This is a genomic window from Rhodococcus sp. 27YEA15 (assembly GCF_049739425.1).
Classification (GTDB): Bacteria; Actinomycetota; Actinomycetes; order Mycobacteriales; family Mycobacteriaceae; genus Rhodococcus_F.
This window is the reverse complement of sequence record NZ_JBMHHW010000002.1, coordinates 57,672-114,912: the sequence shown is the minus strand read 5'-3', so window position 1 is coordinate 114,912 and position 57,241 is coordinate 57,672. Positions and strand designations below refer to the sequence as shown.

The following is a 57,241-nucleotide window of genomic DNA, read 5'->3' as shown; positions in this document are numbered from 1 at the left end:
AATGAAACGCTGACGCCACCGGTTCACGGTCGACTCGTCGACACCGAGATCGGCCGCCGCCTGCTTGTTCGTCCCGCCTTCGGCGCAGCGCAGTACGATCGTTGCCCGCATCGCAAGGTACTGAGCGGTTTTCGCTCTCCTCGCCCACGACGTCAGCTGCGTTCGTTCGTCCTCGCTCAACACCAATTCCGCCTTCGGGCGCCCACTTCGCCCGGCATCGGCCAGTCCCTCGAGCCGCTCGGCGGCGAACTTTCGCCGCCATGTCGCTACCGTGAGATCGAGTTCGCGTGCAACACCCGCGTTCGACGCACCTTCGGCGCAGGCCAACACGATGCGCGCCCGCTCCGCCTGCCGCCGGCCACCCGATTCGACCCTGCGCGTCAGCTCGGCACGTTCAGCCACGGACAACGTGATTTCAACAGCCGAAGGTCCACGATGCGACATGAAACAGATTATAAACTAATTGGTGTAATTTCTAACGCAGGACACTAGCTGGGACGACTCCAGGCAAGAAATTGTGACCAAACACCATATTAATCTCGGAATAGCGGTCGCTACACCACGCGGATTGATTGTGCCTAATGTAAAAGACGCGCAGGAAATGGATCTACGTGAACTGTGCCGCGGGATTCGAGATATTGCCCATAGCGCGCGCCACGGCACAGTGACACCAACCGACCTACGTGGTGGCACTTTCACGATTACGAATATTGGTATATTCGGAGTTGATTCTGGAACACCGATAATAAATCCCGGAGAAGCGGCGATCCTCTGTCTCGGATCCGTCCGCAAGCAGCCGTGGGTGATTCGCGACGAGCTGGCGATACGATGGGTCACGACGATCGGATTGTCGTTCGACCACAGAATCGTAGACGGCGAGGAAGGGTCCAAATTTCTCGCCGACGTCGCGGCGACACTTGCAGATCCGCTCTCGCTCTTAGGTCGGCTGTGAACAGCCATCCATATTCTGCCCCAAGATTCCGTCGTAAACGGGTAAGTGGAGATTAGGGAATTTCTACATAGATTCCGTCGACGGCGCACAGCACTGTGCGCGCGGTGATTCTTAGCAACTACCAAGTGCATCGAAACCATTGGCGACTACAGTGACGGCATCCGCAACCCTCGGGTACAGAAGGCAGTGATTGGAGATGCCGCCCTGATGTTGCTGTACGACAGAAACTTCCGGGCGGCCCTCCGTGGCGCCCCCGGGAACGCCCTCGGCAGGACTCGTTAAAGTCCTGCCAGTCATAAATTCGAGGCGACAGTAGTTAGGTTCCTACTTATCTGCGATCGCGGCGGTTTTCGATGTCGGGCGGAGTGATCCGCGCGCGGTTGCGACTTAACCTCTCGTGTTCGGCACGGCTCATTTCCGCGGCGCTGGATTTTCGTCGTTTCGAGAGTTCCTCAAGTTCTTCTGAACCCATCCGCTGCGCGATCTCGTCACGCTTCTGCTTGAGGCTTTCGAATTCTTCTGAGGTCAAGGGTTGGTGAGTGGTCATGGTCTCCTCTATCAATCGTAGGAATTCTGATGTCGATGGCTCGACCGCGTTGTCAAGACCATCGAGCACAACGAGCAAACGTTTCCGTAGAACCGTGGCCCGACCGATGCGTTCCTCGATCAGGACCAATTGCTCCCGAATTAGGTCTCCTGGATCCAAGTCGGGTTCGGCGCGCAAGGCCGCAGCGATGTCTTCAAGTGGAAACCCCAAGCTCCGCAACGCCACAATGCGATGTAGCCGCCGAACATCGGCCTGCGAATAGCACCGATGGCCGCCAGACGTTCGCGACGACGCGACTAGCAACCCGAGCCCCTCATAATGATGCAACGCCCGTACCGTGACGCCGGACTCCCGGGCCAACTCTCCAACTCGCCATACCCGCTTGGTCAAGATGCCCTCCCATCGATGTGCGCTTCCTACTCTAGAACCTTACGTAACGTTAGCTTCAAGTAACGATTTGATCGCACCGCACGCGGTTAGGCTTCGTGCACCTTTTGGAGAATCTTGGGAGGTACCGACGAGACGATCGTCGCAAGCGCCAGATGGACTTGTATGACAGCTGGTCGACGTCTGGGGTCCCGATGTCGAAAATCAAGTGCATGTCTGGTCTGAGCGGTGACTTGCTGCACGGGTGAGAATCGTCGATTTCGCCCCGGCTCGCGTATTTGCGCAGCTACCGCAGCGTCAAGGTGTCTGGCCGTTCTGACTGATGTGGGTCATTGGCGGCCGGGTAGTGACGGTCGGTGTCCTCCGAGGGGAGCATCGCCAAGGAGATGGGTGCTGTTGCCTTGCTTGTTCCTCGCTGAACGGGCCCTCAGTGTCTTGGGTGATCTCCGCGTTCGAGCTAGCCAAGCCGCACGGCCCCCGCGCTCGCGCCGAGACTGTGATCGACACTCCATGCTGGGCAGTAGCCGGCTTTCCCGAGCCGGTTGCGGACAAGTGCAGGTGCCCTACCGATGAGGGCGCTGTGTGGTGCCGGTCGGGTGGACGGAGTAGTCGATGAGGCGGCTGCGGAGTGCAGGATCGATCAGCCCGGCGCGGTCCGGATCGGTCAATCGGGCGAACAGTCGACGCTTGTATTCGTTCATGTCCACACCGAATTCGACGAATACCTCGTCGAACGGTGCGCCGTCGAACGGTCCCCACATCGCGGCGAAATCCACCAGGGCATCCCCGACTTCTTCGTGGACATTGCTGTCACCGCGCCGCGGCAGTGTCGCTGTCGTCGAGGTCGCTGTCGTCGACGAATACCAGAACACCCGTATCGAGGGCGATCGCCCACCGATGTGGTTGCGCCCAGTCCCGACCCAGTCGATCGCCGGGAATCAGCGAGTCCGCGAAGTCCTCGACAATCGTTCCACCGACCACGCTGTCGTCGCGTCGAACTTGGACCTTCTCACCAACGGTGCGTTCGGTTTTTGTGTCACGTCGAGTATCGGTCATGACGGTATTGAAACAGATGGCAGAAGGACGTGAGGTGCGGACAGGAACTGCGAGGAAATCCGTTGCCTACGAAACGGATCCGCTGCGTGACACCGAACTTCCGACGTAACGGGCAGATCGCTCGGGGGGTTTCCCACAGGGGCCTGGGACCATCTGATCGAATGAACCCTCGGCCTTCCGGTGCCGGGCTTTGGAGAGCCGATTCGGGTCTACACGTCCGTGTATATGCGTGGGCAGGTGTCGAGCCCGTCGGAGTTGCGATATAGCGTCAGCGCAAATGCCCAGCCAGACCGGAGGACCACATTGTCAATCGCGACGCCGTATGACGCCGAGGTGAATGCTGCGACCCAGATGCGGGTGATGGGTTTTGTGGACGCCACCGTGACTGCGCCCGGCGCGGACGGAGGTATCGACGTTGACGCGGTAAACGCGGTGGCGCAAGTCAAATTGCACGGCAAACCCACGGGGCGCCCCGATCTTCAACGGCTATACGGTGCGCGTGGAGGCAGTCATGCGAAGGTGATGTTGTTTTTCACGTTGGCTGGATACTCTGCAGCTGCCGTCGAGTATGCCAATCAAGTCGGGATGGCACTGTTCACGTACTCGCTCGACGGCACTGTCTCGGCGTGCAATGACCACGCTCTTGGTCTGCTCAACCAGTCCCAGGATCGCCTGCGCGCTGCGGAGGAGCTCGATCGAGCGCAGGCGGAACTGAGGGCCGCAGAGAAGAGCCTGAAAGCCGACCGAGCGGCGGCGGCTGCCGCAGAAAAGCGGCGACGATTCACTGCACGCACCGGCTATCGGGCAGACAGTTATGACGATGTCATCGGGATGCGCTGTGCCCTCATACTTTCTGGTGCCGTTGGCTACGGCGCACTGCTGGTCGGCCTCACCGGTATGGTTATGGGTTCCGGTTTCTGGCAGCGGGTGTTCGCCGGTGGACTTGTCGCGTTTGCAATCTTGATGTTCGGCACGAAACAACACAGTCGGCGTGAACTGGAGAAGTATCGGATTGATGGCTGTGAGGTGCGAGTCGACAGACGCGGTGTCCTGAAACTTCACATCACGGTCGGTGTCCTTGCCGGACTGCTAGTTGTGAGCGGCTGCATTTCCGCTGTGTTGAATGCCGTTGCGGCACTGAATGACCGCATTTTCGGCGTCGTTCTCGCCGGGCTGGAGATTCATCTGCTGCATCTCGCCTGGTCGAGTGCTCTGGAACTCCGGTCCCTTCCAAAACAAGCCCAATGGAGAAATGAGCTGAACGGAAACCCTGTTGACCGGATTCCCCGCTGGTTATCAACGTAGGTGACGCGACGCCGACCGCCGTAAGTGGTGGCCAGTCGATAAAGTGGGGCGAGTTGTCAACAGCGACAGTGAGTTCGGGTGTGGGTGCGCGAGAAGCGCCTAGTGAATTCTGCTGCATGACCGAAGCCGAACCTGCAGGGTGGCGGTCTTCTTTGGTGTTGTTCGGCGTGTTTTCCGGTGCCGGCTGGAAGGGATGCGTGCACATCGCTCCGGTACTCCACTGACCGGTTTGACTACGTTTGGTTGGTTAAAAGTACGTTAAGGTGGTTGGTGTTCGCGTTTTGTTACCGACCTAGGAGTGAGTTCTGTGTTGTGGCCGCCGCACCGCACCGAGACGCGGGACTGGAATCCGCGTCATCGGCAGGGCTCGCGTGCTGATCGCACCCTCGAGAGCGTCGAGGTGTCGATTCCGCCGATGATCGCCGACCTTGATTGCGATCTGGGTGGCGTTGTTGCTCGGGCTCATGAGGAGGCGGTCATCGCCGTGGTGCGCCTCGAAGCTGGCTTCGGTGAGCACCTGGCGCCGCTGTCGGACTTTCTGTTGCGTAGCGAGTCGGTGGCGTCGTCGAAGATCGAACATATCGACGCTGGGTGGAGGGCATTCGGCAAGGCCCTGGCGGGAGGTAAGGCCAGTGACGAGGCCAAGTCTCAGCTCGCTGCCGTCACAGCGTTGATTGCGATGGTCGACGCCGCTGGTGATGGCCCGATCACGCTCGATACGCTGCTCGGCGCGCACCGGCTGCTGATGGCCCCAGACTTTTATACCGCCCGCGATGCCGGTGAGGTTCGTGATGTGCAGAACTGGATCGGTGGCAGCGACTACACCCCGATTGACGCGTTATTCGTGCCTCCACCCCCGGAACTCGTCGTTGAGCTGATGGCGGATCTGCTGGAGTTCGTCCACCGCACCGACCTGCCGATTCTCGCGCAGGCCGCGATCGCGCACGCCCAGTTCGAGTCCATTCACCCGTTCACCGACGGCAACGGCCGTATCGGTCGAGCCTTGATCAGCGCCATTCTGCGACGCCGGGGTTTGACCGGCCGGGTCACGGTCCCGTTGGCGTCGGTGATGCTTGCGGACACTCGCCGCTACTTCGACCAGCTGACCCGCTACCGCGCCGGTGATGCCGAGGGGTTCATCGAGTACGTCGCCCGCGCAGCGGTCGTCTCGAGTGAGGCCGCGCAGGACTCCGCCCGCGCTCTGGCGGAACTGCCCGGATATTGGCGCGATCTCGCACGCCCACGCAGCAACTCGGCGGATGAGAAGATCATCGACGCCTTGCTCGAGACCCCTATTTTCAGTGCCGATACTGCGCAGCAGATCACAGGAACCACCGACGCGAGTACATATCGTGCACTGGGCCGGCTCACTGCGGTCGGGGTGCTCGAAGTGCTCTCGGAGAGTAAGCGCAACCAGATTTGGGCAGCCACCGCTGTGCTCGCTGAACTCGATGCTCTGAGCACCACTATCGGCAAACGCACCACCGATCACCTCTAGCCGGGAAGCCCTGCTGTAGGCGGTGTGAGCGGCGATGCCGATGTCGCGAACAGGTCTTCCGTGGCGTCAGCGATGTTCAGCGGAGTGCGGGGCAGGGAAGCTGCGAACACCTCTCGTGTTGTCTGTCCACCACGCGTACAGGCTACGTTAAACCACCCTGGGACTGGTGGAGACTGTGATCTCACCAGGAGAATGCAGATATGGGTGCACCAAGGAAGTTCGATGCCGAGACGCGGGAGCGAGCAGTTCGGATGTATCTCGACCGGCTCGAGGAGTACGGCGAGCCGAAAGTAACGGCCCGCAAGCACGTCGGGGCCCTGCTCGATATCAACCCGGCCACGATCCGAAACTGGATCGAGAAGAACGATCCGGTCACCGATTCCAGCGTGCCCGCATCGGGGGCTGACCGCGACGAGGAGCTGAAAGCGCTACGACGCGAGAACTCCGAATTACGCAGAGCCAACGAGATTCTCAAGACCGCATCGGCGTTTTTCGCGGCGGCGGAGGTCGACCGCCGACTTCGGTGATCGTTGAGTACATCGACGAATACCGCCACCTCTTCGGGGTCGACCCGATCTGCACCGTACTCAAAGAGCACGGCATCAAGATCGCCCCGTCCACCTACTACGCCGCCAAGAAACGCGGCATCATCTCCGCGGCGGCCCTGGAGCAGGCGTACGCCACGAACACCGTCCACGGGTTCTTCGTGGCAAACAGACGCCTCTACGGAGCGAAAAAAGTCTGGCATGCGATGAAACGCGCTGGTCACGAGATCGGGCGCGATCAGGTCGCTCGGTTGATGACGATGTGCGGCGCGTCCGGGGTCATTCGTGGCCGTCGGCGTACGGTGACCACCGAACGCGATGATCGTGCCCCTCGACACCCGGACTTGATTGCCCGACAGTGGGGAGCGCCGACCCGGCCGGATCAGTGGTGGGTTGCTGATTTCACGTATTGCTGGACGTTGGCCGGTTTCGTGTACACCTCGTTTGTCGTCGACGTGTTCTCCCGACGGATTCTCGGGTGGAGGGTGATGACGACGAAGGCGACTCCACTGGTTTCGGGTGTACTCGAGCAAGCCCTCTTCACTCGAAGGATAAGTGATTTCGCCTTCACTGCAACAGGTTTGGTCCATCACTCGGATGCAGGGTCGCAAGGCGGATTCAACTGATCGTCGCAACACCGTCCAGTGGGAGTGAGTATACTTGTTCAGCAAGGACTTCCGCGGGCGTTAGCCATTTGAGTTCTTTGCGAGGCCGATTGTTGAGCGCGTCAGCGATTGCATCAACTTCACGTCGATCGTATCGGGACAGGTCGGTGCCCTTCGGAAAATATTGCCGAAGAAGACCATTCGTATTTTCGTTCGTCCCACGCTGCCACGGACTGTAAGGTTCGCAGAAGTAGACACTGATCCCGGTGGCCGCGGTGAGGTCCGCGTGTCGCGCCATTTCCTTCCCTCGGTCCCAGGTCAACGATCGCCGGAGATGCTCCGGTAGAGGCAACAACGCCTTGGTCAGAGCATCACGGACAGCCTCCGACCCGTACCCGGACAGTGCCGGCCCGTTCTTCACGGGTGGTATCGTTCCATATCCGATCTTGCGCGGCAGGTGCAGCAGCACCGTGAATCTGCTGGTCCGCTCGACCACCGTGCCGATCGCCGAACGATTCAATCCAATTATCAAGTCCCCCTCCCAATGTCCCGCAATGTCGCGACTGGCGACTTCCTCGGGCCGCGCGTTGATGGTGACTTCGTCGGTGATGAACCCGGCCGGTCGCTGCCGCGCCCGGGCGCGAGGCCTACGCAACGCTCGCCCTGTCCGCAAACAGGTCACCAACTCCCGCTCCAATCCGCCGCGCCCTTCGATATAGAGCGATTGGTAGATCGCCTCGTGCGAGATACGCATCGACGTATCGTCAGGAAAGTCGATACGTAACCGATTCGAGATCTGCTGCGGACTCCAGGCAGTCGCCCACCGACGATCACGACGCCAAGGCTTATTTCGACCTTTCCATCCCGCGACGTCCGGTCCGGCGACCACTGTTCCGTCTTTGGCATAGACGTATCCGGAAAGCTTGTCTTGCACGTACTCTCGCAACCGTTCGTGCTCTGCGAGCTTCGCCGGCTTCGGGCGCCTCGCTGCGAGGTCGGCCTTCCATTGCGCGGTAGAGGCGCGGTACTCGATCTGCCCGCTTCGGGTGGCGGCGTTGCGTCGCAGCTCTCGCGAGATCGTCGACGGCGACCGCCCGATGTGGCGCGCAATTTCCCGTACGCCGATCTTCTGGGCTCGCAACATCGCAATTTCCTCGCGCTCGGTGAAGGAAAGGTATCTCCCCGAGACCGGGGTCAGCTCAATGGGCGGCATACCCCCAGCGTGCCGGAACCACCGTGTGCCAACCGGTGCCGACACGCCGCATGCGATAGCAGCATCCTCGCTGGTGAGCCCCTTGACGATCTGCGACCAGAATGCCCGTTCGAGGTCCCTGCGTACCGGGGGACGTCCCGGTGACCGCATCACCGCTCGCCCGGTCAACGCTGCCGCCCATCCTGATGGTCGTCCCATCTAACACCTCCATTGTCGAGGTGTTGCGTCCACCGGTTGAACCTGGCCAATATACCTCGCTGGCGTTCACCGAGACGTTGATCGACTCCGGCATCGCCGGATCGATCGGCAGTGTCGGCGATGCACTCGATAATGCGTTGATGGAATCGACGATCGGGCTGTACAAGACCGAGCTGATCGACCGGCAGAAGTCGTGGACCGGGCGCTCCGAAGTCGAACGTGAAACAGCGTCCTGGGTTCATTGGTTCAACACCAGCCGACTGCACTCCTCGATCGGCTACCAACCGCCCATCGAGTACGAAAACGAGTTCCGTCGACAATGCTCGACAGCCACCTCCGACCGCGACGTGGCTTGAACTAGGCCTCCATCAGATCCAAGGCGGTTCACTTCGGCGTTGCTGTCGGGTGTGCCGGCCCGCGCGGAATATCGAGCCTCGATTATGGGTGCTGCCAGTGTGGTGTTGAGCAACGAGGTTGATGGGTGCCGCGGTCAGATCTCCCTCGATGCGAATTATTCTTGGCCGTCGATCGTCCTATGGATGGCACTTCCCCCATCGAGGTGGTGTGTCGACCGGTTGTATTTACACTCTTGTCCCTCGCCGCCGCCTTATCGAATCAGACCCGCGGGTTGGAATGGCTGCGCCGCAGTATGTACGAACCGGCCGGGCGTTTCGACCGGAAGTCACGAACAGGGCAGGGCGGCTCTGCAGGCGAACGCGGCCGTCTCTTGAGTGCATGGGTTCGACGGAAGGCGACTGCACTCGTCGATCGGGTATCCCACGCCCGTCGGCCACGGAAAGAGTGGCGCAGCATTGCTCGACCACCCCCTCGGACTGCGAGGTGGCTTGGGCCAGGGCTCTATCAGAGATCCAGGCATCTCATTGTCGAACGGGCCTGGTCAGTCGCTTTCTGGTCGGCACCGATTACCGGACTGTGCAGTGTTGCAGCGGTTTGCCCGTCGTCAGGTTGCGGACGTTTGCGGTGAACGCCTCGGCCATCGCGTCATAGGATTCGTTGGTCACTCCGCCGATATGAGGTGTGACGGTGACGTTCTCGGCAAGGATTGGGTCGTCTGGGTCAATAGGTTCGGTCCATGCAACATCGAGGCCGGCGCCGGCCAAATGACGGGTCTTCACAGCGCATGCTTTAGTGCGTTGTAGTCAACAACGTGGCCTCGACCAACATTGATCAGATAACTTCCAGGGGGCATAGCTGCCAGTTGGTCGGTGCTGATGAGTCCCCATGTCGTCTCCGTCAGCGGGCAACAGACGATCAACACATCGGTCTGTTGCAGTGCTTCGTTCATGGCATCGATTCGAAAATAGCGTTCGGGTGTCAGAGTTGTTGACAGAGTGGGAAGATCGGCATATTTGCGCCTGCCTATCGCAAGGGTGCGTACTCCGAACGGGTCAAGCCGGGCGAGTAGTGCGGCGCCAATTGCGCCGAGGCCCAGCAACGTGACCGTCTTGCCCACAAGACTTGCGCCGCACGGTTGCCCTACCTTGCCCTCGATCACACTTCGCTGGGAGGACTTGTAGTCGCGTAGGAGTGCTAGCACGTGGAAGATGGCAATCTCTGCTACCGCGTCGGCGTTACCTGTGTCTGCTGCGGGCACGTTCGCGACGGGTATTCCCCGCTGCTTTGCCGCTGACAGGTCGACGCCTTGTAAGCCCACACCGAATTGCTGAATTAGTCGAGGCCGGGTGGTGTCCATGATTTCCGCGCTGATCCTCGCCCCGAGAGGTACCAACACGTCTACTTGAGGAAGCGAGGATGCGCGACCCTCTGTCTGAACCTCGACGAGGTTCGCATGGGGCAGTGCCACGCCCAACACACGCCGAATATCGGCGAATCCGTCACCGCAAAGCCCGATGGTCAACACGATTATCTCCTATTGCCTTTGTTCGACGACCCCGAAACGTCAGCGCTGGCCGTCAAAGTTCGCCTCGTATGAGAAGCGTCCCGACAGTAAGCAGACCCTGGCCAAGCGATTACCGCACGGTCCGCACTGTCCGAACTTGACCGCTTGGGAGCCAGGATCGCGCAAGCAGTCCAGCTTGCAACCTAGCATTGTCCTACAATGGAACATAGCCGATGGGTCGCCGTACCACGTCGGCCCCTGAGGTTCCGCATCTGCGAACGGCCACCAGTCTGTTGTCCTACAATAGTCTTATTAGACCTAATTCCTTGACCGGCTGTAAGACACTTTCTCTATCGCACGAATTGTGTTGCAGTTCAAAACCAGTGGAGGCATGATGCAGATCTCGCGAATGGCGGCCCCGGTGCGCGCTCAGGCAGTGGAAGCGATTCGGGAGGAGATTATCAGCGGCAGGATGCTCCCTGGACAAAAGTTGAGCGAGCGGGAATTGTGTGAGGAACTTGACGTTTCCCGCAATACGATCCGGGAGGCGTGCAGGCAGCTCGAAGCTGAGGGCTTCATCGAAATACCTCCACACAAAGGCCCTATGGTCACGATCATCACCGATCAAGACGCGAAGGATCTCTACGAGTTCAGGGAAGCTCTGGAATGTTTTGCCGTAGAGCTTTTCGTCGACAAGGCCGATTCAGAGACTCGAACGGCGTTGTTCATGGCTGGCGAGGTATTGTTCGCTGCCCATAACTCCGGGGACATCCGGGAGATGATCCTGGCAAAAAACCACTTCTACGACGTGCTGTACCGCGGCACCGGAAATCGCATACTCGCCGGACAGGCAAAGCTGCTCCATGGACGTTTAGCTGGGCTTCGCGCCCGATCGCTTTCGCGCGGATCTCGACCCGACAAGAGTCGAGACGAAATCAAAGAAGTCCTCGCAGCCATCCAGGCGGGAGACTCTTCCGGAGCTGCGGGACTATGGCGTCAACACATACGGAACGCGGCCGCCACCGCCCTGACTGAAGACCTGATACCCAGTTAGATTGCCCTATTGTGGGACAATTGGTTGACAAGGAGGGCTGTGCGGCACTTCAATGTGTCCTATGCCACCAACTGACTCATCACCAGATTTTCCGCGACTCGGCGACGCTCCAAAGCCTGCTCACGGGCCGTTATCAGGCCTGCGAGTTCTCGATGCCGGTTTCGTTTACGCTGCGCCGATCGCCGCGATGCTGCTCGGCGACTACGGCGCTGACGTCATCAAAGTCGAGCATCCCCGTGGTGATCCGGCACGCAGCCACGGTTGGCAGAAAGACGGCCATGGACTGTGGTGGAAAGTAATTTCGCGCAATAAGAAGACCATCACGCTCAACTTTCGCTCCCCGCGCGGACGCGAGCTGGTTTGTGATCTGCTGAAGGAAGCTGATGTCTTCGTCGAAAATTTTCGACCCGGCGTCCTCGAGGAGTGGGGGCTCGGCCCGGAGGTCATGCACGAGATCAACCCGAATCTAATCATTTTGCGTGTCACTGGCTTTGGGCAAACCGGGCCCTACTCGAAACGACGAGCATTCGGCACCCTAGCCGAAGCCATGAGCGGCTTCGCTCACCAAACTGGCGAAGAAGACGGCCCTCCGACCTTGCCCCCATTTGGTCTCGCAGACGGAGTCGCCGGTGTCACCGGGGCGCTGGCTGTCATGATGGCGCTCTATCACAGGGATGCACGTGCGGGGCAAGGTCAAATCATCGACCTTGCTCTTCTGGAACCGCTTCTGGGAATTCTGGGTCCGGCACCTACTGTCTACGACCAACTCGGCATTGTTCCTGGAAGGCACGGCAATCGATCACCGAACAATGCACCAAGAAATGCTTATCAGACCGCTGACGACCGTTGGGTGGCAATCTCGGCGAGTGCCACGAGCGTCGCCGTACGAGTGCTGACCCTGGTCGGACGACCGGACATCGCGACTGAACCCTGGTTCTCTTTCGCCGGCGAACGTGCAGCACGAGCCGATCTCCTGGACGACTGCGTCGGCAAATGGATAGGTGAGCGAGATTTCGACCAGGTGATGGAAGCATTTACGGCCGCAGGTGCCGCAATTGCACCGATATACGATGTCGAGCAGTTGCTCGCAGATGAGCACGTGACCGAACGCGAGTCAATCACACTGTGCCCCGACGAGGACCTCGGACCGATTCGCATGCAGAATCTCTTCTTCCGATTGTCGAAGACGCCAGGTGAGATCAAGTTCGGCGGTCGTCGACTCGGGCAGGACAACTCCGAAATCTTCGGCCAGTTCTCAGGAGTGGACGAGGACGAACTGGCTAGCCTTCGCGCCGACGGGGTGGTTTGAGCATGCATCGCACGTACCTGTTCGCTCCCGGAAACAATCCTCGTATCGTTCGGAAAGCTTTCGAGACCGGCGCCGATGCAGTGATTCTCGACCTCGAAGATGCAGTGCCCCCGCAAGACAAGACCGCGGCTCGAACATTTGTCGCTCAGGCACTGGAGCAGCATCGCGCCTGGGTTCGCGTGAATGAGGTGGGAACGGACGCGTGTAGGGCGGACCTCGACGCCGTAGCCGAGAACGCACACGGGATACGGATCCCCAAAGTCGAATCTGCTGAAGACGTCGAATGGGTGGCGTCCCGCTGCCCAGGTCTTCCGATCATTTGTGCTATCGAAACTGCCCGCGGCATCCTTGCAGCACCCGAAATTGCCGATGCTTCAGCATCTACCTATCTCGCACTCGGCGGATTGGATCTGCGTCGCGATCTGTCGGTGGGGATGGGAACGACCCCCCTTCTGCATGCCCGGAGCCAACTTGTTCTCGCTGCGCGTGCAGCAGGCATTGCTCCGCCGATCGACAGTGTCTATGGGCAACTCGACGACGACGCCGGCCTGCAAGACGAAGCGGAACACGCCCGGTCGGTGGGATTCTTCGGCAAATCCGCGATCCACCCTCGTCAATTACCCATTATCGCAAAAGCTTTCACCCCAACCCAAAGTGAAATTAAGTGGGCGAAAAACGTGCTCGATGCATTCGCGCGCGCACACCAGGGCGCAACGACACTGCCCGGCGGAGAGTTCGTGGACGCACCTGTCGCTGCACGGGCCCGACAAATTCTCGATCGCGCTTCCAGCTGATCCATCCCGATAGATGACGGCGCAGACCGTCCCGCGATCGTCCGGCCGGTATCTCGCCACGCACTTCTGGAGCGCCACCTCAGGTATCAGATGGTCGGATACCGCCCCAATTCGCTACCGTACACGAACAGCGAACAGGTTATTGACCTATTGTGGGACAATTAGATATGGTGGTGGTGAGCCAGACCACACGGCCGTCCAGAGGTTGTCAACCTCGCTCAGCATGTTCTCGGAAAGAAAGGCCACTCATGTCACAGACACTGTCCTCGCTCGTCGAAACGCCTATCGGAGTGACTCGGTACGGTTTGTTCATCGACAACAAATTTGTCACCCCCCAGACAGAGAAGTACATCGATGTCACCAATCCGGCCACCGGCGAAGTCTGGGCCCAGGTGCCCGATGCCGGCGCTGAAGATGTCGACCTCGCAGTAGCCAGCGCCCGCCGCGCCTTCGAGGGCGAGTGGGCCGGTTGGCGTGCTGCTGATCGCGCGAAGTTCCTCATCCGTTTCGGGCAGGCGATCGCAGACAACGCAGACGAGATCGCTCAACTCCAGGTTGACGAGAACGGCAAGCTCATCCGGGAGATGGCCGGGCAGGCGAGGCTCATGCCCGAGTACTTCAACTACTATGCCGGCTTGGCTCAGATGCCGACAGGTAACACAAATCCCTTGCATCTCAAAGACATCATCAATTACACCGTTCGTGAGCCGCTCGGTGTAGTGGCTGCGATCACGCCGTGGAATTCTCCTCTGCTTCTCTTGGTGTGGAAGCTCGGCCCCGCCCTCGCCGCTGGCAACACGCTGATCGCCAAGCCCTCGGAGATCACCCCGGTGTCGACTTTGCGCATCGCCGAACTCGCTGCTGAGGCAGGTTTGCCGGCCGGCGTCTTCAACGTGTTGACCGGCCTCGGCGCACCCGGTGCAGCGTTGACCACTCATGAAGGAGTCGACAAAGTCGCGTTCACGGGGTCCACCTCGACGGGGCAGGCGATCGCTTCGGCCGCCGGGAAGTCACTCAAGAGCGTTTCTCTGGAACTGGGTGGAAAATCCCCGAACATCGTCTTCGAGGACGCTGATCTCGACAGCGCTCTCAACGGTCTGATCGCCGGAATCTTCGGAGCAAGCGGGCAGACTTGCATGGCTGGCTCGCGAATTCTGGTGCAGGAGAGCATCTACGACAAGGTAGTTGCCGAACTGGTCACCCGAACCGAACGCATCAAGGTCGGAGACCCGCAGAGCTCCGACAGTGAAATGGGCACGATCGCCTGCCAGGCTCAGTACGACAAAGTCCGGCACTACATCGAGGTCGCGAAGAACGAAGGCGCCAAGCTGGTTGCGGGTGGGGTCCCGGCCGTCGTCGAGGGATTCGAGAACGGACTGTTCATGCGTCCGACGGTGTTTGCAGATGTCAACAACGACATGACCATCGCCAGGGAAGAGGTGTTCGGCCCGATCGCTGCGGTCATCCCCTTCACCGATGAAGCAGACGCGATTCGCATTGCCAACGATACGGAGTTCGGTCTCGCTGCCGGCGTGTGGAGTACCAATATCCAACGTGCACATCGCGTGGCAGGAAAACTGCAGGCCGGAACGGTGTGGATCAACAACTACCGCAAGACCGGGTATTCAACCCCGTTCGGCGGGTTCAAGCAGAGCGGAGTCGGTCGCGAAAACGGACCCAACGCGTTGCTCGAGTACACCGAAGAGAAGAGCGTGTGGGTCGATACCGGACAGGGCGTCAAGGATCCCTTCAACCCGCGGGCCTGACGACAACTGCAGTACTCATGTTCGTGCACAACAGCAACAGCAGGTGCCGAACAGCCCACCTCGACCAGAGTGAGTGAATTGTTCGCTCCGCTTCACCCCGGAAGGGAACGTCAATGACGACGACTAAAGAACGTCCTGACAACATCATCGTTATCGGATCCGGTATCGCCGGACTCTCGGCAGCGATCACAGCCGCCGAACAGATGCGCGAAGGACAGGGTCGCGTCATTCTGGTCGATCGCGCTCCTAGGGAGGAGGCTGGGGGCCTGACGAAATGGACCTCAGCCTACTTCCGGCTCGATGACGTCTACGATCCAGGCGAGACATTCGTCTCCGACATCATGGACTTTTCAGACGGTCGCACCCCGCGGTGGTATGTCGAAAAACTTGCCGAGCAGATTCCTGAATCCATGGAATGGATCCAGGGGCTCGGTGTTCGATTCAAGAGACTGCCAACGTATTTCATCAACAGCTCGCGGAAGCGTCTCCAGCCGGTCGGGGGTGGTGAAGGAATGCTCGGTGCGCTGGTCCCTGCTGCGGAAAAACTGGGCGTCGAATTCCGATACGACACCACCGCCACAAGCTTGGACATGACCGCGAGTGGCGAGGTACGCGGGCTCCACGTCATCGGCCCGGCAGGTCATTCGACTCTCTCAGCCAGCTCGGTGATCATCGCCTCCGGCGGGTTCGAAGGAGACACTGAATTCCTGACCCGCGAACTAGGAACCGCAGAACCTTTGATCCCCATCGCTCCCGGGGTCGCCTTCAACCGAGGTGAGGGAATTCAAATGGCTCTCGACGTCGGGGCTGCCCGCTCAGGCGAATGGGACGGATTCCACGCCGAACCGGTGGATCCGCGAAGTGCCACACCGGAATCACTGGTCATGGTGTTCCCCTACGGGATCCTCGTCAACAAAGACGCACTGCGGTTCGTCGACGAAGGCAGCAACACCGTGGACGAGATCTACGAGAGCACTGCCCGAGCCATCTGGGCAGAACGAGACGGAATCGCGTACTTCATCACCGACCAGCAATTCACCTCGATCGAGGCGCGTGCTCGCGGAATTCTGACGAGCGTCAAACCCATCGTCGCTGACACGATCGAGCAACTGGCCGCCTCGTTGGAACTGCCCGTCGACGCTCTGACGGCGACCGTCCAACAGTTCAACGCCGCAGTAGGCGAGGGGACTTTCGACTGGAAGAGCCTCGATGGCAAGAAGACTCATGGGATCGAACCGGCCAAATCGAATTGGGCACGGACCATCTCCGAAGCGCCGTACATCGCGTACCCCATCAAATGTGGAATCGTCTTCACGTTCGGGGGGCTGTCGACCAACGCCGATGCGGAGGTCCTCGACGAGCAAGGAAACGCGATTCCCGGCTTGTACGCTGCCGGTGAGTGCACGGGCATCTACCACGGGAAATATCCCGGCGGTACGTCTGTGCTGCGCGGCATGATTTTCGGTCGTCTTGCCGGTCAAGCTGCGGTCCGCCGATCGTCGCTCTCAGTCGAAGACACCCGCTCATCCCAGGCGTAGGCAGGATCTCTTCTTCCTGCCGCAACTATCCAAAAGCGTAGTATCGCACCCACTCCCGGAGTCACAGTCATGTCCACACCTGATACAGAGCACACATCTCCACCCACGAATATGCAAGATCCCTCACCGAGCGGGAAGCCCAGCCTGAGAACACTGGCGGGCGCTGGTGTGGGTAATACTTTGGAATGGTATGACTGGAGTGTCTACGCGATATTTGCACCGTTCTTCGCAAGTCAGTTCTTCGTCAGCGAGAACCGAACGAGCGCGTTGCTTGCAACTCTTGCCATATTCGCTGCAGGGTTTTTCATGCGACCGATCGGCGGCTTCTTCTTTGGCTGGTTGGCAGACCGCTACGGCCGTAAGTTCTCGCTCACCACGTCGATGATGATGATGGCCGGTGGCAGCCTCATCATCGGCGTGGCGCCGACACATGCGAGTATCGGCATTTTCGCCGGGCTGATACTTCTCATTGCCAGACTTGTACAGGGTCTTGCACATGGCGGTGAAATTGCCGCTTCCTACACGTATGTCGCCGAAATAGCCCCTCGCGCAAAGCGGGGCCTGTGGTCGACGAGCGTGTATGTCTCGGTGACTGCCGGAATCGTCCTGGCATCCCTGATCGGCGCCGCCGGATCATCACTTGTCGGCGAAGGCGCACTCCGAGACTGGGTATGGCGAGTTCCTTTCATTTTCGGCGGCCTCCTCGCTTTCGCCGGAATGTACATCCGTCGAACCCTCGAAGAGACCGACGCATTCGAAGCAGAAAACAGCACAAGCACTCGACGAACCGCACTCGACATCCTTCGTGGTCTTGGTAAGAACAAGTCGAGCTTGATCCGCGTCCTAGGGATGAGCGCCGGCGTCACCGTCGTCTATTACACCTGGGCAGTCGGAATTCCGGGTTTCGCAATTGCCAACCGAGGCGTCGACGCAACCGACGGCCTTTGGGCGAGCGTCATCGCCAACATCTTTTTCATGCTCACCCTGCCCTTCTGGGGCAAACTTTCAGACCGAGTCGGCCGTAAACCCATATTCCTTACCTACTTCATCGCGATGCTCATCCTGACTTTCCCGCTGATGGCGCTTGCGGGCGGTTCAGCCTTACGTCTGGGACTCGTGATGGCGGTCGCACTGTTCTTCCTCGGCGCCTTTGTCGGAATCATGCCTGCGTACTTCGCGGAGCTCTTCCCCACCGAAGTGCGCGCTTCGGGGATCGGGGTGCCTTACTCCTTGATGGTGGCAATATTCGGAGGCACTGCCCCCTACACGCTGACCTGGCTCGAAGGACGCGGAACGGCATGGATGTTCTCTCTCTACATGGTCATCCTTCTCATCGTCGGCCTCACGACCACACTGCTGTCACCGGAAACCAAAGGAAAAGCGTTGGTATAGACCTTCCTGCCCGCTGGTCAGCCGCAAGGCAGGAGAAATGACTCGCTCAGCGGGCGATCTGCACCCCCGGCACAAGCTGCTAGCAGCGACACCACCCTCAATCGTCTACCACATACCGCCTAGCCTCCTCACTCAGAAGGTGAGACTGCCCGCAAGAACCGGCGGGCCTGCTGGAAAGACCCCACCCCACCAGGTCGGGGTCTTTTCAGTTCCTTGAGAACGTCAACAAGGAAACGCAGTTAGCGATGCAGTTCCCTCGCGGGCTGTCTAAAGCGTATCCAAGGTGTCACCCGTCAGCCTCGTTACCGCTCAGATGTGGGGATGGCCCCCGCATCACGCAAATTGTCCCATAATGGGACAGTCGGCTATAATAGTGGGGCGGCGCGCCCGGAATCTTCCACCGAGTAACGGCCCAACGAACTGAGACGGTTCGTAACAGTCGGGCAGGAGAGCAATGTCAAACTTCGTCCCAGCCAAGCGAGTTGCTGGCATGCGCCAGTCTCCGAGTATGGCTGCAGCGCAACATGTTCGCGAGCTGAGAGCGTCCGGACGCCGGATCCTGGACCTGACCGCTGGGGAACCGGACTTTGACACCCCGGCCAATATCACGGCCGCTGCAGTAAGTGCGATGGCCGGCGGTGCGACCAAATACACGCCTGTGAACGGAACCCCCGAGCTCCGAAGAGCCATCGCACAGAGGGCCTACCATCGGACCGGGCTCTCCTACACTGACACCCACATCACGGTCGGTGGCGGGGCGAAGCAAGTCATCTTCAACGCTTTGATGGCTACCGTGGAAACGGGCGTCGAAGTGATCGTTCCAGCCCCCTATTGGGTGTCCTACCCGGATATCGTCGAAATCCACGGCGGCACACCCGTCATCGTGGAATGTCCAGAATCGGAGGGATTCGTTCTCACGGCCGAACGTCTCGCCGCAGCGATCACCCCGTCCACGAAATGGGTAATCCTCAACTCACCCTCAAACCCCACCGGCGCCGTCTACTCGGAACATCAGCTCGCTTCCCTCGCGGAGGTTCTCGAACAGCACCCCCACGTCAGCATCTTGTGGGATGAAATCTACGACGAAATCTCCTTCAACGGTCCCACGCCCAGTATTGTCGGCGTCGCGCCCCAACTACGAGATCGCATTCTCGTGGTGAATGGGGTCTCCAAGACCTACGCGATGACCGGTTGGCGACTCGGGTACGGTCTCGGCAGTCCTGATTTGATACGTGCGATCAACACCGTCCAGTCCCAAAGTTCCTCCTGCCCTTCATCCATCTCTCAAGCCGCCGCTGTAGAAGCATTGACCGGTGACCAGGCCTTCGTTGCGACGGCACTCGACCGATACCGCAATCGCAGAGACATTGCGTATCGATTGTTTTCCAATGTCGAAGGTCTGGCACCCGTGAGACCTGCAGGAGCCTTCTACCTCTTCGTCAATTGCGCAGGCATTCTCGGCAGTACGACGACTTTCGGAAGGGTCTTGTCCACAGATCGAGATGTCACGGACTACCTCCTCGAAAGCGCAGGTGTCGCAACTATTCCGGGATCGGCATTTGGCGCCTCGCCATACTTTCGAATCTCATGCGCCACCTCCGACAGCACACTGATGGAGGCTGTCGGCGCCATCGAGAGCGCAGTCGCCGACCTCAGGCCGTCAGCCGCACCCCTTCCTTAAGGGAAAATAGTCCCAGTGCAGTGTAAGTGGTTGTTTGCAAACCGCTTTGGCGAACTGTTCCCGGAGAAGAGCTGCCGCCCTGTGCACGCGAAACGTAGTCCGCAGTCATCCGATTCGTTCCACTCGATCGATCTGTTTGACATGCCGACCTCTCGACAGAGCGACTCTGTATCGAGCTCGCGGGTTCGATCGTGGTCGATTCAGAGTCGCCCAACCCTGTCGGTCGTTGTTTAACCCGGACCTTGAAGTCGAAAGGATCTCGCCAATGGACGATCAGAACTATAACTATATGGTGACATTCGCCAAAAAATGGAGGCACTGGAGTGGAGGCTCAGGGGAGGAGATCCTCATCGAATTTGGACTCTCCCAATCCGAGTTCTTTCGCAGACTGCACAAGGTGCTTGGCGAGCGCACCGGGTCGGCCGCTGACCTACCTGAACCTCTTCGAGAAGAGCTGAAAACTATTTGCCAGCAACGCCTCCGGGCCGGCACCGTACCTTTGCCGCGAAGGGCGTGACGCATTCGGTTGTGGTAGTTGGTGATCGCATTGTCGATTGGGAGGAAAGGCTATGGGTAGTTCGAGTTTCTCCATCACTGTTGCCGAAACTCGAATGGTGGTCGAAGACCGCCGCCGATAGGCAGACGTTGAACTGGCGGTGCCCGAAGGTGGCTTCGGCAGAGCGCGTCCTCGTCGGCGAAACCCGCATCTACCACCACCACGTCGACGAGGAATCGGTCCTCGTGCTCGCCGTATCAGCGTCGGACATCGACGCCCACACAAACGCCGCTGTGGGGCGCTGGATCGTCGCGAACACTTACTGACCGTTTCAGAATGATTTCCGTAGTCGCCTCAAGCAGATGATGCTGCATGCGAGTTCGAGTAGTCCTTGGTGAAGGTCCGCGCGCATCTCGGAACGTGTTCGTAGGCGTTTGAATTGGTGGAGCCAGGCGAAGGTCCGTTCGACCACCCAGCGAACCTTGCCGAGTCCGGAACCGTGTGCGGCACCGCGGCGGGCGATCATCGGTGTGATCCCCTTGGCGCGGAGCAAGTTCCGATACTTGTCGTAGTCGTATCCACGGTCGGCGAACAACCTTCGGGGCCGATTCCGCGGCCGACCACGGTAGCCACGGATACGTGGAATCGCCTCGACCAGAGGCATCAGCTGGGTGACATCGTGACGGTTTCCGCCGGTCAACGACACCGCCAAGGGAGTGCCGTGCCGGTCGACGATCACATGGTGCTTGCTGCCGGTAGGGACTGCACCCGGTTTGGTTGACATCTGACCTGTGAAGATCACTCTTCACGATGAAAGGATGCTGCCATGCCGAAACCGTTCCCCGAGGAGTTCCGCCGCGATGTGGTCGCGGTCGCCCGCAAACGCGAAGCCCCGCTGACCCAGATCGCGAAGGACTTCGGGATCTCCGAGCCGACCCTGCACAACTGGCTCAAAAAGGCCGATATCGAAGACGGCAACCGGCCTGGAATGACCAAGGACGAATCCGCAGAGCTGCGCGAAGCGAAGAAGCGCATCCGACTTCTTGAGCAGGAAGCGGAAGTGATGCGCCGCGCCGTCGCCTACTTGTCCCGGGACGTTAACCCAAAATGATGTTCCCGCTGGTCCGCGACCTTGCCGACGACGGAATTCCCGTCACGGTGGCCTGCCGGGTGCTCGGCTTCTCGACGCAAGGGTTCTACACATGGAAGAGAAACCCAGTTACGCAGCGTGATTGGGATAATGCGCATCTGATCAACGCTGCGTACGACATTCACGCCGACGATCCGGCTTTTGGCTATCGGTTCATCGCTGACGAATTACCTGGGCGAGGCATCATCGCCGGCGAGAACCGCGTCGCTCGGTTGTGCTCGCAGCAACGCATCTGGTCGGTGTTCGCGAAGAAACGAGGACTGAACAGGAAATCGGGCCCACCGGTTCACGACGACTTCGTTACCCGGAAATTCACCGCACAGAAACCGAACAAGTTGTGGCTCAACGATATCACCGAACATTGGACCGATACCGGAAAGCTGTACTTGTGTGCGATCAAGGACGGGCGGTTTCAAGGAGCTAACGCAACACCTTCATTCGGAGGTTGTCGTGGCGGTTTCGTGGAACGATCGGTGCATCGCGTATTCGATGCTTCTTGTGGGTGTGTCAGCTCAGGAAACGGCGAGGCGATTCGGTGTGAACACGGGAGCGGTCGTCGAGTGGGCCCAGGCTGGCGGGCATGGTGATCCGTATGGGAGCCCGAGGCGGTATCGAGCCTGTCACTACGTCAACGTCAGCGTTGAATCCTCAACGCGCATACCGTCGCTTGACTCACGAGGACCGTGTCTTCATCGAGATGGCGATCAACAGCACGCCCGCGTGGTCGATGCGAGCGATCGGCCGGCATCTGGACGTTGCCGCGTCCACAATTTCACGGGAGCTTGGACGTCACAGAGTCGAGACCGGGCGAAGACGCGGCGGGTCGCGGGAGACGAGATACCATGCCGGGGTCGCGCATCACCACACGATGCGCTCGCGCGTGAGAACAAGGCCGCGCAAACTTGATTGCCATGAGCTGCGGTCACTCATCGTCACAGGCTTGAACGAGAAGCACTCTCCGCAGCAGATCGCAGGGAGACAACGGATGATGTTCCCCAACCAGCCGCAGTTGTGGGTGTCCCACGAAACAATCTACCAAGCCCTCTATGTCCAAGGCCGGGGATCGTTACGGCACGAATTGACCGTCGCCAAGGCGTTGCGTTCAGGCCGTTCTCGCAGGACACCTGCCTCACGGTTGCCATCGCGCGATGTCCGACCGTGGTTAGCGGGGGCCCGGCTCACGGACCGGCCCGCTTCCGCAGCCGATCGTGCTGTACCTGGGAATTGGGAAGGCGATCTCGTTGTCGGTCCCGCAAGCTCCGGGATCGTCACGCTCGTCGAGCGGAACACACGCTTCGCGTTGGTAGAACGCCTACCCGGCGTCCGCGACTCGGCCACCGTGATCGACGTCATCCGCAACCAAATCATGCGCCTCCCAGAACATCTCAGGAAAACTCTGACCTGGGATCAGGGGCAGGAGATGTCGAGACACAAAGACTTCACGATCGCTACCCGATGCCCCGTGTTCTTTTGTGACCCGCATTCGCCCTGGCAACGAGGCTCGAACGAGAACCTGAACGGTTTGATCCGCGACTACTACCCGAAGGGCACTAACTTCAACAACGTCACCGACGACGCGATCGAGGCAATGGTAGAGCAGCTCAACAACCGCCCCCGGAAGATTCACGGATTCCATACCCCTCGTGAGAAACTGAACGAACTCATCAGCAGTGTTGCGCTGGGTTCTTGAAACCGCCACGTGTATTCGAACAGGATCGTCGGCTATTCGATCGACTCCCGAATGAAGGCGTCGCTAGCTGTGAACGCCCTGACTAATGCCCTCGCTCTTCGCGGCGCAGCCGGGACGATCGTACATTCCGATCGGGGCAGCCAATTTCGGTCGAGGAAGTTCGTTCATACATTGTCCAACAACGGTTTACAAGGTTCCATGGGCAGGGTCGGGGCATGCGGTGACAATGCCGCAATGGAATCTTTCTTCTCACTGATGCAAAAGAACGTCCTCGACCGACAACGGTGATCGACTCAGGAACAGCTGCGGCTTGCGATCGTGACCTGGATCGAGAAGATCTACCATCGCAAACGCAGGCAACGGCGCCTCGGGAAGCTCACCCCGATCGAGTTTGAGACAATCAACCAAGCCGCATACGCGGCTTGAAACTATCAACCCCACGAGTCAACTGAAGTGGGGGCAGTCCCATCAGCGTGGACGGTGTGCGGAGTGGTGCCGTTGCGTTCAATTGCCTCAGCGATGAATTGTTCTGCCAGTTTGGCGCTTTCGTGTGTCGAGACGATCCAGGACGGGTTGTATCGGGAGTAGATATCGATCAACACGTACAGGTGAAACCAGACGACCTTCGTCGGTCCACGGAGCTTGGTTATATCCCAGGTCCACACCTGTGACGGCCCGTCGGCGAGTAGTTCCCGTTTAGCCTCGCGCTTTCACGGTGAGCGCTTCGAAACCCTGAGTCGGACATAAAGAAAGGCGACCCGACCTGGAAGAATGCGGATTATTGAGGCCCGTATTCATCCAAACAGAAGGATCACCTTTCAGGTGCACAAGTCTACTTCCTGCTACCCGAAACTCTCCGTCGACACCACAGGCAACGCTCTCGTGTCGCAATCGGGAGCGATCACCTTGATTCGCACCGCCGAAAAAACCGGCCTGACCACTGCATTATCCGAAGCGCTGTCGCCGTGGCGCAAACCCACCGCCCACCACGATCCAGGCAAGATCATTCTCGACCTCGCGCTCTCCCTCTCGCTCGGCGGAGACTGCCTCGCAGACATCGCGACCGTGCGTGAACAACCCGGAGTATTCGGTCCGGTCGCATCCGATGCAACGGTATCGCGCCTGATCGGCACCCTCGCCGCCGACGGACCGACCGCATTGTCTGCCATCAACTCAGCTCGCGCCGTCGCCCGAAAAGCCGCGTGGTCCCACGCGGGTGAACACTCACCCGATCACCACATCGATGCGCAGCAACCACTGATCATCGACCTCGACGCGACATTGGTGACTGCACACAGCGAGAAAGAGAAAACTGCACCGAATTTCAAGCGAGGCTTTGGTTGTCACCCATTGTTGGCGTTCGTTGACCACGGCGACCGCGGCACCGGCGAACCGTCGTGTTTCCTGCTACGACCGGGAAACGCCGGCTCCAATACCGCCGCCGACCACATCAGCGTGACCAGGCAAGCATTGGGACAGTTGCCGTTCCGAACCAGCGGCGTGGTCGGAAAGAAGGTGCTGATCCGCACTGACGGCGCCGGCAGCACCCACGCTTTCCTTGAATATTTGACCGCCCGGAAGCTGTCGTACTCGGTCGGATTCACCCTGACCGACGCGATGGCCGAAACAGGCGGCGAAATTCCCGAAGATCTGTGGATGCCGGCCCTGGATTCGGGTGGTGGCATCCGTGATGGCGCGTCGCTCGCGGAACTGACCGGACTCGTTCACCTGTCGGGTTGGCCTGCAGGGACGCGGCTCATCGTCCGCAAAGAACGACCGCATCCCGGCGCTCAACTGCGCTTGACCGACCGCGACGGTCTGCGACTGACCGCCTTCGTGACCAACACAATGGTCGGGAGCCTGCAAACCTTGGAGCTACGACATCGCCGCCGGGCCCGTTGCGAAGACCGAATCCGTACAGCCAAGGACACTGGTTTGACGAACCTGCCATTGCACGGATTTTCGCAGAATCAGATCTGGTTGGCGATCGTCGCCCTCGCTTCCGAGCTGACCACGTGGATGCAAATGCTGGCATTGACCAGCAGTGACGCACGCCGATGGGAACCGAAACGACTACGTTTGCCACTGTTCTCGATCGCCGGCCGTATCGCCCGCCATGCTCGGAAAACACGCCTGCGCCTATCGGAGCGGGCACCGTGGTCCGGACTGATCACGGCAGCGCTGGCCAGGCTGGAGGCGTTGCCGGCACCGACCTAAATCACGGTGAATCTTGTTGGCACGAAAGGAAAGAACACGACCTCGGAGAAGTGGAATCCGGCAGCATCCCGACTGCACACGGGTCGACCGGTCATGCCCGGATTCGCATTCGGGTGCTGCTGGTCTGATCGGTGAACCGATCAGACCAGCAGCACCCGAATGCAAGATTGAGGCTAACGACCTTCCCTTGCCCTAACTGAACTCTACTCTATGAGAAATCTATCTTTGGCGAAACGGACAAGGCCGGCCCTATTGTTTTCACCAGTGCGCTTAAGTAATTTACCTATATGGAACTTCACTGTGTGGAATGACAAATTCATACGCTCCGCGATGGCATAGTTATCCATTCCATCGGAAATCATAGAAACGATCAGGAGTTCCTGGTCGTTGAAAGATACACCCGCGGGTACTCTACGTGAGTCTACCCATTCTTTCAGCAGTTCTGGATCTATATACTGACCAGAGCGAGCAACAGTTCGTATCATATCTGGAAGTGCTGACATGCTGGCTGCTTTGAGGATAAATCCCGAAGCTCCCATATGCAGAGCCCTGTCCACCAGCTGAGCGTTTCCGTAACCGGTGTAGAACACGACCTTGGTTTTGGGCGAAACGGTCAGTAAGTAAAGGCAAAGTGACCAGCTCTGCTCCTCTCTGAGAAATAGATCTAACATGATGATGTCAGGAGAAAGCAGGAGGGATTCCCTCCTCGCGACTACTACGTCTTTTGCTGCGCCAAGGAAAATCAAGTCTGATTCTCGCTCCGCCATCCGTGCCAATCCGGCGTGAATTACCTCATGATCGTCGATAGAGAATATTCGGATTATCTGTGGGTCGGCATTTGTCTTCATCTTTGCATCTTTCCGCTATCTATGTATATGGGAATCTTGATCGAACCTCTAATCCTCCGAGATAACTATTAGTAAATTGCACTTCACCTCCGACTCTGCGAACTTCACGCCTGATAAATTCAATTCCATAATGGCCTTTTGGCGATATCGCCGTATCGTGAGAGTTTCCATTATCAGTAACCGTCATTTCACACATTCCATTTCGAATGCCGAAAGTTAATTTGCAGCTATTTCCGCCAGAATGAGTCTCGGCATTAAAAACAGCTTCCTGTCCCACTTTGCACATCGCGTCAGCAATGTCCTCGGAAATCCGAATGTTCACATATTCTCGCCCCATGTGTGGTAAATAATCGACGCTTCTTTTCATTCCTGATAAGGACGGGACTGAGAAAATTTTCTCGGCAACTTCACCGAGGGTGCTTCCACCAGTTTGGTCGCTTTGAAGCAGATTGTGCAGCTCATCACGAACTATAGACATGCATTCACTAACGCTTGCACTAATAGTTGCTGCAGCTGATTTATTTTTTCCTGTCAAACTAGTTCCTATTTCTTCAGCTGCGAAACCGATTTGTGTCAGCCGTCGAACCAAGTCATCATGCAGGGTTTGCGCTAGCCGCGCTCGCTCCTGATCTCGGACGGCCTCACGACGGCTCTCGTCCAGATTTGATCGATCAAGCCCGAGTAGTGCCGCATTGGCAAAGGCAACGAGAACCTGTTCGTCTGCATCGCTGTAGGCGCGCATTCGTCTACTTGCGACGTAAAGTATCGCCTCTAAGTTGTCATTGTCATTGTCGTGAACGGGAACTGCTAACGCTGAGTTGATTCCTTCTTCGTATGTCTCTTCACTCATGGCTGCATGAAATTTGCAATATTCCTCGTGATTCAGCGTCCGTGCGGGACTACCGGTTTCACGTGCCATCCCACCGAGTCCTTCACCTGGACCAACCCGCAAATGACGAAATCGATTGGTATTGATTCCAAGGGTCCGTACGAAAGCGAAGTGATCATCATCGACTGGTAGCGAAAGGTATGCCACGTCTCCGTCAACCAAATTGCGGGCAGCAGCAAGGGTTATATCGAAGATACGTTCGAGAGATATATCGGAGGTTGCCGCTCGGGCGACGATACGATAAGCGTGATCGATCTCGCGATGCCGGGTCTCATGGATTCGAGCCCGGATGGCACCGACTTCCCGTGCGAAATGGCGGATCTCCGCATGGCTCTCGGCGCCGGTTACTTCCGTTGCGGAACCCATGACAACTACGAAACGCCCACGGTTGTCGGCGAACGGGAGAGTGAGTGCGCGGTCGAAATCAAGCGTGATTGGACGCATGAGCGAGGTAAGCCGTACGTGGCGGCCGGTCGAAGCGACCGGTGACCACCGGATATTGCTTCTCACAGGTTCTTCGGGGATGAAACTTGCCAGTGGTTCGGCTGCGATCACTCGTTGCACTCCGTTACGAGGCTCGTAGACGATAACGGCCTCCCGTGCTTGCATCGAGATCCGTAAGAGACGGAGTGGTTCGGCGAGCTCGTCAGCGAGCATCGAGAGTCGCCATCGAGGTGAAAGCTCTTGAGGACAGGACATGCCACCAGAGTCTACGGAGATTCGAGCCAATCGGATTTAAGGAGTCTCTACGGGCCCCCTTCCTCGGTCCTGTGTCGTGGATATAGAGGTGGCGGCTAGCCATTCGGCTAATCAAAGTCTAGCCGCTTTGGCTTTCATTCACTGTTAGCGTTAACACATCGTAATGGTGATCACATCTGAAAAGGGTTCATTAATGTCAAATACTGTCACGCTTTCTGCGGCAAGCTTCGCGATTCGCCCGGTAAGCAGTTTCGACGAGTTCGCTGACCATTCTCGGGATCTCCTCAATCAGACTGTCGGTAGTGACCTAGTTCTTTTTCCCGAGCTGTTCACGTTGGAACTGTTCACCATCGCCGACTCATGGCAAAACGATCCTGTGTCTGCACTGACGCGTATCGACGAGTACACCCATCAATACCGTGAGTTGTTCAGCTCAGAGGCGCGGACCCGTAATCAATTCATCGCGGCTGGTTCACATCTCGAGAGCCGCGAAGATGGATTCTACAATGTTGCGTACATTTTTGGACCAGACGGTGAACGATACGAGCACCGGAAGACGCATATCTTTCCGGCGGAGTCGGGTTGGTCAACACTGGAAGGATCGGACATGGATGTCATCGAACTTCCCTTCGCCAAGGTTGGGCTGAACATCTGTTACGAATCCGAAATCCCTGAGTGTGCGACATCGCTGACAGAGCAAGGCGCCGAGATTATCCTTTGCCCGTCATATACCTTCACTGAGCACGGGTACTGGCGAGTCCGTCATTGCGCACAGGCACGGGCTATCGAGAACCAGGTATACTTCGTGCATTGCGCAACAGGCGGTATGCCAGGCGGCCCGATCCCGAACGGATGGACGCAGAGCACAATCCTCTCGCCTTGTGATTTCCCGTGGAATCCGGACGGAATAGTTGCGCAAGCGTCAGAAGTAAATACCGAGAACGTAATCACGAGCACCGTTGATCTCGACGCTTTGCGTCGGAATCGGCTCGACGGTGCAGCCACGACCTATAAGGATCGTCGTCGGCGTGCGGACACCTATCGTAGTTGGCCATCGCACACCGCAGCATTGCAGAGAAGCTAGCTAGGAAAGGGAAATCCACATAAGCGCCGGCCTCGCTACATTTCGTACTTATCAGGTCACCGGTGTTCCTCTGAATCCACGGTGACCTGACGAATAGACGCATTTCCTAAACCTGCCCGTATTCGAAGAAATACAACAAGAATAAGGAGAGAAAGAATCATGGGTCATCTTAAGTTACCTGAGGGTAAGAAGATTGCCGTCAATCTTGGAACGGACTTTGATGCGCAGTCGCTCTGGATGGGTGGTTTTAACAAGCCAAGCCCGTCCTACATGTCTCGTGGCGAGTTCTGCGCGAAGGTCGGAGTACCGCGCCTGCTTGACCTTTACAGCCGATACGATATAAAGACCACCTGGTTTACCCCGGGGCACACGGTGGACACATTCACCAAGGAATGTGAGATGGTGGCCGAGAAAGGCCATGAGTTTGGCCACCACGGCTACTTTCACGAAAATCCCAGTCTGATCGACGCAGGGACCGAGGAAGAGCTTGTTCAACGTGCTTTCGCCACGTTCGACAGGCGACTTGGTGTTCGGCCGACCGGATATCGGTCTCCGTACTGGGACTACTCCGATAACACCTTGGACATTGTCGAGAAGATGGGATTCAAGTACGACTCCTCGCTGATGGGGCGTGATCTCGAGGCATACCGTCCCCGGCGTTGGGCTATCGACTGGGAGAACGGTAACACGCCGGGTAAGGCAAGCCATGTCATCGAACTGCCGGTGAGTTGGTACCTTGATGACTTCCCCCCGCTGGCTTGCATTACCGGAGTGCAGGCCGGGCAGCAGGACAGCAGGACCATCTTTGAACGGTGGCGTGACATTTTCGACTACGGCTACGAGAACGTCGAAGGCGCTGCATTCATTTCGTGTGTGCATCCGCAGACCGTCGGACAGGCCCACCACATGATGTGGTACGAGAAGCTGATCAACCACATGGTCTCGCGTAACGGTGTCTGGTTCGCCACGACCGACGAGATTGCTGACTGTTGGGTGGACGACGAGGAGGATAAGCGGAACATGGAGCTTCCTGACATCCGAACCACTGCGACTCGTCCGAGTTACTACCCCGACTTCTAGGCACTCGGCTCACTGTCTATCGCGCGGCCTGTTCATCGAACGGGCCGCGCGATACTTCTGCACCCGAAATCCTTTCGCACCCAGTCAATATGCAAAGAGAAAAGTGACAATCATGAGTGATCGACTCGTAGGAAAAGTTGCCATCCTCACCGGAGCTGCTCGCAGCATGGGCGCAGCTCAGGCCGAGTTGTTCGTGGCAGAGGGCGCCAAAGTGGTGATCGCCGACATCCTGGACGACGAAGGCGAGCAGCTCGCCGACAAGCTTGGTGACTCCGCGATTTATGTACATCTTGATGTGGGCAACGAATCCGATTGGGAAGCCGCAGTTGCGACCACTCTCGCCGAGTTCGGCGGGATCGACGTTCTGGTAAACAACGCCGGTGTCTACCGGAGAGCAACGTTCGAGGAACTGACACCTGAGCTGATCGACCTGCACTACCGAGTCAACCAGCTCGGTGTGTTTTTAGGCCTGCGCGCGGTCTACGCGCCAATGCGCGAGCGGGGAGCAGGATCGATCATCAATGTTTCGTCGATCTCGGGTATGCGAGCGCTGCCCGGGCACGCAGCATATGGCACCACCAAGTGGGCCGTGCGTGGTCTAACCAAATATGCAGCCACTGAGTTCGGCCGACACGGAATCCGTGTCAACTCAACTCATCCGGGTTTCATCGATACCGTCATGCTCGAAGAGAACAGCGCCGAGGTCAATGGGGGTATCCCCGATGTGACGCCGCTCGGACGCAAGGGCACAGTCGACGAGCTTGCCGAGGCGACCTTGTGGCTAGCTTCGGACGCAAGTTCCTACGTCAACGGCGCAGAACTCACGATCGACGGTGGCACAAGCATCTGACGAGGACTTCCTACTTCTACGCGTCGGCGGTGCCGATCCTATCCAGTTAGGTACCGCCGGCACGTACAACAACCAGATCCTTCAAGGCTCAACGTTGTTTGGCGTTTCAATTGTTCGGCGTTCGGACGCTGCCCCACCCTCCTTCCCCGGTCCTGAGTGCATACAATCTTAATGTCCGTCTACTCACGGTAATCGTTAAGTCACTGCACATTCGAAGCGCAGTCAATTCGATCGCAGCCTAGTTCTAAAACTGATGGAGGTTGTTGACAGTTGAGTCTTCCGATGAGAGGAAGATTCCATGTCACCACGAGAGTTCGAACGCCGGGCAAAACACAAACTCGCAGTGTTGCGCCATGATGGAGGAAGTCAGTGGCAGTGTCGCCGCGACCTGCCGCTACTACGGCATCAGCCGGGCAGTGCTACTACGTGTAGCGGCGACGGTTCGACGAAGAAGGGTTCGAGGGGCTGAACGATCGATCGAGAGTGCCGCACCATCAGCCGACCACAACCGATCCGGAAGGGAACAGAGAAGATCCTCTGGCTTCGCCAGCAGTACCACTTCGGGCCTCAAAGGATCTTGATGTACCTCGCCCGCTACCACGAGGTGACCATCAGCCCGTCCGGTGTGTGGCGCATCCTTCGCAAACTGGGCCTCAACAGGCTACCGGCCTCGTGGGCGCTGCACACGCACACAGACCCGGTGGAAACTGGTGCGAGAAACAACGCCCCGGCCACCAACTGCACGTGGACGTCAAATTCATTGAGCCACTTGGCCAAAAAGGAAAGAAGAAGCGTTACTACCTTCTGCACCGCGATCGACGATTGCACTCGATTGCGGGTCCTGCGCGCCTATCCGCGCAACGATCAGAAGGTCGCGATCCAATTCGTCGACCATGTCCTCTCGAAGCTGCCGTTCCAGGTCGAGAAGGTCCAAACGGACAACGGCCAGGAATTCGGCTCGGCGTTCTACTGGCACCTGCTCGACTTGAGTATCGGGCATGTCAAGATCCGTCCCCGAACTTCACGCCTGAACGGCAAGGTCGAGCGCTCGTATCGTATCGATTCCGACGAGTTCTACCGCCTGCTCGAAGGTGAAGTCATCGACGATGCGAACCTCTTCGCCGAGCGACTCCAACAATGGGAAGATCACTACAACTACGATCGACCCCTTGGCGCACTCGGTGGCCAAACACCCTACGAACGTCTCAAGCAAAAAGCACAAGACCCGCTGTCATAAGCCTCTTTCAGTTGCACATCTAGTCTGGTCCACATTTTTTGCGACATCAGGCGCAGCGTCATGAGGCTGACTAAAGTCTTCCTGCTATCCCTCCTGCCCCGAAAGAACCAGAATTGTCATGACCAACACTCATATGGTGCACGATAAGGTTTCTACACGAGATATTCGACGATCGACAATCATCTGCATGATTGCGGGAATCGTGGCAGTTTTCGACTTCATCTTATTCGGCACTCTACTACCACGAATTTCCGAAAGTTTTTCCTGGTCAACATCGCAAGCACTGTTGGTCTCGACATTGGTGAGTGTTGGTACCGCCGTTGTGCTGTTCGGCATTGGTCCTCTCGTTGACCGACTTGGCCGTAGAAGGGGCATGATTTCTACGGTACTCGGCACGGCCGTTTCATCGGCGGCGACCGCGGCAGTAACTGGTGGTGTGAGCATGGTCGCTGTGAGGTCGGTCAGTGGACTGAGTCTAGCCGAGCAGTCGGTCAATGCCACGTATCTGAACGAACTATACAACGCTGCTGAGGATGAAAAGGTCACTCGCAATAGAGGGTTCATATTTTCAGCCGTCCAGACCGCTTGGCCACTGGGCGCGCTCACCGCTGCCGGTTTCGTTGCCGTCGTCGGCTCACTTCTCGGCCTTGACCAGTGGCGATGGATCTTCTTGATTGCAACGGTTCCAGCGTTGATCGTCGCCTACTGGTGTCGATCGCTGAGAGAGAGTCCGCAGTTCCTCGTCCAGAATGCTGCACGAGAGACCGGTGTGGGTGGTGAAGGATCGATCTCGACGATCTTCAAACGGACATATCTTCGGAATACGATCGTGCTTTCGTTGGCATGGCTGTTCAACTGGATGGCGATCCAGACTTTCAGTGTCCTGGGTACAACCGTACTCGAGGTCGGAAAAGGGTTCAGCGCCAACAATAGTCTGATGATAGTAGTCGTATCCAACTTGGTTGCGATGCTCGGCTACCTTGCTTTCGGATGGCTTGGTGACCGAATCAGCCGTGTCAAAATCATCAGCTTCGGCTGGCTAATCGGTGCTGCACTCTTCACCGCGATGCTGGCTGGCCCCGATGATACTGCATTTGTGCTCGTCACCTACATGGCGGGATTGTTCTTCCTCCTCGGTCCCTACGCAGCCGTCTTGGTCTTCCAGTCCGAGTGCTACCCGACTGAATGTCGAGCCACTGGTGGCGCTTTTGCATTCGCCATGAGCCAGCCAGGCGCTATCTTCGGTGGCCTGTTGCTTTCAGCTGCAACGGGTCTGGGATGGAGCTACGGTTCGGCGGCGCTGGCCGTCGGCGCAGGATCATGTCTTCTGTCCGGACTGATCATGTTTTCCGCTCGCACGATCACCGCGCCTTCATGAGAGGCGGCTGCGGTGTCCCAATAATCTTGGACAGTGACTCTCAGTATTGAGAGGATGGTGATGGTGTCGCCACCTTGCCCGTACCGAAAGCGCACTTCCAGCCCAGACCCTCTGTGCGGGGCATCGTCGAACGATCCATACCAGCAGAGGATCTCGTCGCAGCGCTGGCGAAGGCGTTCGCGCTCTGGGGCGGCCCACCGCAGGTCCTGCGGTGCGACAACGGGCCCGAGTTCATCTGAAGAGGCGTTGAGGACGTTCTGCGAGGACCAGGTCGGTATCGGTTATGTTCCCCCTGGTCAGCCGTGGAAGAACGGGTACATCGAATCCTTCAACAATCGTGTCCGCGACGAGTGCTTGAACATGAACGAATTCCACAGCCTCCTCGAAGCAAGGGTGGTCATCGAGGATTGGAAGGAGGACTACAACAATCGACACCGTCATTCATCGCTGGCGTACCGAACTCCGAATGAGTACGCTGCCAGCTGTATTCACACGTATTGATTCTCTGATAGCGAGTGGCTCACCAAACGGGGTCCTACCAGGACAACAACACAAGACCTGCCTTCCGTATCCATCAGAGGGACTGTCAGTGAAAGTCTGCCGGATTCCGACTCGAACTGAAGGGGCCAACTGCAATCGCGGAAAACCCACCCAAGCGTGTGCCGGGCGGGATTCCGTGCTTGTTATTGGCGAGATGTTCCTCGATCTCGGTCAAACGGCACGCAAGCGTTTTTCGGGGGAGAGGAAGACCGTTTCGTTGGCCGCTACCCGGTGGCCGATGAGGGCGGCTGCTTCCTCTCGTGACAGGCCGGCTTTCGATATCAGCATCTCTCCGATGCTTCGTGCCAATTCAGGGGTTTCTGGCGGGATTTTCTCGGATCCTGGTTCGTTCACCTTCCATCCTCGGGCGTTCAATGAACGGTAGAAGCGTTGGCGATCGTCTGTGCTGACCTTGCCCATGCGGTATGCGCGATCGTAGAGGGCCTGCATCGAAACTCCCCACACCTGTTTCATTGCAAGCAGTTTCGCTGGTGTGAGATTTCTGAATTCGGACTCGATGATGTGCGCCGGCATCAAGAGTTCGGCCGCGAATTCGTTCGCCTGAACTTCCATGTCGGCATCGATGTACGTGTTGTGCAGAACCAGGTGCCCGAGTTCGTGTGCGAGTGTCATTCGCTTGCGATCGGCAGGCAGTGCGCTGTTGAGCATGATGATGGGATAGTCGCTTGCCCATTGCGACAACCCGTCCATGCGGTGCGTACCGAAGTCTTGTTCGACGACGATGACTCCGGCTGACTCGACCCATCTGGTGAGATTGCGGACTGCCCCGATCGGCATTTTCCATTGCGCGCGAAGTATCCGTGCCGCGTCGGCCGGTGTCGTGTCGTCCGGGTCGAATGTCGGTACATGATTTTGCGGCGTCATCGGGACGCGCTGCAGTAGAAATGCTGCACGCATCCGATACAGGTTCAGCTTCGCCTCTGCCAGTTTCCAATCGGAAGCCTTGGTTGTCTTCTGCCGACGCATGTGGGCGTCGGCAGCGATTGCCCCCTGCAACCTGAATGCATGAGTCAAGAACGGTACCGACACGTCGAGGGCACGACTCATGCGTTCGAGGATCTCGCTGTCGGGTTCTCGAAGGTTGTTCTCGTAGCGGGACAGCGCTGCTTGTGTGATGCCGAGCTGCTCAGCCAGGTCCTCCTGAGTCATCCCGGCTGCGCGCCGCGATGTCAGGATTACGTCGCCGATTTGGTTCATGATCCTTCTACTGTGTCTTCGCTCGTAGCGACAACATCGCTGAGATCGAGCTGGGGCAGCTGCGGGTCCACAGGTGTCCAGGTGATGCCGGTGGCCTGTCCGGACTGGCCCGAGTGCAGCAGAATCGACCAGATAGGTGTGTCTTTGCTGTCGCGGAACGACAAGATTGTGTCGCCGATCGCGGCCTCTTCAGGGTTCCATATGTATCCCATTGCCAGGCTCCACAATTCGAGGTCCGGCAGTTGCGCGGTGGCACTGTTCGTCCAAAATGCGAGTGCACCGGTGGTCGGGTAGCTCGTAATCTTCAAGTTTTCGGTGTGGCGCTTGATTCGGACCACGTAGTTGGTGCCGATGTGGATTTCCCGAGTCGGTTCGTCGTCCTTGAAGTGGATGTCGCCCTCGTCTGCTGTGCGCAGCATCGAGTCCCAGATGCGTTCGTGGATGAAACCGGCGACGAACCGTTTAGAGAAGTTGACGAACCATTCAGGTCGGAAGTCGCGAAACTCTTCCAGATCGGCACGTGCCTTGTCCACGGACGCTACGAACGCGTCAAGGAACTTCTCGCCCAAGTCGTCGACGACTTTCTGCCGATCCGGGTATGAATTCATACCAAAAAATATACCACCCGCACTCGATTGCGCTGGTCGACCGAATTTCACCAACGGAGGGGATTCGCATCTAGGGATTTCGGTGGCGAGGTTGTCTGTGGCATCGCGGACGGTTTGCTTAGTCGTTGATCGAGTCGGGGCCGGCCCACATGAGTCGGGCGGTGTTTTTGCCCAGTGCGGGGCGGATGACGGCTGTGATTCTTCCGTCGTTGCCGATTTTTCGTTCGGCGACGTGACCCGCTTCGAACACAGCTCGCATCCACCCGAGCGGGATGGTTGTTCCTGCGATGGAGATTTGGAGTGGAACGTCTGCAACCCATGCGTGGGGTACTTCGGGTTCGGGTGCTTCGATGCCTTTGTGAATGTCGACGGATAGTTTGTCCCATCCGATGGTGATATCGGTGTCCCGGAGTAGGCGGCCGATGCGGATGGTCTCGGATGCTTCGTCGGCGGTAATCGAGTCGAGGTCGGGGATTTTGATTTCGTTGTCGGCGTACTGCTGGATTGTGGCCAGGGCTTGGATGTAGTCGTGGCGAATTCCGGCGGCACGGGTTTCACGGTTGCGGGGTTTGCTGTGGGTGAGGCGCTGATTGTGTTTGCGCCGCAGCGCTCTAGGGTTTGAGATCCGGAACGTGTTCGGCGCGACGGCGTGGTGCACGAGGGCGAGCGCTGGCGCGATGTCTGCGGCGAAGTGTCCGGTCACGTCACCGATCGTGAAGTTGTAGGTTATGTCCCAGTCGCGTTCGCGCTTTTTCGACAGGATCTCGACGGTGAGTATCCCCGAGGGATCTGTTCCGCGCGTCGACAGTCCGGTGCCGTCGTGGTTGCTGCTGGGCGCGGAGAAGTGGATCGGTACTTCTCCGAGCTTTACCTCGTCCGGGCTGAACACGCTCATGACACGGTCGTACTCTGCTTCGGGGTTCTCGAGCTCGTAGATGAAGAGAAGACCTTCGTCGGTGGTTCCGCCGAGCCCCCCGGGCAGGTCTGCAACGAGTTCACGGATCCTGAGTGGTCGGGATGGTGCGAGGCCGTAGTCGAGGAATTTGCGCCATTCGCGTTCTTCGTCGCTGTCTTTGTCGACGACGATCGTTCCCTTGTGGGTGATGGGTCGCTCGTAGAGGGATTCGGCGCAGCGGGCGAGGATGTGGACGGTCACGACCCGGCCTTCGACCTGATTGGACACCGATGTGACAAGGGCGGGGTATCCGTCAGGGAGATTAGGGGGCGCTGACTGAGCGGTTCCTACCGCGAAGTCGTATATGTAGTGGGGGTCTGCGTCATTCAGCGTGACGTTGAGTAGTGCGATTCGATCGACAACTGCTGCGGGCTCGAGTCCGCGGTATGCCTTCAAGGCAGTCTCGGGGTCGACTTCGGGAAGCATGATCTTTGTGGTCGCATGGAACCTGCTCAATTCCTGTGCCAATTGGTCTCGGCCACCTTCGAGGTAGTAGTCGATGACCTGTGGGAAGTCAGCTGCCCAGTTGTCGAACACTTCGAAGCCTTTCCACGTGGCTTCGAACGGGTCTGACTCGGTCATCTCGTCGAACCATGTGTCGTTCTCTGGTGTCGGGTTGAGGGGCAGCGTCAGATGCCAAGTGTCGATGGTCCATCCGCGCTTGGCTGCATACGCCTTGATCCGGTTGTAGGACTTGAGGATTTGCACCAACTGGTTCGGCGTGAGGTTCGCTGCGAACTTTTTGACCTGGTAAACCTCGACATGGTTGTCCCCGAGCGGTACGTATACGTCAATGCCGCCGTCGCCCCGTGATGGGCGAATCCGCCGGGCTGAAGGACGCTCGCGGCAGATGCACATGGCTGCAAATGCTTCGATGTCGTCACCTTCGTATCGACTCCAGGGAACCCGTGACATTTTCGACCTCCGAATCTTGACTAAAGAATTTTGTATCACGGTATCGATCTGTGAACTGGGGCGATGACATGTCTCTGGTGGTGGGGTACTCGCTGAGTCGGTAAGTACGAACTCGGTCGATAGTTCGGCGATGCCGGGTGTGGCAGAAGGACCTGGTGGTGCTCGCGTTGTCTGATGCAGAGGGGGAGACGGTGAGTTTGCCGGGGCTGATCGTGCGGCGTTGGTGGATGCGGTGCGTGAATTGTGCGCCCTGCGTGTTGGTGGGCCGGTATGAGCGCCCCGGCGGGGTATGTGAGTTGTTCGGAGCGGGCGCAGCGCGCGGGTACACATTACGTCGAGGAGGCGGTGCGGGTGTATCTGATACGTGATCTGGGGTGTGGATGGGTGGGTGATCGATCCGGTGTCGTTTGGTGAGCCGTTGTATTCGGATTACGACGATTATGGTCCGCTGACCGAGGAATGCCGGTGTGAACGTCCGCAGGAGTGTGCGGCTGTCGCGTCGAGGATGGATGGTACCAGCCGAGTTACTGGCCTCGGTCGACACACTCATCGACAAGATAGCCGGATGCGAATCTGTTGCATAGCAGTGTCTTTCGGTGTCCTGTTGGTGTCGGGTAGGATGTGTCAGGTGGTAGGGGGACCAGTTTTTCTGCTGGTTTGGTCGCCGGTTGTGGTTCCTTTGCCGGGGCGTGGCAGTGACCGACTTCTGACAGGGTTTTTGCTGCTACGCCCCCCTTTTTTCTCGGTGTGGGTGGGGGGATGATGTGTCGTACAGCGCCAGTCCGGACGGTTCCACGGTGGTGGCCGCGTTCGACCCGGAGGTAGGTCAGTCCGGTGCGCCGACGGTCAAACCGGGCGGGTACCGCACGATCGAAGATCTCGCCGATCGTGCGGCGGAACGCTCGTCGGCGCGGGCATTGGACGAGATGGTCGAACTCGCCGCTCTGACCCGTGCCCGTAAAGATCTCGAGCGGGCGTTTCCCCGCGCATCGGTCGAGCAGGTTTCGGTGCGTAAGCGGCGCCTGCTGCCCGAGCCTGACGCAATCCGGATTCCACCCTCGGCGCGTCAACGCAAGGATGTTCTTCATCAGGACGTAGCGCAGCGGAGTTCATTTGGAGAATCCCAGCGCTGAGCTTGTTGCCGCGTATGCAGAGTTGCAGGCTGCGGAGGCGGCGATTGATCGTGGCTACAGGGTCGTTATTAAGCCGCCGTCGACAGCCCGGATCGGTTGCGCTCCTTGCGGCGATGTGAGTGACCCGAAAACGGTTCGGGCTCTTGCTCGGCTGTTGAGCGATCACGCCGAAAAATTCGAGTAGGAGCAGTTCACCGCCACATTTGTTCTGGTCAGTCCGATTTTTGTTTGGAAGTTTTCAGTCGCGGCCGAGGTCGTGGGCGCGTTTCGGTGTCTGGGTCCGCGGGGTTTCCGGCCCGGTCGTCCCTGATTCCCGTGAACTTGTCGGTGGCTGTGCCGGGTAGTCGAGTAGGCGGCTGCGCATGAGGTCGCTGAGTTCGTTGGGGTTGTACGGTGCGCGGTTTCCGCTGCGGAGGTGCTCGATCATCGCTTTGTGGTGCTCGGCTACCTGGAGGTGAATGGCTGTGTCTTGTGTGGCCGCGAGGGTGGGTGGTTCGGTGTTGTTGCGGTGTACGCCGGCGGCGAGGACATCGCGGAGCGGTGTGTGGGTTGCTTCCATGGCGACGTAGCGGGCTGCTTGTACTGCGGAGGCGTGGACTTTTTGCCAGTCGATGCTCCAGCCGGAGGATTTGAGGAGTTCGTCGAAGAAGACTCGTTGTGTGCGGGAGTTGCCGTCTCGGAATGGGTGCAGGACGAACCGCCACCTATTCCATCAGATGCAACATCGCGGTGACCTGCACTGATCCGGCACGAATGTGAGCGCGAGCGCTGCCAAGGACACTTCATGGAAGATACCTAACTCACGATGTTGGTGCACTGTTGCTAGACAGACGAATTCGCGACGAATGCGGCCCATCTTCTGTCCGGGACTCTTGCGGACGGGTCTACGTTTGATGCAACATTGTTGCTGTGAGTACGCCTTCTGAATCTGTCATTGCGGAGTTCCGGCGGCGCGGCATTGTGCCCATCGATGAGCCAGCTTTTGTATTCGACGAGATGGTCGAGGGCTTCTCGCAGCAGCAGGCAAGTCGGGGCCTAGCGAAGGCTACGGTCGAGGTCCGGAGATCGCAGATCCAGCGGTTTCGGCACTTCACAGACACTTACCCTTGGCAGTGGCTGCCCGGAGATCTGGAGGACTTCACCACGAGCCTGCTCTCGGGTGACAAGCCTCGTTCACACTCGACACTGCGCGGCTATCAAGTGACGTTGCGACTGTTCTGCGCGTATCTGACTGACCAGCGCTACAACTGGGTCAGCGAGTGCCGCCAGCGGTTCGGAGAAGTCCCCACCCAGATTTGTTTCGAATGGAACACGATCGCGCATCTGGCAGCATTTGAAGGAAAACCCGGGCGACGGCCGTTCGATTACGACGAGCTCGAGAAGTTCTTCGACGTCGCCGATGCCCGCGTAGACCGCATACGCAGCAGCGGACGTAAAGGGGCTCTCGCCGCACTACGCGACGCACAGTTGTTTAAGACGATCTATGCCTACGGGCTCAGGCGGACCGAGGCACTGCAACTCGACGTTGCCGATCTACGTTCCAACGCCAAGGCAGATCGGTTCGGTCGCTTCGGTCTCCTCCATGTGCGATACGGCAAAGCTTCACGCGGCACACCGCCGAAGCGCCGGTCTGTTCTGACATTGCCCGAGTTCGATTGGATCGTCGAAGGTTTGGACTTCTACCTCGAAGAGATACGAGAGAAGTTCCACCCGGGTGAGAGCCCCGCATTGTGGCCGACCGAACGCGGGACGCGGGTGGGTGGCAAGTACTTCAATCTGCGCTTCGCCGAGTTGCGCGACGAGGCGGGCCTCGACGAAAATCTCACGCCGCACTCGCTGCGCCACTCATATGTGACCCACCTGGTGGAATTCGGATACTCCGAACAGTTCATTCAGATCCAGGTCGGACACGCCTACGCCTCAACGACCGCCATCTACACCTCCGTCAGCGACGACTACCGCAACAGCGTGGTCTCCGACGCAATCAATCGCTTCTACTTCCCAACCAAGGACGGATAGCAATGCGCTCCACAATTGACTGGCGACTGCGATCGTTGATGGCCGAGCGCGGCATGTTCCAAACCACTGACCTTCTGGAACCTCTGCGCGACGCTGGCATCGCACTTTCGCGTGAACAGGTCTTCCGCCTGGTCACACAGACCCCGCAACGAATGAATATGGAAGTCTTCGCCGCGTTATGCACAATCTTCGACTGCGAACCCAACGACCTCATTCACGTCGCCGCGGCCGTCCAGGACACACCGCGCCGAACTGGGACCGGCGGCCCAATCGATGACATCGGCGATGCCCGCCCAGTGCGAGCGCGAATAAACCGGCCACAGCACCGGAAATGACGACAACCCGCACCGGCCGAGATCTAACCGACGCCATCACAAAACTGCTTGCAATCAAGAAGATTCAGGCACTAGACCACGTAGTGGCCGAGGAGATCGCCCGGGTGGACCCCACGCGGCACACCACACTTCTCAGATATCTCTCCCGCTCTGATGTCGATCTCGCATCGGTTGACCCCGAGACACCAATTGCAGCCCAAATCTTTCTTGCACGGTTGATCCGACGAGGCGTCACCACCATCGGCCTACCTGCATGTCCGAGTTGTCACCAACGCCGCGTCCTGCGACGCCGAGATCCGGAAGGACGGCGCGTTTGCTACCGCTGTTACGAGCGGCAACACTATGGCGAGTGTCCTACATGCCAGCGCATGAAAAAACTGACATCAGAAACCGACGGTCAGGGCCGGCGACTATGCCAACGGTGCTCACCGCGAGGCGCCACCCAAATCACCTGCTCTGCTTGTGGGAAGAACGTCACCGCAGCCACCAAGATCGACGGACAAGACGTTTGCCTGAGCTGCTACCCACGCAAACCGAGCACCTGCTCAGCATGTGGCAAGGAGAAGAAAGTCGCCAGCCATATCCGGTCGACGCCCCACTGCTTCGCCTGCCACAACCGCATACTCCGAAACCCGCAACCATGCCCGATCTGCAGAGATAAGCGAATCTTGGCGTTCACCAACGAAATCCAGACACCGATCTGCGCCGAATGCGCCGGTCAACCAGCCCGGTACGCATGCCGCAGATGTGGCAGCGAAGAAAATGCCTACGGCCGGTTCTGTGGGAAATGCACCCTCCATGACCGGCTCACCGTAGTCCTCAGCAATCCCGACTCCGGCCAAATCAGCGAACCGATGCAAGCGCTCTTCAACTACCTCACGCAGCTACCCCGTCCAGAGCAGATCATCAAATGGCTCCACATGGGACCACACACTGACCTTCTTCACGAAGTCGCTATCGGCGTCCGACCACTAACCGAGCAAACATTCGCGACGGCAGAAGGAGGAAAAGGGTTACTCCACCTGCGGTCACTCCTCGCTGACAGCGGAGCGCTTGCATACGAACAGCCTGCGTTGGCGAGACTCCATACGTGGTGCGATCAGCAACTCGCGGTTCTGCGACCGGCGGAGCGGATCATCGTCAACCAGTACCTCCACTGGGAACTACTCCGACGAGCGAAGCGAAATAACACAGGCGGCGACATCCTCGAGGGTGCGGCCAGCCACGTCCAAGCTGTGATCCGCGGAATCGTCAACCTCATAGCCTGGCTCGACACAGACCAGCAAACCTCACTCCGCAACATCACCCAAGAACAGATCGATCGCTACACACTGAGCGTCAATGCTGGGCGCTGGTTACCGCAATTACTCCGTTGGGCAACGACCAATGGTCACATCGAATTCGATGTGGTAGCAACATCTTTGTCGATCCGACAGCCGGCGGTCACGCTCACCGAGGACCGCTTGGATCGCATCGTCGACGCGGTACTCAAGGACACGTCACTTCGCCCTAGCCTGCGACTCGGCGTACTCCTCATTGCGATGTACGGTCTACCCGCAAGACGGATCGTCAGGTTAGAGCGAACACAGATCATCAAAGTTGGTGCTCACGACGCCGCTCTCACCTTTGGCGAACATCAACTCTTACTCCCGCCGCCGGTCGCTGACATCAGCAGGGTCCACCTGCAGAGCATCTCGGACTCCCGGACAAGCTGGCTGTTCCCCGGCCGCCGTCCCGGCCAACACATGAGCGACCAGCAATTCCGGCGCGCACTGGAACCCTACGACGTCACCATCAGCCAGCTTCAAACCGCAGCACGCTACCGTCTCGCGGGTGCGGTTCCTGCGAAAATCCTCGCCGACAGCCTCGACTTCGACATCAGCACCATCGCCAAGTACGCAAGCCTCAGTGGCGGGCGATGGGGCGACTACCCGCTCGTTCGAGCGACACACGGAGTTGAACCTGCCCGCTAACTGCGCGAATGGTGGGTGCGGTGCAAAAGGTACCGCTGGTCACTTACCGCTAGAGATTAGATAGTTGGCGTAAGTTCCGGTTCACGATATCGGATTCCGGTTGCGTGTCGGATCTAGAGTTGCCTGTGCCGCAGAAAACCAATTCTTGAGAAATGAGTCGGTAATCGTGGTGAACGAGCCGGGGAGGTTCGCGATCGCACTCGCACCGGTTGCTGCAGCCTTCAACTACTCGGCCTGGATTACATCACGTGGCGGCGTGACTCCGAGGCCTAATTGGCCGGTCGGGAAAACCCCTCGAGGCCGGATTCCATCGCCTCAGCGAGACGGTCCAGAGCATCGAGAATGTCTGCCCGGGTCTCGCCGAGTCCGGCAAAGAGCTTGCCGTGTGCGTCGAGTTCGCGAGGGAAAATTTGATCAATCGCGGCCTTGCCCGACTCGGTCATCAGGATCAGCGCCGAACGCTTATCCGAAGGATTCTGGACACGCGCAATGAGATTGCGTTTCTCGAGTTTGGCTAGCGCTTTACTCACACCGGCCCGGGACATGCTCAAGAGTTCCGCGAGCCGTATGGCGGTTACCTGCTCCTCCGCGTAACGCAGAGGGACAAGCAGTTCCACCTCTGCGACGGTCAGTTCGGCATCGGCATAAATGGGCTCGACTGCCAGTTCCAGCAACCCTGTGATGCGCTTGAGTTGGGCGACCATCTCCATGGCCGCGATGTCGAGATCAGGGTTGAAGCTGCCCCAGAGCGTGCATGTGCGTTCTCTGAGTGAGGGTTCGGACATAACCACCAAATTTTGTTAACTAGCGAACAATCTGATACTTTCTCAGCCTAGCCTATTGCCTGCCACACCGCTTTCGCCCAGCATCAGCAGGGAACGAACTCGAATGCCATAAACCAGCACCCATCACGCTTCGACAGGTCCTGCGGCGTGATCTCCGCACCGGGAACTGCGACTGAGAATCGCATTGCCACACAAACGAACACAGACATCAACGGGGGAACCATGAACAAGTACGACGCAGTGGTCGTCGGCGGCAGCGCCGCCGGATTGAGTGGAGCCACCGTCTTGGCCCGAGCGCTCCGCAAGGTACTCGTGATCGATACCCACGAACCCCGCAATGCCCCCGCATCTCATCTACACGGATTCCTGTCGCGAGACGGAATGACACCGGAGGCGCTACTTGCAGCAGGACGCGACGAAGTCCTCTCCTACGGCGGCGAAATAGTACAGAACAGAGTCGCGAACATGGTCCGAAGCTCCGACGACGACAGTTTCGTCGTGCACTGCGAAGATGGAACCGTCATCGAGACAAGAACCGTCCTGGTAGCGACCGGTCTGCGCGACGAATTACCCGATATTGCAGGGCTACGCGAGCAGTGGGGCATCGATGTCCTGCACTGCCCGTACTGCCACGGATACGAAGTGAAAAACACGGCGATCGCCGTACTCGGTGGAGACAATCGACCGTTCACAATGCATCAGGCGTTGCTGATCCGGCAATGGTCAGGCGATGTAACGTTCTTCCCGAATCAGATTGTCCTCGACGATGCGGAACGAGAGCGATTGACCGCGCGTGGAATTCGCATTATCGAAGGCGATGTCGCACGGGTGGTGGCCACAGACGGCCAGGTATCGGGGATCGAACTTGCAGATGGTCGGGTGGAGAAACGCGAGACTGTTTTCGTCGGGCCACGTTTCATCCCGAACGACGAATTGCTGACGGAACTGGGGTGCACCGTCGGCGAGAATGGCTGGGTTGCCGTCGATCCCGCCGGGGAAACCAGCATCCCTGGTCTCTGGGCTGCGGGCAATATCGTCGACTCCCCGGCACAGTTGATCACCGCTGCCGGCGCCGGATCCAAGGCCGCGATCGGGCTCAACCACTACTTGCTCGCGCAGGACGTGGAACGCGCTGTCGCAGCAACGAATGACCTCGTCGGCAACCGATAGCGTCAGCTTGGACAGTTCAGCGTCACCGATGTTTGACCTGCAGTATCCGCTACGACGGCACTGTCACGTTAATCGAAAAATATAGTGGCACATCTAGTTTGGGTCATCCTGCTACGGGACACCGCCGGGTCGTTCACTTTCAGGCGGCGGCGGTCGCGGTGACTTCCTGCCAGACCGCGAAGCGGTCGGCCATCTCGGTACGCCATTGGGGTGCCGAGAGCTTGTGCCGGTTGGGCCGGAAGTGCGGTGAGATGTCACCGAATGCGGACAGGAACCGCTGCGCATGCCCAGGTGATGTGAAGCGTTTCATCGCCCGCTCCCGCTGTCGGGTCGGTTGGTGCGAGTTCTCGGCTCGATTGTTCAAATACTTCGACCTGCGATGCTCGACCGAGGCCAGCATCTCGCGGTGCGCCACCTGGTAGCTGGCGAGCTTGTCGGTGACGATCACTCGCGGCACATACTCCAGCCTTTTGAGCAGCTTGCGGAAGAACCGTTTGGCCGCCAACGTATTTCGGCGGGACTGGACCAGCACGTCGAGCACGTTGCCTTCCTGGTCGACCGCCCGCCACAGGTAATGCAGTGTGCCGTTGATTTTGATGAAGACCTCGTCGAGGTACCACTTGTCACCGGGCCGCGCCCGCCGCCGGCGCAACTGGTTGGCGTAGGCCTGCCCGAACTTGGCGCACCACCGGCGAATCGTCTCGTAACTCACCACGACACCGCGTTCGAGCATAAGTTCCTCGACTTCACGGAAGCTGAGCGGGAACCGGAAGTACAACCACACACAGTGGTTGATGATCTCGACCGGGTAGCGGTGCCCTTTGTACGACAGCGTTGGAGTGGTCACGCCGCATTCTCCCAGTTCGCCGCGTTCAACAACGTGACAGTGCCATCGTGTACCACCCAACTTTCGGGTCGAGCACGGCAGTGAACAGATATGCGGATCCGGCCTCGACCAACGGATCGTTTTCCAGAAGCAGCAGAGTGTTTTTCTCAGCGTCGATTCCGCCTTGCTGGCTGATCGTGATGTCGCCTGAGACATCGCCTTTCAGAACCGAATTGACGTGGACTGTGTACTGGGTTTCGGGTAGATCTGCCATCCGCGATGTCGAGTCGAGTTTTTCGAGGACTGTGCCGACGAAAATGCTGTCCGATGCGCCGGCGACCAAGGTTTGATCTTCGATGTCGTATGCCCAACTGGCCTCGACACTGACAGTCTTCATCGCAGAACTTGCAGAAGATGCCTGATCGGACGCGGGATCGTGTGGAGCAGTCGACCCGCATCCGGCGATCAGAAGCGTGATCAGGAGCGCTCCGCCGGATGCTCGGGACGACGTTCCCGGCAGTAAAGACTCTCGAGGACTTCAACCTCGACCACCTGCCGAGCTTGCGACGTGATGTGCTGGCGCACTTGGCGACTGGAATGTTCGTTCCCAAAGCGGAAAACGTCATCCTGCTCGGCCCTCCTGGTATCGGCAAGACACACATCGCGATCGGACTCGGAGTCAAGGCCGCTTACGCCGGATATTCCGTCCTGTTCGATACTGCCAGCAACTAGATCACGCGGTTGAGCACTGCACATCATGCCGGGCAGCTTGAGACCGAACTCAAGAAGATCCGCCGTTACAAGTTGATCATCATCGATGAGGTCGGGTACATCCCGTTCGATCAGGACGCGGCGAACTTGTTCTTCCAGCTGCTCGCATCGCGATACGAGCAAGGCTCGGTCATGGTCACCTCCAACCTCCCGTTCGGGCGATGGGGCGAGACATTTTCCGACGACGTCGTCGCCGCAGCGATGATCGACCGACTCGTCCATCACGCCGAAGTGCTCACCCTCAGCGGTGACTCCTATCGGCACTGTCACGTTGTTGAACGCGGCGAACTGGGAGAATGCGGCGTGACCACTCCAACGCTGTCGTACAAAGGGCACCGCTACCCGGTCGAGATCATCAACCACTGTGTGTGGTTGTACTTCCGGTTCCCGCTCAGCTTCCGTGAAGTCGAGGAACTTATGCTCGAACGCGGTGTCGTGGTGAGTTACGAGACGATTCGCCGGTGGTGCGCCAAGTTCGGGCAGGCCTACGCCAACCAGTTGCGCCGGCGGCGGGCGCGGCCCGGTGACAAGTGGTACCTCGACGAGGTCTTCATCAAAATCAACGGCACACTGCATTACCTGTGGCGGGCGGTCGACCAGGAAGGCAACGTGCTCGACGTGCTGGTCCAGTCCCGCCGAAATACGTTGGCGGCCAAACGGTTCTTCCGCAAGCTGCTCAAAAGGCTGGAGTATGTGCCGCGAGTGATCGTCACCGACAAGCTCGCCAGCTACCAGGTGGCGCACCGCGAGATGCTGGCCTCGGTCGAGCATCGCAGGTCGAAGTATTTGAACAATCGAGCCGAGAACTCGCACCAACCGACCCGACAGCGGGAGCGGGCGATGAAACGCTTCACATCACCTGGGCATGCGCAGCGGTTCCTGTCCGCATTCGGTGACATCTCACCGCACTTCCGGCCCAACCGGCACAAGCTCTCGGCACCCCAATGGCGTACCGAGATGGCCGACCGCTTCGCGGTCTGGCAGGAAGTCACCGCGACCGCCGCCGCCTGAAAGTGAACGACCCGGCGGTGTCCCGTAGCAGGATGACCCAAACTAGATGTGCCACTATATTTTTCGATTAACGTGACAGTGCCTACACGATTACTCCGGTGACCGGCCATCAAGACATTCCGGTCGACACTGCCTCTCAATTGGAAGGGGCAGGGAGGGGGCGGGCCGCCCCTCCTGAGCCGCAATCCGTCACCGACATGCGCATCGCTATCGAGAACGAGGTTGTCCCGAGCGAGAACGAAGTTACCCCGAACTGACTCCTCCCTCAGGTCTCGCGACACGTCGACCTACATGGTTCAGTACGCCTGGACCGTGTAGGTCGAGTGATCGACGACGGGCAGATCGTAGATAGCGGCCAACGGTGCGGCACTGGGCATCCCGCACGACCGATCACTAGGGATTGCGGGCCGGATCCCATTGCCCTGCGCGTCAACCAGCCACACGACAGGCTGGCGCCCGAGACTGAAGTTGCAATCACTCCAACTGAACGGGGACTTCGGCCGAGAAGGTTGCGACAACGCCGCCATGATCTCGGAAAGGTCACCGTCACGAACCGTCTCGTCGACCCGTCGTGACAACGGGTCGTTGCCCTCGACCTCGGCGCTCTCGCTGCACGTGACAACCCGTACGGGTGTGAAGTCCTCCGGCACGGCACCTGCCTCAGGAGCTGGTGGGATTCCCGGAATCTCTCGGACAGGATCAGTCGTGATTGCCCCGAGGACATTCGGTGCCTCACATGTGATGTCGCGCGTGGCGATCGCGTCAGGGGGACTCGGCAGAGTGCGAGACTCCACCGTGAAGTAGACAGCGGCCACCCCCGCGCATAGCAGGACGACAACGGTGGCGATCCAACGTCCTATTCTCACAACCCCACAGTAGCGAGACGGACCGGATGGCGACGGGGCCATTGCCCCAGCTCGAACCAGACAGGGCCTAGTAGGACTTTGTTAGGTCGGGAAGCTGTGGTGACACAGTGGGCAGGTGCCGATCCAGATGGCAAGTGCGCGTTGGATATCGCGGACGATGCCGTAGAGGTCAGCCCTGTCCATCGGCTTTTGGGTCGGTCAGCCGCAGGGTCGTGAGGAACAGGTGGGCGGCGGTGACGAGGGTGGCGTGGTGGTGCCAGCCGAGCCAGGAGCGGCCCTCGAAGTGATCGAGACCGAGTGCGACTTTCAGTTCTCTGTAGTCATGTTCGATGCGCCAGCGCAGTTTCGCGAGTCGGACGAGTTCGTCGATCGCAGTGTCGGCAGGCATGGTGGATAGCCAGTAGTCGGTGGGCTGCGCTGCGCCGGTTGGCCATTCGGCCAGCAACCACACCTGTTCGACTGTTCCGTCGTCGGCGCGGGGCACCCGATGACCTGCGGGCAGGGCTCGCAGGGCGACGAACCTCGAACGCATGACGGCATCAGGATTGCCCGGCGCAGGAGGTACCGCGCCGCCACGCCACCTCCTGCGCCGCGTCCGGTCCGGCAGCGAGCACCATGTCTGCGCAGCTGGACTTCGGGGCCCTGTAACGGGCGGTGAACGGGCGTCCTCGGCCGATGCGCGGTGGCGTCTCGGGCACCGCGTCAGCCGGATAGACGCTGGTAGCGGCCTTGACCGCCACCATGTAGGCGATGTCGCGGTCGGTGAGCGCGGCACGGAACTGCGCACCCTCACCGTAGCCGGCGTCCGCGACCACCACATCGGGTCGTGGCCGGCCCCAGGCGAGGAGTTCGTCGATCATCTCCACCGCCATTTCCCATTTCGGTCGATGCCGCTCACCGTCAGGGATCGCCGATTTCTTCCGACGCGCCGCGACGACGCCCACGGCATTAGCGTCATCGATGTAGTTCTCGTCCCAGCTCTGCGGCACGAACAACCGCCAGTTCAACGGGCATGAGGCGTCATCGGACGCGGCATGCACACTGACCGCGATCTGGCAGTTGCCGACCTTGCCCAACGTGCCGGAATACTGCCGGGCTACACACGGCGAGGAGTCGCCGTCCTTGCCGAAGCCGGTGTCGTCGACTACCCACGCATCTGGTGTGATCAGCTCGCACGCCTTGCGGCATTCTCGAAGCAACTTCCGTCGTCCTCGCCGACCGACTCGGGATTGAACTGACGGAACTCCGCGACGAGATCGACGACAACGACGCGCTCGCCGCCGCCGTCATCGCAGGGATCGGCTGGCGCTCCACAGCCTCCATTACCGAGAAAACCGCCTACATCGTTGTCGGCGCCCTCCGCCGCGAAGCCACCTTCGAGGCTGCCCTCACCATGCTGTTCCGCCTCGCGGCACGACCCAAACGCCCGCTGAATGCCGACTTTCTCCACGACTTTCTCAGTCAATTCAGCATGGGTGCCCGCGACCGTTTTCTGGCCACCTGGCTCCACATCGCCCATGGAACCAACGGCGCGGTCGATCGCCTCATCCGTTGGGCATGTGAGAAACCTCTGAACGAGGTCAGCGAAGATACCACCCGCCTGTGGGCTACCGCTCTGTTGTGGACTACCAGCGCCACCGACCGCCGCGTTCGCGAACCCGCAACCGTCGCGGCAGCACGCCTACTCGCCCGCCACCCGAGCCAGGCGACGAGGCTGCTGCAACAATTCGCCACCGTCGATGACGAGTGGGTCGTAGAGCGCGCCCTTGTGGTCGCTTACGCCGGCCTATTGGCGAACGGAGCCATCGCAGATTGGACAGATGCGGCCGCGATTGTGTGGACTCACTTCTTCGAACGCCCAGCGGACCTCACGCCGAATGCGGCCGTTCGCGACGCTGCCCGCAGCATCCTCGAAGCCGCAGCAGACCGCAGCGCGCTTCCCGCCGGCGTTACCGTCGACCAGTTTAGACCGCCGTATAAGAGCCTCTGGCCTCTCGACTGGCCTACCGAAGCTGACATCGAACCCTACGACAATATCGACTACCCCAAGCTCGTGCGTTCCAGCACTGACGACGACTTCTGCCGCTACTACATCGAGCATGAACTGAGGGACAGGCCCGACGTCGAGGTCCCCGCTGGAGCAAGGTGGGTTGTCACAGAGGTCATCCGTCTCGGCTACCGGCCGGAATGGCACAGCTCGTTCGACGGGTACGTCATCGCCACCTACGGCGGTGGGCGCGGCAAACCCAAATGGATCGAGCGCATCGGCAAGAAATACCAGTGGATTGCACTCAACCGGCTCGTCGGTCATGTCTCCGACAACGCCCCCAAGACGCCCGGAAAGTGGGACCCACCACCACCGCCCGTGCCCGGCCCCGTGACCACAATCTCTCGACAGATCGATCCGACCATTCACGAATTTGCACCTGCCGACGATAGCTCGCGACCATGGGTGCCCACTTACGACTGGACTGCCACAGTCGGCCGGTCTCGCTCCCAGTGGGTCGCCGACGACACTGACCTACCCACCATCAACGTCGCCGAAGCCGAGTTCGACGAGCGCCTGTTCATCGTTTTGTCGGGTTCCTACGAATGGAGCGACGCGGACGACCGTGGGAAACGATCACGTGGCATGTGGGCCCACATCTATTCCCACCTCGTCGACACCACAGATTTACCCGCAGCAGTCGCCGAACTCAAAGGCAAGGACTTGACCGGCGGCCGTGACATCTCAATATCGCCAGAGACCAATGGGTACGTCGGTGAATTTCCATATGGTCACCACCACGGTGCAATGATCCACAACGTCAGCAACGAGCCCAAACCGCTCAGCGTTCCCACCCGGCCCGCATCTTGGCACATTCTGGGCGAGTACGAGTACGCCCCCGGAAACTACGAGACCATCTCTGTCGATGTCCCGGCCCCCGAGTTCTTCGGACCTGCCCCCGGAAACCTCCGTTGGAACGGACGTAACGGCTGGACCGACACCAACATTGGTCAACTCGTCGCGTCCCTGGGCCACACCGTCAATGCCGGCCGAAACGAACTCCTCATCGAACGCACCTGGCTCGAAACTTGGCTCACCACTGAAAAGAAATCTCTGATCTGGATTGAGAACACAGGTCGGGATGTATTACGCGACGTCGGCGCAGCAAGAGCCTCCCATCCAGGCGAGCTGACCCGCTCCCAAGTACACGCTTGGACACCCGGCTCTGCGGTCGATACCACAACTCCAGGCTGGCAGCGATTTCCCGCCCGTGGTGAGTAACCCCCTGCATCAATACCCGGCTAATCTCATGCTGGCTACCTGATGGCACTGCCGGATCCAAGTAGTTGAGGACGTCGCCATCGGGACACGAGGGGACTGTCGTTTTCCCTGTTCAAACGCGTAAATGGGCGGTGTTCGGTGTCGTTCTTCCTGCTGGCAGCACCGATCTACCAGGCTGGCGGGCGTAGGTGAGCTGTCACGGTTGATCCGAGCATGCCCCTGTAGTCGATCCGCCCTCCTGCACGCCGAAACTATGCTCGCCGACATGTCGAACGACAGCTTGTGGGCGAGGATCGAAAGTGTTGCTGAGGTTGCAGCCAACCTGACCAACAGTCCGGATGCTCCGAAGTATCACCATGTGGTCCCTCAGTCCTACATCAGACGCTGGACCCCCGGCCGAAAGGGCTCGGTGCGGTCCGTTCGCGTCGATGATGGTCGTGGGAAGCTCGTGGGACCCAAGAAGGTTGGCGGGATAGACGATTTCTATCGACTCGAAGCCGACGACATCGACGAGAACTCGACACCTCCGCTGGTTGTCGAGGTTCTACTCGGAGTGTTCGATAGCCTCGCGAGGGTTCGGATCCGACGAACTTCTCGCGGGCGAGCCCGGACCTGTCGCCGATGTCGAGATGAAGGCCGATCTTGCGATGGTGGTGGCCGCGCAGATGAGTCGTGGCCAATCGTTCCGTCAGGAACAGTTCGATCTCCTCGAGTATGCATCCCGACAAGATCCGATCGAACACTCGAAGGTCGCAGCTCGTATGTGGCTTTCGTCGACCGGTCAAAGCCTGGATGACGAGACGATAGAGGTAACCGCAGCGCAGATGCGGGAGAAGGACCGTCGGTCGTGGATCAGCCAAGACCATAAACCTAGGGCAATCCAGCTGATGATGCAGAATCTGACGAAGCTGGTTGTTCCCCTTATCACGCGGAACTGGGCAGTCTACCGCTCGGAGACCCCTCTGTTGACTAGTGACGACCCGGTCGTTGTTATCGGTATCGGAGGTCCGTCCACTGATCGGCGTGTGAAGCCCGGCAATGCCGATGCTGCCGTGTGGATCTACCCCATCGACCGCAACCGGCTGCTCGCGTTCTTTCGCCCGGACATTTCGCCGCAGCTGCCGTTCGTTCTCGACGCGGCCGAGACCTACGAGATCAATCGAGAGATCGTCGCTGCCGCCTACGAGAAAGTCTTCGAGCATCCTGACGACGACATCGCGAGCACCATCACGGTGCCCCCGCGGCCGACCGCTCCCCGCGCCGAGACAGTGGTTGATCTGTCCCGACGCCGCCGTCCGTGCGGATCAGTACTTTCCTTCCGGCCGCGCCGGATGTTCGCAGTGGCAACTGCGCCAATGCTTGTCGGGTCACGTGGATGTGGTCGGCGGCGGTATTCGATCCGGCGTTTCCGGGCCGCAGCAGGAAACTCACGGGTTCTCCGGTGCCGTGTTCACCGTGGTCGACGAATGCCAGGAGTGGATGGAAACCGAAGCCTCGCTGGACCGTGCCTCGTTGATTCGCTTCGTCCGCCGCCACGAATCACTCCGCAATCCGTGGGCATGTCGGTTGGGGGCGGGGTGAGTGTCTACAAGTGCGCACAGTAACCATGTCGGCGGGACTGCGGCATATATCGATATTGATATATGGTGGTGGGGTGGAGCGAGGCGACGAGAAACCGATCCGGTGGGTGGGCAGTGCGCTCGACGACTTGCGTGATCTGCCGGCCGACGTTCAGGACGATCTCGGGTACCAGATAGGGCGGGTTCAGCAGGGGTTGGATCCGGACGACTGGAAGCCGATGAAGGACGTCGGGTCGGGTTGCCGCGAAATCCGAGTCCGGACGTCCGACGGGGCGTTCCGCACGTTCTACGTCGCGAGCTTCGGCGGGGTGATTTACGTGCTGCACTGTTTTCAGAAGAAGGCCCAGAAGACTTCGAAGTCCGACATCGAGTTGGGTCGGCAGCGGTACAAGGCGGCGTCGGCACATGCGAAGGAGAAGTGATGAGCAGCAACGATATTGTCGAGACGGCATCCGTGTGGGAGGCGGTGAGCGACACTGAGGGTGAGGCGTACAACCGCCGGCTGCGCGCGGATCTGATGACTGCGATCCGTGGGCAGATCGACCGTTTCGGGTGGTCGCAGCTTGTCGCTGCCGAGAATCTCGGTGTCACTCAGCCGCGTTTGTCGGATCTCTATCGGGGAAAGTTGAGTAAGTTCTCTCTCGATGCCCTGGTCAATCTTGGTAGCAAGGTCGGTGTCCATGTCGGTGTGCATGTCGACACCGACGCATAACCGTAGTACGAACACGAGAAGCGATCATCGCCGTCGCAGCCCAACATTTCGACACCGACGGATACGGCAACACCAGCATGAACACCATCGCCCACGCTGGGAAATTCGCCAAAGGCGCTATGTACTACCATTTCCCATCCAAAGAAGCGATCGCCGAACACCTCATCTCGGACTGGAACCACATCCTCGACGAAACCATCAGCGAAGCACTGGCGGCAGGGGCGAGCAGCACGGTAAGCCAAAAGCTGGCAGCGATCTTCATGTCGCTCGCACAGCGCATCGGCGAAGACACCAACCTGCGGGCGGAATGAAACTCACCCTCGAACCCACCATCGACAACGGCGCAGCCTTCGCACACTGGGTCGACGTCATCAGCAACATCATCGAGACCGCCATCACCGAAGGCGAACTCACCGACACCCCCACCACACACCGACACCCCCACCACACACCGACACCCCCACCACACACCGACTCGCATGGAACCTGTGCTCTGGCACCCTCGGAGCCGCACATGCATCAGCAACCCTCCGAGAAGACATCGACCTCGCAACCCGCATCGACGACCTACTCACCGTTCACCTGGCTGCCGTCGCAGCGCGATGAGAACCATTCGATCGTCGCCCTCGGAGGGTGAGCGGCCCGCAAGCCCACCACTCGATTTCGAATATATGTTCGACTAGGGTGTGAGCGGTAAGGCGATGACGGAGGAGGTCAGCACCTATGACCGCCGACCCGAACACTCTCGCGGCACTGACTCCCGGTGACCGCATCGAGGCACTGCGCCGACGTATGGCCTCGATCCCCGCACGCACCGATGGGGCCGCTGCCCCGGCCGTCCCCACCGAGCGAGCAGAAGCGCGGTTCGAGACACGGCCCGAGACGATCACCGAATCCGCCATCAGCGTTCTCGAGGTACCTCCGGCACTCGCTTCCCTGCTCCCCAGAGGCGGACTCGCACGCGGTTCGGTCGTCTCGGTGGACGGCGCATCGTCGGTGCTGCTCAGCCTGCTCGCCTCCGTCACCGGCAGCGGTAAACACGCCGCGATCATCGGACTGCCGAAGCTCGGACTCCTCGCGGCCACCGAAATGGGAGCCGACCTCACCCGCTGCGCCCTGATCCCTACTCCGGGATCTGCGGCGATAGACGTGGCGGCGATCCTGCTCGACGGGATGGATTTGGTTGTTCTCGGGCTGGCCGGTGCCGCCGTTCCGCCGAGCAGGGCGCGCGCGGTGGTTGCTCGTGCGCGCAGCAAAGGGTCGTGCCTGGTTGTCACCGAAGGGCGATGGGACGGGGCGGACATCCGCATCGACTCCCACGTCGCCAATTACACGGGGATCGGGCAGGGCTACGGGCGCATCACAGGCTTCTCCGTCGATATCGAGGTCAAATTTGGCCGGGGGATACGTCCCCGGCCCGGCAGGTTCGATCTGAGCGCCGCAGGCGGGGTAGTGGGATGGACGGCGCACGCTCCCGAACAATCGGCTCCGCTTCCACTTCCGCAGGCGCTATGACCGCCCCGGACTTCACCGGCTGGCAGGAGCCGTGGCCACTGACCCCGACTCTGCGCCCCTTCCCACAGCCCAAACCGGTCATCGTAGAAACGAACCGCGCCCTGCCCTTGGCGAAGAACGCCACGCGCCCCGACAAGTTCCCTCTGCGAGTACTCGCCGGAGGACTCCGCCTCGAAGGCACCATGCCGGGAAAGCTTTACGCGTGGGCGCTCCTCAGTGACGGTCAATGGCTCGGTTGTAGACAGACTTCGTAATTGACCATAGACCACATCTGTCAGTGGGTTGGTAAAGCTCATCGACAGTAGTGGGAACCCAATTTCCTGGGGTTGATCGATGGACGCCGAGTCCAACGATGGAAACGCCAGCGAGGCTCCGACATCGTCAGAGCCACCTGACAACCTGGATTCTGTTTCATCCCGACCGGATGAGAGTTGACGACACTAGTCCTGTTCCCTGGTGTCGGATCAGTAGGGTCCGGATGACCATTCCGCGCAGTCGTGGTCAACGTAGGCGGCAACTGTTCAGTCGCCGGCGACCAACTTCGGCCCCGCCTACGTAGGCTCCAGGGCTGGTCGCCGGCCGCAAAGGCCCCCGACTGACCATCTGACCCGCTATGCGTGTTTGGTGAGATCACCCGGTTCGACCGATGACGTTCCCGCTGGCGTCGTACCCGACAAGAGTCGCCATCGGCATTCCGTCCGGCATTGGGAACCATCCGAAGAAGCGACCTTCTACCAGCATCGTAGGGAACACTTCGCCGCTCTTGGTGTGGAGTTCGGCTCGGACGGCCTCGCCTGCGGCGGCATCGTAGGTGAAATAGGTAAGACTGCCTGACCTCCCCACCTCACCTCCGGCGCCCTGGCCGAACGGGCCAGTGTCGACAGCCTCGCGGCAGTAGTTCATGAGTTTGGTGAAGTCCGCCGGCCCCGCCTGCTCGGAATCGGCGGCCGATTCGAATACAGGAGCGACACATCGCGTGCCATCGGTACCTTGTGCGACGAAAACGCTCATGACGGTTCCATCCGGGCCTGGGATGGCGGCGATCCGCTCGGCGGCGGCGGGGTTGACCCCGCTGCTGTCTGGGTAGGTCAACCAGTTCGAGTATGCATCGGTGAAGGCCTTCGGCATTAAATCTGTGGCAGCGGCGACTCCGACGCCTCCCGCCGCGGCGATCACCGCGACGACGGCGATCGCGCCTACTCTCCGGCGACGCGCTACAGGAACCACGCGGTCGTTGGAGGTTGCCATAATGCGATCGCGCGCGGTTACTTGCAGATAGTTCGGCCACAACTCGTCCATGTGGTCATCTGGCCGCATCTGTTCAAGAGTGGTCAGCAGGTTTCTGGTCATCGGGCACTCCTGGGTTCGGCGGTGGCGCGCAGCGCGATCGAGGTGACAGGTTCGGTGCGAAGGCCGGTGTGTAGACGGCGTCGGGCACGGAAGAGTCGGACGTGCATGGCGGGGACGGAACATCCTGCGACACGGGCCGCCTCGGTGGCGTTCAATCCGTCCCATGCGCTCAGCAGCAGAGCCTCGCGCTCGGTGGGTGTGAGTGTTGCCAGTGCTTCGAGTACTTCAGCGCGGTCGGTGACTGCGACGTCCGCGCCCGGCATCGATGCCGTCATTTCGCCGATACGTGCCATATTCGCAGCCAACGCATCATGGCGGCGGACGGTTCGACGGTTGTTGCTCATGGTGTTTCGGGCGACCACCAGCAGCCAG

The 57,241-nt window shown here is 59.2% G+C and carries 53 protein-coding genes, 11 pseudogenes and 1 other annotated feature (2 of these 65 only partly in view); of the genes and pseudogenes, 40 read left to right on the top strand and 24 right to left on the bottom strand.

Annotation, left to right across the window (positions count from 1 at the left end):
• On the bottom strand, positions 1–225 hold the start of the coding sequence (locus tag ABH922_RS25555) for an IS630 family transposase (protein ID WP_424810312.1). It extends 891 nt beyond the left edge of the window; only the first 225 of its 1,116 coding nucleotides appear in the window; the start codon lies at positions 223–225; its stop codon lies beyond the left edge, outside the window.
• 259 nt (positions 226–484) lie between these two features.
• Here ABH922_RS25555 and ABH922_RS25550 point away from each other — a divergent pair.
• A pseudogene (locus ABH922_RS25550) lies at positions 485–952 on the top strand (2-oxo acid dehydrogenase subunit E2); the annotation flags it as partial.
• Positions 953–1,280: 328 nt separating this feature from the next.
• Here ABH922_RS25550 and ABH922_RS25545 read toward each other — a convergent pair.
• The 3 genes from ABH922_RS25545 to ABH922_RS25535 all read right to left on the bottom strand — a co-directional run bounded on the left by ABH922_RS25545 (position 1,281) and on the right by ABH922_RS25535 (position 2,942).
• Positions 1,281–1,889, bottom strand: a complete 609-nt coding sequence (locus ABH922_RS25545) for a MerR family transcriptional regulator (RefSeq protein ID WP_424809855.1) — start codon at positions 1,887–1,889, stop codon at positions 1,281–1,283.
• A gap of 560 nt (positions 1,890–2,449) precedes the next feature.
• Entirely contained in the window at positions 2,450–2,662 is a 213-nt protein-coding gene (locus ABH922_RS25540; protein WP_424809854.1) for a hypothetical protein, read from the bottom strand.
• A gap of 34 nt (positions 2,663–2,696) precedes the next feature.
• On the bottom strand, positions 2,697–2,942 hold the full coding sequence (locus ABH922_RS25535; protein ID WP_424809853.1) for a hypothetical protein: 246 nt from the start codon (positions 2,940–2,942) through the stop codon (positions 2,697–2,699).
• A 303-nt stretch (positions 2,943–3,245) separates the two neighbouring features.
• On the opposite strand from ABH922_RS25535, the gene ABH922_RS25530 reads away from it, so the two are divergent.
• The 3 genes and pseudogenes from ABH922_RS25530 to ABH922_RS25520 all read left to right on the top strand — a co-directional run.
• Complete coding sequence (locus tag ABH922_RS25530; RefSeq protein WP_424809852.1) at positions 3,246–4,247, top strand: restriction endonuclease; 1,002 nt, start codon at positions 3,246–3,248, stop codon at positions 4,245–4,247.
• A gap of 307 nt (positions 4,248–4,554) precedes the next feature.
• The gene (locus ABH922_RS25525) at positions 4,555–5,745 is read left to right on the top strand and encodes a Fic family protein (RefSeq protein WP_424810311.1); all 1,191 of its coding nucleotides are present in this window, start codon (positions 4,555–4,557) and stop codon (positions 5,743–5,745) included.
• A 200-nt stretch (positions 5,746–5,945) separates the two neighbouring features.
• Positions 5,946–6,901, top strand: a pseudogene (locus ABH922_RS25520) (IS3 family transposase); the annotation flags it as partial.
• Positions 6,230–6,361: a sequence feature (AL1L pseudoknot), on the top strand. (Overlaps the previous pseudogene by 132 nt.)
• 7 nt (positions 6,902–6,908) lie before the next feature.
• Here the strand turns inward: ABH922_RS25520 and ABH922_RS25515 are convergent.
• Positions 6,909–8,306: an IS30 family transposase gene (locus ABH922_RS25515; protein WP_424809851.1), complete on the bottom strand. Its 1,398-nt coding sequence runs from the start codon at positions 8,304–8,306 to the stop codon at positions 6,909–6,911.
• 47 nt (positions 8,307–8,353) lie between these two features.
• On the opposite strand from ABH922_RS25515, the pseudogene ABH922_RS25510 reads away from it, so the two are divergent.
• A pseudogene (locus ABH922_RS25510) lies at positions 8,354–8,662 on the top strand (transposase); the annotation flags it as partial.
• 567 nt (positions 8,663–9,229) lie between these two features.
• On the opposite strand, the gene ABH922_RS25505 reads toward ABH922_RS25510, so the two are convergent.
• Together ABH922_RS25505 and ABH922_RS25500 are read right to left on the bottom strand one after the other, a co-directional pair.
• Positions 9,230–9,442, bottom strand: a complete 213-nt coding sequence (locus tag ABH922_RS25505) for an NAD(P)-dependent oxidoreductase (RefSeq protein ID WP_424809850.1) — start codon at positions 9,440–9,442, stop codon at positions 9,230–9,232.
• Complete coding sequence (locus ABH922_RS25500) at positions 9,439–10,188, bottom strand: NAD(P)-dependent oxidoreductase (RefSeq protein WP_424809849.1); 750 nt, start codon at positions 10,186–10,188, stop codon at positions 9,439–9,441. Before ABH922_RS25500 ends, ABH922_RS25505 begins: the two co-directional genes overlap by 4 nt.
• Positions 10,189–10,558: 370 nt before the next feature.
• Between ABH922_RS25500 and ABH922_RS25495 the strand changes: the two genes are divergently transcribed.
• The 8 genes from ABH922_RS25495 to ABH922_RS25460 all read left to right on the top strand — a co-directional run bounded on the left by ABH922_RS25495 (position 10,559) and on the right by ABH922_RS25460 (position 20,523).
• A complete protein-coding gene (locus ABH922_RS25495) occupies positions 10,559–11,221 on the top strand; it encodes a GntR family transcriptional regulator (RefSeq protein WP_424809848.1) in 663 nt (220 codons plus the stop codon).
• A gap of 61 nt (positions 11,222–11,282) precedes the next feature.
• Positions 11,283–12,530, top strand: a complete 1,248-nt coding sequence (locus ABH922_RS25490) for a CaiB/BaiF CoA transferase family protein (RefSeq protein WP_424809847.1) — start codon at positions 11,283–11,285, stop codon at positions 12,528–12,530.
• Between the two features lie 2 nt (positions 12,531–12,532).
• Entirely contained in the window at positions 12,533–13,324 is a 792-nt protein-coding gene (locus tag ABH922_RS25485) for an HpcH/HpaI aldolase/citrate lyase family protein (protein WP_424809846.1), read from the top strand.
• A 248-nt stretch (positions 13,325–13,572) separates the two neighbouring features.
• Positions 13,573–15,090, top strand: a complete 1,518-nt coding sequence (locus tag ABH922_RS25480; RefSeq protein ID WP_424809845.1) for an aldehyde dehydrogenase — start codon at positions 13,573–13,575, stop codon at positions 15,088–15,090.
• A gap of 113 nt (positions 15,091–15,203) precedes the next feature.
• Entirely contained in the window at positions 15,204–16,628 is a 1,425-nt protein-coding gene (locus ABH922_RS25475) for an FAD-binding protein (protein WP_424809844.1), read from the top strand.
• A 69-nt stretch (positions 16,629–16,697) separates the two neighbouring features.
• Positions 16,698–18,020: an MFS transporter gene (locus ABH922_RS25470; RefSeq protein ID WP_424809843.1), complete on the top strand. Its 1,323-nt coding sequence runs from the start codon at positions 16,698–16,700 to the stop codon at positions 18,018–18,020.
• A gap of 454 nt (positions 18,021–18,474) precedes the next feature.
• Positions 18,475–19,701 carry an aspartate transaminase gene (locus ABH922_RS25465; RefSeq protein WP_424809842.1) on the top strand — a complete coding sequence of 409 codons (1,227 nt, stop codon included), beginning with the start codon at positions 18,475–18,477 and terminating at the stop codon, positions 19,699–19,701.
• Between the two features lie 666 nt (positions 19,702–20,367).
• The gene (locus ABH922_RS25460) at positions 20,368–20,523 is read left to right on the top strand and encodes a hypothetical protein (protein ID WP_424809841.1); all 156 of its coding nucleotides are present in this window, start codon (positions 20,368–20,370) and stop codon (positions 20,521–20,523) included.
• 5 nt (positions 20,524–20,528) lie between these two features.
• Here ABH922_RS25460 and ABH922_RS25455 read toward each other — a convergent pair.
• Positions 20,529–20,951 (bottom strand): annotated as a pseudogene (locus tag ABH922_RS25455) (IS5 family transposase); the annotation flags it as partial.
• 72 nt (positions 20,952–21,023) lie between these two features.
• Here ABH922_RS25455 and ABH922_RS25450 point away from each other — a divergent pair.
• From ABH922_RS25450 to ABH922_RS25440, 3 genes and pseudogenes are all read left to right on the top strand, one after another.
• A pseudogene (locus ABH922_RS25450) lies at positions 21,024–21,751 on the top strand (transposase); the annotation flags it as partial.
• A 176-nt stretch (positions 21,752–21,927) separates the two neighbouring features.
• Positions 21,928–23,037, top strand: coding sequence for an IS30 family transposase (locus tag ABH922_RS25445; RefSeq protein ID WP_424809840.1), 1,110 nt, complete (start codon positions 21,928–21,930; stop codon positions 23,035–23,037).
• 3 nt (positions 23,038–23,040) lie between these two features.
• A pseudogene (locus tag ABH922_RS25440) lies at positions 23,041–23,463 on the top strand (transposase); the annotation flags it as partial.
• Between the two features lie 5 nt (positions 23,464–23,468).
• On the opposite strand, the gene ABH922_RS25435 reads toward ABH922_RS25440, so the two are convergent.
• Entirely contained in the window at positions 23,469–23,702 is a 234-nt protein-coding gene (locus ABH922_RS25435; protein WP_424809839.1) for a DDE-type integrase/transposase/recombinase, read from the bottom strand.
• 157 nt (positions 23,703–23,859) lie between these two features.
• Here ABH922_RS25435 and ABH922_RS25430 point away from each other — a divergent pair, with 157 nt between their 5' ends.
• Positions 23,860–25,254, top strand: a complete 1,395-nt coding sequence (locus ABH922_RS25430) for an IS1380 family transposase (RefSeq protein ID WP_424809838.1) — start codon at positions 23,860–23,862, stop codon at positions 25,252–25,254.
• Positions 25,255–25,457: 203 nt separating this feature from the next.
• On the opposite strand, the gene ABH922_RS25425 is transcribed toward ABH922_RS25430, so the two are convergent.
• The gene (locus tag ABH922_RS25425; protein ID WP_424809837.1) at positions 25,458–26,102 is read right to left on the bottom strand and encodes a response regulator; all 645 of its coding nucleotides are present in this window, start codon (positions 26,100–26,102) and stop codon (positions 25,458–25,460) included.
• A gap of 19 nt (positions 26,103–26,121) precedes the next feature.
• A complete protein-coding gene (locus ABH922_RS25420; RefSeq protein WP_424809836.1) occupies positions 26,122–27,546 on the bottom strand; it encodes a GAF domain-containing protein in 1,425 nt (474 codons plus the stop codon).
• Between the two features lie 307 nt (positions 27,547–27,853).
• On the opposite strand from ABH922_RS25420, the gene ABH922_RS25415 reads away from it, so the two are divergent.
• The 7 genes from ABH922_RS25415 (at position 27,854) to ABH922_RS25385 (ending at position 33,820) form a co-directional block, all read left to right on the top strand.
• Positions 27,854–28,774 carry a carbon-nitrogen hydrolase family protein gene (locus tag ABH922_RS25415; protein WP_424809835.1) on the top strand — a complete coding sequence of 307 codons (921 nt, stop codon included), beginning with the start codon at positions 27,854–27,856 and terminating at the stop codon, positions 28,772–28,774.
• A gap of 159 nt (positions 28,775–28,933) precedes the next feature.
• Complete coding sequence (locus ABH922_RS25410; protein WP_424809834.1) at positions 28,934–29,854, top strand: polysaccharide deacetylase family protein; 921 nt, start codon at positions 28,934–28,936, stop codon at positions 29,852–29,854.
• A 112-nt stretch (positions 29,855–29,966) separates the two neighbouring features.
• Positions 29,967–30,704, top strand: a complete 738-nt coding sequence (locus ABH922_RS25405; RefSeq protein ID WP_424809833.1) for an SDR family NAD(P)-dependent oxidoreductase — start codon at positions 29,967–29,969, stop codon at positions 30,702–30,704.
• Positions 30,705–31,284: 580 nt separating this feature from the next.
• Positions 31,285–31,941, top strand: a complete 657-nt coding sequence (locus tag ABH922_RS25400; protein ID WP_424809832.1) for an integrase core domain-containing protein — start codon at positions 31,285–31,287, stop codon at positions 31,939–31,941.
• Positions 31,942–32,059: 118 nt separating this feature from the next.
• Complete coding sequence (locus ABH922_RS25395; protein ID WP_424809831.1) at positions 32,060–33,319, top strand: MFS transporter; 1,260 nt, start codon at positions 32,060–32,062, stop codon at positions 33,317–33,319.
• Between the two features lie 74 nt (positions 33,320–33,393).
• On the top strand, positions 33,394–33,558 hold the full coding sequence (locus tag ABH922_RS25390; protein ID WP_424809830.1) for a hypothetical protein: 165 nt from the start codon (positions 33,394–33,396) through the stop codon (positions 33,556–33,558).
• 7 nt (positions 33,559–33,565) lie between these two features.
• Positions 33,566–33,820 (top strand): integrase core domain-containing protein, encoded by a 255-nt coding sequence (locus ABH922_RS25385; RefSeq protein WP_424809829.1) that lies wholly within the window; start codon positions 33,566–33,568, stop codon positions 33,818–33,820.
• A gap of 210 nt (positions 33,821–34,030) precedes the next feature.
• Here ABH922_RS25385 and ABH922_RS25380 read toward each other — a convergent pair whose 3' ends face one another.
• The 3 genes from ABH922_RS25380 to ABH922_RS25370 all read right to left on the bottom strand — a co-directional run bounded on the left by ABH922_RS25380 (position 34,031) and on the right by ABH922_RS25370 (position 37,555).
• The gene (locus ABH922_RS25380; RefSeq protein ID WP_424809828.1) at positions 34,031–35,077 is read right to left on the bottom strand and encodes a helix-turn-helix domain-containing protein; all 1,047 of its coding nucleotides are present in this window, start codon (positions 35,075–35,077) and stop codon (positions 34,031–34,033) included.
• Positions 35,074–35,685, bottom strand: coding sequence for a hypothetical protein (locus tag ABH922_RS25375; RefSeq protein ID WP_424809827.1), 612 nt, complete (start codon positions 35,683–35,685; stop codon positions 35,074–35,076). Before ABH922_RS25375 ends, ABH922_RS25380 begins: the two co-directional genes overlap by 4 nt.
• Before the next feature lie 118 nt (positions 35,686–35,803).
• Positions 35,804–37,555, bottom strand: a complete 1,752-nt coding sequence (locus ABH922_RS25370; RefSeq protein ID WP_424809826.1) for a hypothetical protein — start codon at positions 37,553–37,555, stop codon at positions 35,804–35,806.
• A gap of 764 nt (positions 37,556–38,319) precedes the next feature.
• Between ABH922_RS25370 and ABH922_RS25365 the strand changes: the two genes are divergently transcribed.
• Positions 38,320–38,688 carry a hypothetical protein gene (locus tag ABH922_RS25365; RefSeq protein ID WP_424809825.1) on the top strand — a complete coding sequence of 123 codons (369 nt, stop codon included), beginning with the start codon at positions 38,320–38,322 and terminating at the stop codon, positions 38,686–38,688.
• Between the two features lie 238 nt (positions 38,689–38,926).
• Here the strand turns inward: ABH922_RS25365 and ABH922_RS25360 are convergent, their stop codons facing one another.
• The gene (locus tag ABH922_RS25360) at positions 38,927–39,247 is read right to left on the bottom strand and encodes a hypothetical protein (RefSeq protein WP_424809824.1); all 321 of its coding nucleotides are present in this window, start codon (positions 39,245–39,247) and stop codon (positions 38,927–38,929) included.
• Between the two features lie 350 nt (positions 39,248–39,597).
• Between ABH922_RS25360 and ABH922_RS25355 the strand changes: the two genes are divergently transcribed.
• From ABH922_RS25355 to ABH922_RS25345, 3 genes are all read left to right on the top strand, one after another.
• Positions 39,598–40,707, top strand: coding sequence for a tyrosine-type recombinase/integrase (locus tag ABH922_RS25355; RefSeq protein ID WP_424809823.1), 1,110 nt, complete (start codon positions 39,598–39,600; stop codon positions 40,705–40,707).
• Positions 40,708–40,709: 2 nt separating this feature from the next.
• Positions 40,710–41,042 carry a helix-turn-helix domain-containing protein gene (locus ABH922_RS25350; protein WP_424809822.1) on the top strand — a complete coding sequence of 111 codons (333 nt, stop codon included), beginning with the start codon at positions 40,710–40,712 and terminating at the stop codon, positions 41,040–41,042.
• Between the two features lie 1,073 nt (positions 41,043–42,115).
• Positions 42,116–43,015 carry a hypothetical protein gene (locus ABH922_RS25345; RefSeq protein ID WP_424809821.1) on the top strand — a complete coding sequence of 300 codons (900 nt, stop codon included), beginning with the start codon at positions 42,116–42,118 and terminating at the stop codon, positions 43,013–43,015.
• Between the two features lie 269 nt (positions 43,016–43,284).
• Here ABH922_RS25345 and ABH922_RS25340 read toward each other — a convergent pair whose 3' ends face one another.
• Entirely contained in the window at positions 43,285–43,800 is a 516-nt protein-coding gene (locus tag ABH922_RS25340) for a MarR family winged helix-turn-helix transcriptional regulator (protein WP_424809820.1), read from the bottom strand.
• Positions 43,801–44,022: 222 nt separating this feature from the next.
• Between ABH922_RS25340 and ABH922_RS25335 the strand changes: the two genes are divergently transcribed.
• Positions 44,023–44,970 (top strand): NAD(P)/FAD-dependent oxidoreductase, encoded by a 948-nt coding sequence (locus ABH922_RS25335; RefSeq protein ID WP_424809819.1) that lies wholly within the window; start codon positions 44,023–44,025, stop codon positions 44,968–44,970.
• 139 nt (positions 44,971–45,109) lie between these two features.
• Here the strand turns inward: ABH922_RS25335 and ABH922_RS25330 are convergent, their stop codons facing one another.
• A complete protein-coding gene (locus ABH922_RS25330; RefSeq protein ID WP_424809818.1) occupies positions 45,110–45,817 on the bottom strand; it encodes an IS6 family transposase in 708 nt (235 codons plus the stop codon).
• Between the two features lie 25 nt (positions 45,818–45,842).
• A complete protein-coding gene (locus ABH922_RS25325) occupies positions 45,843–46,193 on the bottom strand; it encodes a hypothetical protein (protein WP_424809817.1) in 351 nt (116 codons plus the stop codon).
• Between the two features lie 95 nt (positions 46,194–46,288).
• Between ABH922_RS25325 and istB the strand changes: the two are divergent.
• Positions 46,289–46,828: pseudogene (istB, locus tag ABH922_RS25320) on the top strand (IS21-like element helper ATPase IstB); the annotation flags it as partial.
• 42 nt (positions 46,829–46,870) lie between these two features.
• Positions 46,871–47,578 carry an IS6 family transposase gene (locus ABH922_RS25315; protein ID WP_424809818.1) on the top strand — a complete coding sequence of 236 codons (708 nt, stop codon included), beginning with the start codon at positions 46,871–46,873 and terminating at the stop codon, positions 47,576–47,578.
• Positions 47,579–47,874: 296 nt separating this feature from the next.
• On the opposite strand, the gene ABH922_RS25310 is transcribed toward ABH922_RS25315, so the two are convergent.
• The 3 genes and pseudogenes from ABH922_RS25310 to ABH922_RS25300 all read right to left on the bottom strand — a co-directional run bounded on the left by ABH922_RS25310 (position 47,875) and on the right by ABH922_RS25300 (position 49,909).
• Positions 47,875–48,444 (bottom strand): hypothetical protein, encoded by a 570-nt coding sequence (locus tag ABH922_RS25310; protein ID WP_424809816.1) that lies wholly within the window; start codon positions 48,442–48,444, stop codon positions 47,875–47,877.
• Positions 48,445–48,613: 169 nt separating this feature from the next.
• Positions 48,614–49,628, bottom strand: a pseudogene (locus ABH922_RS25305) (IS701 family transposase); the annotation flags it as partial.
• Positions 49,610–49,909, bottom strand: a complete 300-nt coding sequence (locus tag ABH922_RS25300; RefSeq protein ID WP_424809815.1) for a hypothetical protein — start codon at positions 49,907–49,909, stop codon at positions 49,610–49,612. The gene ABH922_RS25300 and the pseudogene ABH922_RS25305, both read right to left, overlap by 19 nt.
• Before the next feature lie 6 nt (positions 49,910–49,915).
• Here ABH922_RS25300 and ABH922_RS25295 point away from each other — a divergent pair, with 6 nt between their 5' ends.
• From ABH922_RS25295 to ABH922_RS25285, 3 genes and pseudogenes are all read left to right on the top strand, one after another.
• Entirely contained in the window at positions 49,916–51,712 is a 1,797-nt protein-coding gene (locus ABH922_RS25295; RefSeq protein ID WP_424809814.1) for a hypothetical protein, read from the top strand.
• A gap of 124 nt (positions 51,713–51,836) precedes the next feature.
• Positions 51,837–52,298: pseudogene (locus ABH922_RS25290) on the top strand (DUF4238 domain-containing protein); the annotation flags it as partial.
• Positions 52,246–52,911 (top strand): annotated as a pseudogene (locus tag ABH922_RS25285) (DUF4238 domain-containing protein); the annotation flags it as partial. The pseudogenes ABH922_RS25290 and ABH922_RS25285, both read left to right, overlap by 53 nt.
• Before the next feature lie 73 nt (positions 52,912–52,984).
• Here ABH922_RS25285 and ABH922_RS25280 read toward each other — a convergent pair.
• A pseudogene (locus ABH922_RS25280) lies at positions 52,985–53,218 on the bottom strand (IS1380 family transposase); the annotation flags it as partial.
• Positions 53,219–53,366: 148 nt separating this feature from the next.
• Here ABH922_RS25280 and ABH922_RS25275 point away from each other — a divergent pair.
• The 6 genes from ABH922_RS25275 to ABH922_RS25250 all read left to right on the top strand — a co-directional run bounded on the left by ABH922_RS25275 (position 53,367) and on the right by ABH922_RS25250 (position 55,773).
• Positions 53,367–53,714 carry a type II toxin-antitoxin system RelE/ParE family toxin gene (locus ABH922_RS25275; RefSeq protein ID WP_424809813.1) on the top strand — a complete coding sequence of 116 codons (348 nt, stop codon included), beginning with the start codon at positions 53,367–53,369 and terminating at the stop codon, positions 53,712–53,714.
• Positions 53,714–54,004, top strand: a complete 291-nt coding sequence (locus ABH922_RS25270) for a helix-turn-helix domain-containing protein (RefSeq protein ID WP_424809812.1) — start codon at positions 53,714–53,716, stop codon at positions 54,002–54,004. The genes ABH922_RS25275 and ABH922_RS25270 overlap by 1 nt, the downstream gene beginning before the upstream one ends.
• A 77-nt stretch (positions 54,005–54,081) precedes the next feature.
• Positions 54,082–54,315, top strand: coding sequence for a TetR family transcriptional regulator (locus tag ABH922_RS25265; protein WP_424809811.1), 234 nt, complete (start codon positions 54,082–54,084; stop codon positions 54,313–54,315).
• A complete protein-coding gene (locus ABH922_RS25260; RefSeq protein WP_424809810.1) occupies positions 54,312–54,641 on the top strand; it encodes a hypothetical protein in 330 nt (109 codons plus the stop codon). The genes ABH922_RS25265 and ABH922_RS25260 overlap by 4 nt, the downstream gene beginning before the upstream one ends.
• Positions 54,642–54,727: 86 nt before the next feature.
• Positions 54,728–55,519, top strand: coding sequence for a hypothetical protein (locus tag ABH922_RS25255; protein ID WP_424809809.1), 792 nt, complete (start codon positions 54,728–54,730; stop codon positions 55,517–55,519).
• Entirely contained in the window at positions 55,516–55,773 is a 258-nt protein-coding gene (locus ABH922_RS25250) for a hypothetical protein (RefSeq protein WP_424809808.1), read from the top strand. Before ABH922_RS25255 ends, ABH922_RS25250 begins: the two co-directional genes overlap by 4 nt.
• 376 nt (positions 55,774–56,149) lie before the next feature.
• On the opposite strand, the gene ABH922_RS25245 is transcribed toward ABH922_RS25250, so the two are convergent.
• Both ABH922_RS25245 and ABH922_RS25240 read right to left on the bottom strand, forming a co-directional pair.
• The gene (locus tag ABH922_RS25245) at positions 56,150–56,869 is read right to left on the bottom strand and encodes a hypothetical protein (RefSeq protein WP_424809807.1); all 720 of its coding nucleotides are present in this window, start codon (positions 56,867–56,869) and stop codon (positions 56,150–56,152) included.
• On the bottom strand, positions 56,866–57,241 hold the 3' portion of the coding sequence (locus tag ABH922_RS25240; RefSeq protein ID WP_424809806.1) for an RNA polymerase sigma factor. The gene runs 194 nt beyond the window's last position; 376 of the gene's 570 nt are visible here — the last part of the coding sequence; the start codon falls outside the window, past its right edge — the gene reads right to left on this strand; the stop codon is at positions 56,866–56,868. The genes ABH922_RS25245 and ABH922_RS25240 overlap by 4 nt, the downstream gene beginning before the upstream one ends.

Excerpts from the sequence above, each read along its gene's own strand:
- ABH922_RS25270 (WP_424809812.1), top strand. The coding sequence starts at position 53,714 with ATGAGCAGCAACGATATTGTCGAGACGGCATCCGTGTGGGAGGCGGTG.
- ABH922_RS25255 (WP_424809809.1), top strand. The coding sequence starts at position 54,728 with ATGACCGCCGACCCGAACACTCTCGCGGCACTGACTCCCGGTGACCGC.
- ABH922_RS25335 (WP_424809819.1), top strand. The coding sequence starts at position 44,023 with ATGAACAAGTACGACGCAGTGGTCGTCGGCGGCAGCGCCGCCGGATTG.
- ABH922_RS25515 (WP_424809851.1), bottom strand. The coding sequence starts at position 8,306 with ATGGGACGACCATCAGGATGGGCGGCAGCGTTGACCGGGCGAGCGGTG.
- ABH922_RS25245 (WP_424809807.1), bottom strand. The coding sequence starts at position 56,869 with ATGACCAGAAACCTGCTGACCACTCTTGAACAGATGCGGCCAGATGAC.
- ABH922_RS25295 (WP_424809814.1), top strand. The coding sequence starts at position 49,916 with ATGGGTGCCCGCGACCGTTTTCTGGCCACCTGGCTCCACATCGCCCAT.
- ABH922_RS25475 (WP_424809844.1), top strand. The coding sequence starts at position 15,204 with ATGACGACGACTAAAGAACGTCCTGACAACATCATCGTTATCGGATCC.
- ABH922_RS25395 (WP_424809831.1), top strand. The coding sequence starts at position 32,060 with ATGACCAACACTCATATGGTGCACGATAAGGTTTCTACACGAGATATT.
- ABH922_RS25465 (WP_424809842.1), top strand. The coding sequence starts at position 18,475 with ATGTCAAACTTCGTCCCAGCCAAGCGAGTTGCTGGCATGCGCCAGTCT.
- ABH922_RS25415 (WP_424809835.1), top strand. The coding sequence starts at position 27,854 with ATGGTGATCACATCTGAAAAGGGTTCATTAATGTCAAATACTGTCACG.
- ABH922_RS25485 (WP_424809846.1), top strand. The coding sequence starts at position 12,533 with ATGCATCGCACGTACCTGTTCGCTCCCGGAAACAATCCTCGTATCGTT.
- ABH922_RS25350 (WP_424809822.1), top strand. The coding sequence starts at position 40,710 with ATGCGCTCCACAATTGACTGGCGACTGCGATCGTTGATGGCCGAGCGC.
- ABH922_RS25340 (WP_424809820.1), bottom strand. The coding sequence starts at position 43,800 with ATGTCCGAACCCTCACTCAGAGAACGCACATGCACGCTCTGGGGCAGC.
- ABH922_RS25265 (WP_424809811.1), top strand. The coding sequence starts at position 54,082 with ATGAACACCATCGCCCACGCTGGGAAATTCGCCAAAGGCGCTATGTAC.
- ABH922_RS25325 (WP_424809817.1), bottom strand. The coding sequence starts at position 46,193 with ATGAAGACTGTCAGTGTCGAGGCCAGTTGGGCATACGACATCGAAGAT.
- ABH922_RS25425 (WP_424809837.1), bottom strand. The coding sequence starts at position 26,102 with ATGAAGACAAATGCCGACCCACAGATAATCCGAATATTCTCTATCGAC.
- ABH922_RS25495 (WP_424809848.1), top strand. The coding sequence starts at position 10,559 with ATGATGCAGATCTCGCGAATGGCGGCCCCGGTGCGCGCTCAGGCAGTG.
- ABH922_RS25400 (WP_424809832.1), top strand. The coding sequence starts at position 31,285 with ATGTACCTCGCCCGCTACCACGAGGTGACCATCAGCCCGTCCGGTGTG.
- ABH922_RS25260 (WP_424809810.1), top strand. The coding sequence starts at position 54,312 with ATGAAACTCACCCTCGAACCCACCATCGACAACGGCGCAGCCTTCGCA.
- ABH922_RS25250 (WP_424809808.1), top strand. The coding sequence starts at position 55,516 with ATGACCGCCCCGGACTTCACCGGCTGGCAGGAGCCGTGGCCACTGACC.
- ABH922_RS25410 (WP_424809834.1), top strand. The coding sequence starts at position 28,934 with ATGGGTCATCTTAAGTTACCTGAGGGTAAGAAGATTGCCGTCAATCTT.
- ABH922_RS25360 (WP_424809824.1), bottom strand. The coding sequence starts at position 39,247 with ATGGAAGCAACCCACACACCGCTCCGCGATGTCCTCGCCGCCGGCGTA.
- ABH922_RS25470 (WP_424809843.1), top strand. The coding sequence starts at position 16,698 with ATGTCCACACCTGATACAGAGCACACATCTCCACCCACGAATATGCAA.
- ABH922_RS25375 (WP_424809827.1), bottom strand. The coding sequence starts at position 35,685 with ATGAATTCATACCCGGATCGGCAGAAAGTCGTCGACGACTTGGGCGAG.
- ABH922_RS25445 (WP_424809840.1), top strand. The coding sequence starts at position 21,928 with ATGGTGATCCGTATGGGAGCCCGAGGCGGTATCGAGCCTGTCACTACG.
- ABH922_RS25535 (WP_424809853.1), bottom strand. The coding sequence starts at position 2,942 with ATGACCGATACTCGACGTGACACAAAAACCGAACGCACCGTTGGTGAG.
- ABH922_RS25480 (WP_424809845.1), top strand. The coding sequence starts at position 13,573 with ATGTCACAGACACTGTCCTCGCTCGTCGAAACGCCTATCGGAGTGACT.
- ABH922_RS25405 (WP_424809833.1), top strand. The coding sequence starts at position 29,967 with ATGAGTGATCGACTCGTAGGAAAAGTTGCCATCCTCACCGGAGCTGCT.
- ABH922_RS25490 (WP_424809847.1), top strand. The coding sequence starts at position 11,283 with ATGCCACCAACTGACTCATCACCAGATTTTCCGCGACTCGGCGACGCT.
- ABH922_RS25380 (WP_424809828.1), bottom strand. The coding sequence starts at position 35,077 with ATGAACCAAATCGGCGACGTAATCCTGACATCGCGGCGCGCAGCCGGG.
- ABH922_RS25370 (WP_424809826.1), bottom strand. The coding sequence starts at position 37,555 with ATGTCACGGGTTCCCTGGAGTCGATACGAAGGTGACGACATCGAAGCA.